This is a genomic window from Streptomyces sp. NPDC018263, from assembly GCF_055562575.1.
Genome location: NZ_JBVHFA010000005.1, coordinates 53,968 through 109,489, shown reverse-complemented (window position 1 = coordinate 109,489; position 55,522 = coordinate 53,968). Strand labels below are relative to the sequence as shown.

53 protein-coding genes, 1 tRNA gene and 2 pseudogenes (2 of these 56 running past the window's edge) are annotated in these 55,522 nt (G+C 68.3%); 22 read left to right on the top strand and 34 right to left on the bottom strand.

The features are described 5' to 3' along the window. The 3 genes from ACZ3HQ_RS16005 to ACZ3HQ_RS15995 form a co-directional block, all read right to left on the bottom strand. Positions 1 to 406, bottom strand: the 5' portion of a protein-coding gene (locus ACZ3HQ_RS16005; RefSeq protein ID WP_467511276.1) for an HAD-IA family hydrolase. Its footprint begins 221 nt before the window's first position; only the first 406 of its 627 coding nucleotides appear in the window; the start codon lies at positions 404 to 406; its stop codon lies off the left edge, out of view. Between the two features lie 286 nt (positions 407 to 692). Continuing rightward, entirely contained in the window at positions 693 to 1,925 is a 1,233-nt protein-coding gene (locus ACZ3HQ_RS16000) for an MAB_1171c family putative transporter (RefSeq protein WP_467511274.1), read from the bottom strand. A 1,224-nt stretch (positions 1,926 to 3,149) separates the two neighbouring features. Next, entirely contained in the window at positions 3,150 to 3,437 is a 288-nt protein-coding gene (locus ACZ3HQ_RS15995) for a hypothetical protein (RefSeq protein WP_467511272.1), read from the bottom strand. A gap of 91 nt (positions 3,438 to 3,528) precedes the next feature. On the opposite strand from ACZ3HQ_RS15995, the gene ACZ3HQ_RS15990 reads away from it, so the two are divergent. After that, the gene (locus tag ACZ3HQ_RS15990) at positions 3,529 to 4,188 is read left to right on the top strand and encodes a helix-turn-helix domain-containing protein (RefSeq protein WP_467511270.1); all 660 of its coding nucleotides are present in this window, start codon (positions 3,529 to 3,531) and stop codon (positions 4,186 to 4,188) included. Next, positions 4,185 to 5,801, top strand: coding sequence for a tyrosine-type recombinase/integrase (locus ACZ3HQ_RS15985; RefSeq protein WP_467511268.1), 1,617 nt, complete (start codon positions 4,185 to 4,187; stop codon positions 5,799 to 5,801). The genes ACZ3HQ_RS15990 and ACZ3HQ_RS15985 overlap by 4 nt, the downstream gene beginning before the upstream one ends. Before the next feature lie 87 nt (positions 5,802 to 5,888). Here the strand turns inward: ACZ3HQ_RS15985 and ACZ3HQ_RS15980 are convergent, their stop codons facing one another. After that, on the bottom strand, positions 5,889 to 6,710 hold the full coding sequence (locus tag ACZ3HQ_RS15980) for a hypothetical protein (protein WP_467511266.1): 822 nt from the start codon (positions 6,708 to 6,710) through the stop codon (positions 5,889 to 5,891). A gap of 321 nt (positions 6,711 to 7,031) precedes the next feature. Further along, a tRNA-Thr gene (locus ACZ3HQ_RS15975) sits at positions 7,032 to 7,105 on the bottom strand. Positions 7,106 to 7,306: 201 nt separating this feature from the next. On the opposite strand from ACZ3HQ_RS15975, the gene ACZ3HQ_RS15970 reads away from it, so the two are divergent. From ACZ3HQ_RS15970 to ACZ3HQ_RS15960, 3 genes are all read left to right on the top strand, one after another. Beyond that, positions 7,307 to 8,446, top strand: coding sequence for an ABC transporter ATP-binding protein (locus ACZ3HQ_RS15970; RefSeq protein WP_467511264.1), 1,140 nt, complete (start codon positions 7,307 to 7,309; stop codon positions 8,444 to 8,446). A 202-nt stretch (positions 8,447 to 8,648) separates the two neighbouring features. Next, a complete protein-coding gene (locus tag ACZ3HQ_RS15965; protein ID WP_031184007.1) occupies positions 8,649 to 9,128 on the top strand; it encodes a hypothetical protein in 480 nt (159 codons plus the stop codon). 202 nt (positions 9,129 to 9,330) lie between these two features. Then, the gene (locus ACZ3HQ_RS15960; protein WP_030804456.1) at positions 9,331 to 10,062 is read left to right on the top strand and encodes a nucleotidyltransferase family protein; all 732 of its coding nucleotides are present in this window, start codon (positions 9,331 to 9,333) and stop codon (positions 10,060 to 10,062) included. Between the two features lie 58 nt (positions 10,063 to 10,120). Here the strand turns inward: ACZ3HQ_RS15960 and ACZ3HQ_RS15955 are convergent, their stop codons facing one another. The 7 genes from ACZ3HQ_RS15955 to ACZ3HQ_RS15925 form a co-directional block, all read right to left on the bottom strand. Continuing rightward, a complete protein-coding gene (locus ACZ3HQ_RS15955) occupies positions 10,121 to 11,815 on the bottom strand; it encodes a DoxX family protein (RefSeq protein WP_467511261.1) in 1,695 nt (564 codons plus the stop codon). 128 nt (positions 11,816 to 11,943) lie between these two features. Continuing rightward, entirely contained in the window at positions 11,944 to 12,882 is a 939-nt protein-coding gene (gene rlmB / locus ACZ3HQ_RS15950) for a 23S rRNA (guanosine(2251)-2'-O)-methyltransferase RlmB (RefSeq protein ID WP_467511259.1), read from the bottom strand. 96 nt (positions 12,883 to 12,978) lie between these two features. After that, positions 12,979 to 14,382 carry a cysteine--tRNA ligase gene (gene cysS / locus ACZ3HQ_RS15945; RefSeq protein ID WP_135787864.1) on the bottom strand — a complete coding sequence of 468 codons (1,404 nt, stop codon included), beginning with the start codon at positions 14,380 to 14,382 and terminating at the stop codon, positions 12,979 to 12,981. Between the two features lie 90 nt (positions 14,383 to 14,472). Continuing rightward, the gene (locus tag ACZ3HQ_RS15940) at positions 14,473 to 14,877 is read right to left on the bottom strand and encodes a PPOX class F420-dependent oxidoreductase (protein WP_467511257.1); all 405 of its coding nucleotides are present in this window, start codon (positions 14,875 to 14,877) and stop codon (positions 14,473 to 14,475) included. 49 nt (positions 14,878 to 14,926) lie between these two features. Beyond that, the gene (ispF, locus tag ACZ3HQ_RS15935) at positions 14,927 to 15,421 is read right to left on the bottom strand and encodes a 2-C-methyl-D-erythritol 2,4-cyclodiphosphate synthase (protein WP_467511255.1); all 495 of its coding nucleotides are present in this window, start codon (positions 15,419 to 15,421) and stop codon (positions 14,927 to 14,929) included. Next, the gene (gene ispD / locus ACZ3HQ_RS15930) at positions 15,411 to 16,175 is read right to left on the bottom strand and encodes a 2-C-methyl-D-erythritol 4-phosphate cytidylyltransferase (protein WP_467511253.1); all 765 of its coding nucleotides are present in this window, start codon (positions 16,173 to 16,175) and stop codon (positions 15,411 to 15,413) included. Before ispD ends, ispF begins: the two co-directional genes overlap by 11 nt. A gap of 302 nt (positions 16,176 to 16,477) precedes the next feature. Then, entirely contained in the window at positions 16,478 to 16,960 is a 483-nt protein-coding gene (locus tag ACZ3HQ_RS15925) for a CarD family transcriptional regulator (protein ID WP_003953493.1), read from the bottom strand. A gap of 614 nt (positions 16,961 to 17,574) precedes the next feature. On the opposite strand from ACZ3HQ_RS15925, the gene ACZ3HQ_RS15920 reads away from it, so the two are divergent. Continuing rightward, complete coding sequence (locus ACZ3HQ_RS15920; RefSeq protein WP_467511251.1) at positions 17,575 to 18,231, top strand: copper chaperone PCu(A)C domain-containing protein; 657 nt, start codon at positions 17,575 to 17,577, stop codon at positions 18,229 to 18,231. Between the two features lie 82 nt (positions 18,232 to 18,313). Here the strand turns inward: ACZ3HQ_RS15920 and phoP are convergent, their stop codons facing one another. Both phoP and phoR read right to left on the bottom strand, forming a co-directional pair. Further along, positions 18,314 to 18,985 (bottom strand): two-component system response regulator PhoP, encoded by a 672-nt coding sequence (phoP, locus tag ACZ3HQ_RS15915; protein ID WP_466134857.1) that lies wholly within the window; start codon positions 18,983 to 18,985, stop codon positions 18,314 to 18,316. 5 nt (positions 18,986 to 18,990) lie between these two features. Next, on the bottom strand, positions 18,991 to 20,262 hold the full coding sequence (phoR, locus tag ACZ3HQ_RS15910; RefSeq protein WP_467511249.1) for a two-component system sensor histidine kinase PhoR: 1,272 nt from the start codon (positions 20,260 to 20,262) through the stop codon (positions 18,991 to 18,993). Positions 20,263 to 20,470: 208 nt separating this feature from the next. On the opposite strand from phoR, the gene phoU reads away from it, so the two are divergent. Then, on the top strand, positions 20,471 to 21,151 hold the full coding sequence (gene phoU / locus ACZ3HQ_RS15905) for a phosphate signaling complex protein PhoU (protein ID WP_467511247.1): 681 nt from the start codon (positions 20,471 to 20,473) through the stop codon (positions 21,149 to 21,151). A 249-nt stretch (positions 21,152 to 21,400) separates the two neighbouring features. Then, positions 21,401 to 22,576: a low temperature requirement protein A gene (locus ACZ3HQ_RS15900; RefSeq protein WP_467511245.1), complete on the top strand. Its 1,176-nt coding sequence runs from the start codon at positions 21,401 to 21,403 to the stop codon at positions 22,574 to 22,576. Positions 22,577 to 22,852: 276 nt separating this feature from the next. Here ACZ3HQ_RS15900 and ACZ3HQ_RS15895 read toward each other — a convergent pair whose 3' ends face one another. After that, positions 22,853 to 23,008, bottom strand: a complete 156-nt coding sequence (locus ACZ3HQ_RS15895) for a hypothetical protein (protein WP_467511243.1) — start codon at positions 23,006 to 23,008, stop codon at positions 22,853 to 22,855. A 299-nt stretch (positions 23,009 to 23,307) separates the two neighbouring features. Between ACZ3HQ_RS15895 and ACZ3HQ_RS15890 the strand changes: the two genes are divergently transcribed. Further along, positions 23,308 to 23,583, top strand: a complete 276-nt coding sequence (locus tag ACZ3HQ_RS15890) for a ribosomal protein L7/L12 (RefSeq protein WP_467512002.1) — start codon at positions 23,308 to 23,310, stop codon at positions 23,581 to 23,583. Positions 23,584 to 24,345: 762 nt separating this feature from the next. Here ACZ3HQ_RS15890 and ACZ3HQ_RS15885 read toward each other — a convergent pair. Continuing rightward, on the bottom strand, positions 24,346 to 26,715 hold the full coding sequence (locus ACZ3HQ_RS15885; RefSeq protein WP_467511241.1) for a hypothetical protein: 2,370 nt from the start codon (positions 26,713 to 26,715) through the stop codon (positions 24,346 to 24,348). A 468-nt stretch (positions 26,716 to 27,183) separates the two neighbouring features. Here ACZ3HQ_RS15885 and ACZ3HQ_RS15880 point away from each other — a divergent pair, with 468 nt between their 5' ends. Both ACZ3HQ_RS15880 and ACZ3HQ_RS15875 read left to right on the top strand, forming a co-directional pair. Next, positions 27,184 to 28,311 carry a hypothetical protein gene (locus ACZ3HQ_RS15880; RefSeq protein WP_467511239.1) on the top strand — a complete coding sequence of 376 codons (1,128 nt, stop codon included), beginning with the start codon at positions 27,184 to 27,186 and terminating at the stop codon, positions 28,309 to 28,311. 17 nt (positions 28,312 to 28,328) lie between these two features. Next, a complete protein-coding gene (locus ACZ3HQ_RS15875) occupies positions 28,329 to 29,969 on the top strand; it encodes an ATP-binding protein (protein ID WP_467511237.1) in 1,641 nt (546 codons plus the stop codon). Between the two features lie 350 nt (positions 29,970 to 30,319). Here the strand turns inward: ACZ3HQ_RS15875 and ACZ3HQ_RS15870 are convergent, their stop codons facing one another. Genes ACZ3HQ_RS15870 through ACZ3HQ_RS15860 form a run of 3 tightly spaced genes read right to left on the bottom strand, consistent with a single transcriptional unit; the run spans position 30,320 to position 31,579 of the window. After that, on the bottom strand, positions 30,320 to 30,697 hold the full coding sequence (locus tag ACZ3HQ_RS15870) for a hypothetical protein (RefSeq protein WP_467512000.1): 378 nt from the start codon (positions 30,695 to 30,697) through the stop codon (positions 30,320 to 30,322). Further along, on the bottom strand, positions 30,697 to 31,125 hold the full coding sequence (locus tag ACZ3HQ_RS15865) for an ATP-binding protein (RefSeq protein WP_467511235.1): 429 nt from the start codon (positions 31,123 to 31,125) through the stop codon (positions 30,697 to 30,699). The genes ACZ3HQ_RS15870 and ACZ3HQ_RS15865 overlap by 1 nt, the downstream gene beginning before the upstream one ends. A 46-nt stretch (positions 31,126 to 31,171) precedes the next feature. Next, positions 31,172 to 31,579 (bottom strand): NUDIX hydrolase, encoded by a 408-nt coding sequence (locus ACZ3HQ_RS15860; RefSeq protein WP_467511998.1) that lies wholly within the window; start codon positions 31,577 to 31,579, stop codon positions 31,172 to 31,174. A gap of 107 nt (positions 31,580 to 31,686) precedes the next feature. Between ACZ3HQ_RS15860 and ACZ3HQ_RS15855 the strand changes: the two genes are divergently transcribed. After that, positions 31,687 to 32,472, top strand: a complete 786-nt coding sequence (locus tag ACZ3HQ_RS15855) for a GntR family transcriptional regulator (RefSeq protein WP_400887731.1) — start codon at positions 31,687 to 31,689, stop codon at positions 32,470 to 32,472. 22 nt (positions 32,473 to 32,494) lie between these two features. Here the strand turns inward: ACZ3HQ_RS15855 and ACZ3HQ_RS15850 are convergent, their stop codons facing one another. Beyond that, positions 32,495 to 32,797: a hypothetical protein gene (locus ACZ3HQ_RS15850; RefSeq protein WP_467511233.1), complete on the bottom strand. Its 303-nt coding sequence runs from the start codon at positions 32,795 to 32,797 to the stop codon at positions 32,495 to 32,497. Between the two features lie 300 nt (positions 32,798 to 33,097). Here ACZ3HQ_RS15850 and ACZ3HQ_RS15845 point away from each other — a divergent pair. Beyond that, positions 33,098 to 33,638 (top strand): annotated as a pseudogene (locus ACZ3HQ_RS15845) (tyrosine-type recombinase/integrase); the annotation flags it as partial. Positions 33,639 to 33,718: 80 nt separating this feature from the next. Here the strand turns inward: ACZ3HQ_RS15845 and ACZ3HQ_RS15840 are convergent. Next, positions 33,719 to 34,480 (bottom strand): phosphoglyceromutase, encoded by a 762-nt coding sequence (locus tag ACZ3HQ_RS15840; RefSeq protein WP_467511231.1) that lies wholly within the window; start codon positions 34,478 to 34,480, stop codon positions 33,719 to 33,721. 139 nt (positions 34,481 to 34,619) lie between these two features. Between ACZ3HQ_RS15840 and ACZ3HQ_RS15835 the strand changes: the two genes are divergently transcribed. After that, positions 34,620 to 35,894 carry an MDR family MFS transporter gene (locus ACZ3HQ_RS15835; protein ID WP_467511229.1) on the top strand — a complete coding sequence of 425 codons (1,275 nt, stop codon included), beginning with the start codon at positions 34,620 to 34,622 and terminating at the stop codon, positions 35,892 to 35,894. A 157-nt stretch (positions 35,895 to 36,051) separates the two neighbouring features. Here the strand turns inward: ACZ3HQ_RS15835 and ACZ3HQ_RS15830 are convergent, their stop codons facing one another. Next, positions 36,052 to 36,477, bottom strand: coding sequence for a DUF2000 family protein (locus tag ACZ3HQ_RS15830; protein ID WP_467511227.1), 426 nt, complete (start codon positions 36,475 to 36,477; stop codon positions 36,052 to 36,054). Positions 36,478 to 36,526: 49 nt separating this feature from the next. Here ACZ3HQ_RS15830 and ACZ3HQ_RS15825 point away from each other — a divergent pair, with 49 nt between their 5' ends. Further along, positions 36,527 to 37,321 carry an AraC family transcriptional regulator gene (locus ACZ3HQ_RS15825; protein ID WP_467511225.1) on the top strand — a complete coding sequence of 265 codons (795 nt, stop codon included), beginning with the start codon at positions 36,527 to 36,529 and terminating at the stop codon, positions 37,319 to 37,321. Between the two features lie 7 nt (positions 37,322 to 37,328). On the opposite strand, the gene ACZ3HQ_RS15820 is transcribed toward ACZ3HQ_RS15825, so the two are convergent. Beyond that, the gene (locus tag ACZ3HQ_RS15820) at positions 37,329 to 37,832 is read right to left on the bottom strand and encodes a type III secretion system chaperone family protein (protein WP_467511223.1); all 504 of its coding nucleotides are present in this window, start codon (positions 37,830 to 37,832) and stop codon (positions 37,329 to 37,331) included. Continuing rightward, complete coding sequence (mshA, locus tag ACZ3HQ_RS15815; RefSeq protein WP_467511221.1) at positions 37,825 to 39,162, bottom strand: D-inositol-3-phosphate glycosyltransferase; 1,338 nt, start codon at positions 39,160 to 39,162, stop codon at positions 37,825 to 37,827. Before mshA ends, ACZ3HQ_RS15820 begins: the two co-directional genes overlap by 8 nt. 176 nt (positions 39,163 to 39,338) lie before the next feature. On the opposite strand from mshA, the gene ACZ3HQ_RS15810 reads away from it, so the two are divergent. From ACZ3HQ_RS15810 to ACZ3HQ_RS15800, 3 genes are all read left to right on the top strand, one after another. Further along, a complete protein-coding gene (locus ACZ3HQ_RS15810) occupies positions 39,339 to 40,145 on the top strand; it encodes a class I SAM-dependent methyltransferase (RefSeq protein WP_467511219.1) in 807 nt (268 codons plus the stop codon). Positions 40,146 to 40,393: 248 nt separating this feature from the next. Further along, positions 40,394 to 41,512, top strand: a complete 1,119-nt coding sequence (locus tag ACZ3HQ_RS15805) for a C40 family peptidase (protein WP_467511217.1) — start codon at positions 40,394 to 40,396, stop codon at positions 41,510 to 41,512. A gap of 253 nt (positions 41,513 to 41,765) precedes the next feature. Beyond that, complete coding sequence (locus ACZ3HQ_RS15800) at positions 41,766 to 43,058, top strand: PP2C family protein-serine/threonine phosphatase (protein WP_467511215.1); 1,293 nt, start codon at positions 41,766 to 41,768, stop codon at positions 43,056 to 43,058. Between the two features lie 232 nt (positions 43,059 to 43,290). On the opposite strand, the gene ACZ3HQ_RS15795 is transcribed toward ACZ3HQ_RS15800, so the two are convergent. From ACZ3HQ_RS15795 to ACZ3HQ_RS15770, 6 genes are all read right to left on the bottom strand, one after another. After that, the gene (locus ACZ3HQ_RS15795; protein WP_467511996.1) at positions 43,291 to 43,650 is read right to left on the bottom strand and encodes a DUF2516 family protein; all 360 of its coding nucleotides are present in this window, start codon (positions 43,648 to 43,650) and stop codon (positions 43,291 to 43,293) included. Positions 43,651 to 43,755: 105 nt separating this feature from the next. Further along, the gene (locus ACZ3HQ_RS15790; protein WP_467511214.1) at positions 43,756 to 44,385 is read right to left on the bottom strand and encodes a hypothetical protein; all 630 of its coding nucleotides are present in this window, start codon (positions 44,383 to 44,385) and stop codon (positions 43,756 to 43,758) included. A gap of 77 nt (positions 44,386 to 44,462) precedes the next feature. After that, a complete protein-coding gene (locus ACZ3HQ_RS15785) occupies positions 44,463 to 44,912 on the bottom strand; it encodes a helix-turn-helix domain-containing protein (RefSeq protein ID WP_467511212.1) in 450 nt (149 codons plus the stop codon). A 264-nt stretch (positions 44,913 to 45,176) separates the two neighbouring features. Continuing rightward, positions 45,177 to 45,317, bottom strand: coding sequence for a hypothetical protein (locus ACZ3HQ_RS15780; RefSeq protein ID WP_467511210.1), 141 nt, complete (start codon positions 45,315 to 45,317; stop codon positions 45,177 to 45,179). Positions 45,318 to 45,776: 459 nt separating this feature from the next. Beyond that, positions 45,777 to 46,310, bottom strand: a complete 534-nt coding sequence (locus ACZ3HQ_RS15775; protein ID WP_467511994.1) for a TniQ family protein — start codon at positions 46,308 to 46,310, stop codon at positions 45,777 to 45,779. Between the two features lie 149 nt (positions 46,311 to 46,459). Then, entirely contained in the window at positions 46,460 to 46,846 is a 387-nt protein-coding gene (locus tag ACZ3HQ_RS15770; protein WP_467511208.1) for a hypothetical protein, read from the bottom strand. 191 nt (positions 46,847 to 47,037) lie between these two features. Between ACZ3HQ_RS15770 and ACZ3HQ_RS15765 the strand changes: the two genes are divergently transcribed. Continuing rightward, positions 47,038 to 48,303: a DNA sulfur modification protein DndB gene (locus ACZ3HQ_RS15765; RefSeq protein WP_467511206.1), complete on the top strand. Its 1,266-nt coding sequence runs from the start codon at positions 47,038 to 47,040 to the stop codon at positions 48,301 to 48,303. 217 nt (positions 48,304 to 48,520) lie between these two features. Beyond that, on the top strand, positions 48,521 to 50,206 hold the full coding sequence (locus tag ACZ3HQ_RS15760) for a hypothetical protein (RefSeq protein ID WP_467511204.1): 1,686 nt from the start codon (positions 48,521 to 48,523) through the stop codon (positions 50,204 to 50,206). Positions 50,207 to 50,340: 134 nt separating this feature from the next. On the opposite strand, the pseudogene ACZ3HQ_RS15755 reads toward ACZ3HQ_RS15760, so the two are convergent. After that, a pseudogene (locus ACZ3HQ_RS15755) lies at positions 50,341 to 51,261 on the bottom strand (TniQ family protein); the annotation flags it as partial. Positions 51,262 to 51,325: 64 nt separating this feature from the next. Continuing rightward, the gene (locus ACZ3HQ_RS15750) at positions 51,326 to 51,664 is read right to left on the bottom strand and encodes a hypothetical protein (protein ID WP_467511202.1); all 339 of its coding nucleotides are present in this window, start codon (positions 51,662 to 51,664) and stop codon (positions 51,326 to 51,328) included. A 386-nt stretch (positions 51,665 to 52,050) separates the two neighbouring features. On the opposite strand from ACZ3HQ_RS15750, the gene ACZ3HQ_RS15745 reads away from it, so the two are divergent. Then, positions 52,051 to 52,917, top strand: a complete 867-nt coding sequence (locus tag ACZ3HQ_RS15745) for a GNAT family N-acetyltransferase (protein WP_467511200.1) — start codon at positions 52,051 to 52,053, stop codon at positions 52,915 to 52,917. 117 nt (positions 52,918 to 53,034) lie between these two features. Here the strand turns inward: ACZ3HQ_RS15745 and ACZ3HQ_RS15740 are convergent, their stop codons facing one another. Together ACZ3HQ_RS15740 and ACZ3HQ_RS15735 are read right to left on the bottom strand one after the other, a co-directional pair. Then, the gene (locus ACZ3HQ_RS15740) at positions 53,035 to 54,273 is read right to left on the bottom strand and encodes an MFS transporter (RefSeq protein WP_467511198.1); all 1,239 of its coding nucleotides are present in this window, start codon (positions 54,271 to 54,273) and stop codon (positions 53,035 to 53,037) included. Between the two features lie 84 nt (positions 54,274 to 54,357). Further along, entirely contained in the window at positions 54,358 to 54,936 is a 579-nt protein-coding gene (locus ACZ3HQ_RS15735; protein ID WP_467511196.1) for a TetR/AcrR family transcriptional regulator, read from the bottom strand. Positions 54,937 to 55,057: 121 nt separating this feature from the next. Here ACZ3HQ_RS15735 and ACZ3HQ_RS15730 point away from each other — a divergent pair, with 121 nt between their 5' ends. Further along, positions 55,058 to 55,522: the start of an aldo/keto reductase gene (locus tag ACZ3HQ_RS15730; RefSeq protein WP_467511194.1), read on the top strand. Its footprint extends 573 nt past the window's final position; only the first 465 of its 1,038 coding nucleotides appear in the window; its start codon is at positions 55,058 to 55,060; its stop codon lies off the right edge, out of view.

The window sequence follows — 55,522 nt, the reverse complement described above, 5'->3', positions numbered from 1 at the left end:
CCACAACGTCGTACAGCCGCTCAAGCTCGTAGCCGTCGTAGAGGTCCCACGGGGCGAGCCCCACCGAGTTGGACAGGATGCCCACCTTGATCCCGGCTCGCCTCGCTGCGGCAGCCGCGTCGATCATCAGCGGCTCCGGGCGAAGGTCACCGAAGATGCGGCCCATCAGGCCGTCGGCGGGCACACCCAGCATCTTGCCGGCGAACTCGTTCCACTCAGTCTGGGAGACCGTTCCACGCTCGAGGTCGCTCGTGATCCGAACACCTTCATCATCCTTGTACAGGGCCCTGAGGCAGGCTCCCTGCGGAAGTCCCTCGCGCTGCTCGAAGGCCAATACCGACGGCAGCAGCGGGGTGGTGAGCACGCCTCCGAAGTCGAGGATGAGCCCGGTGCGGCGGTTGGACATGGGGGAACTCCATTGCTGAGATTTTGGACGCCCATCCAGACCGGACAGCGTCTCGCCCCCGGCTAAGTGGCAACGAAATCTCTGTGCGTCGCAGGCCGGGGTGCACTTGCGGGGCGGAGCAGGATCTATTCAGTCCGCATGGGTCACGGTACCAGCCGATTTCGCGCGGCAGATGGTGCCGAATCTCACGTGCCACCCACAAGTCAAGATCGTCGGTTCGCTTGGTTCGACACGTCGCGCCAATGAGTACGAAACTGAAGAATCAGTCGATGAGCTCCCTAACCTGTTACTCCTGCTCGGATTCCATTCCTGCGGAGCACAGTAGAAGCTCCCGAGCTTGATCCAGTGCGATACATGAGTAAGCCGTACTGACTCGCGCGTGCCATGCCGCTTCACTATCGGTGTCAACGAACGGCTTCTCCCTCAGGAGAGCGGCGGCGAACGGGCTGGCTGGCGCGTTATCAGCAACCCTGAGTGCGGCCTTTATCCAGTACGCTTCGGCCGCCGCATCGGGATCCGAGTGCGAGGCGGTGAAATCCTCAGCAGCGAACATCAAGTCTCGCGGAGCGTAATACCGCAGCTTCTCGCACGCGTCAGCAATGTCCTGGGTCCACCGATCAAGCCGAACATCGATGGGGACGCGCGTAATTATTACCTCTGCGAGCCGGCCTTCGGGTGGATACAGGCTCGTTCCGGGAAAAGCCTCCACCAGGTCGAACCAGAGTGGGTAAGTCCTGTACAGGGTGCGCCACGTCTTCCACCGGGCCACGGCCGCGCGAGTCGTGGGAATGCTCGCGCCTACGGCAACGATCAAAAAAAGCAGGTCCATCCAAATCGCCGTGGCATCTACGAGAAGCTGGACCGTGGAGAGACTCAGAGGGAACGCGACCGCAATCCAAAGGATTGCGATGCGGGCCAACGTATGGACCAACCCCATCCACATTGAGATCGCCATCAAACCCAGCCCAACGCGCATGCTTGTACTCTCGGCCTGACGCGCCGCTCTCGTCCACTGATATCCGCAAACCGCGGTAGTGATGAGCGGGAAGAAATAGAAGACGGTCATGTAGACCGCCACTCCCCATTGCCCAGCATGATCAATGAGAAAATGCTGACTTGGCTTGTCGCGTTTCACCACGGTGAAAAACAGGATTGTGAGTAGGCCGACACCTATGGCCCCGGCCTTGTAGGAAGCACGAGCGATCCATCGAGAGACCGCGACGTGCCGGGGCACGATCGCCTCCGAGCTCTTCCCGTAACTGGTGGCGACGTAGGTGAGGGAGGCGATGATCGCTGCAGTACTGGCAAAATGCCTGAGCAGAGCACTCAGGTCTACTATGGGGATACGATCCAGCGCATCCATCACCACTGGCGTATAGAGCCATAGGGCTACGGCGAATCCCGCATAACCACCCCAGAGTGCCCGTCGGTGAGCGTCGGCGTATCGAACTGCGGGGAATCGCCATACAGCGATGGCGGTCATGACTACCGCAGTCAGGTAAGTAAAGTAGTCGAACACGTGACCAGTGTTATCTAAGCGGGCCGCAGGTTTATACCACCGGAAGTCCGATTGACTGCAGCTTCTATTGCCTGTTGATGGACTGCGCGAATCACGCCTAGAATCGACGCCGCGGTGGCGCAACAGGGTGGGCGAGTGAAGACTCCAGGAGGCTGACCATGTCATCTCCCGTGATCGACTGACGGCGCGCAAGCCGCTTTATCAAGGAGGCCGAGAGCTCGGCTTGCTTCTCCTCGGGACTATCAAAATCTACGCGCCCCTGGACAAGGGTCGACGGGAAACGTCGAAGGACTTCCTGACGAACGCGCACAGGTACATATCGCTCGATTTCGGCAGCCGTTAGGGTAGTTCCGTGGTCCAGCCATTCATGCGCGAGTTCATGAAGGATTATGTGCTCGGTTTGGTTGCGGCTCGAACGCCGGCGGTACAGAATTATCGTGAACTCTGGGGCTTTCACTCGAAGACCGCACGCCATACCCAGGCCCCCGTCGGGGTCTTCCAAAGGCACTAGCCGAATCTGGCGACCCGACGCGCCCTCCATGTTCCGCACCAACGCTTCGACGCTGAAAGGAGCGGGAATAGGGAGGTCGGCGAGCAACTTCTCGCATTCCTTCACAAGAACACGCCGTGAAGGGTCCCTACGCCAACGCAAAGCTGCTCCCTTGAAATGCTGCTGAGGTGCTCACTGCCAGCCTCTTCTCGAATCACGTGCGTGAGGTACTGGTAGCCAGGAGCTTGAGGCGCCCGGTGTTAGGCCGGAAGAGCCTGCCCGCTAAGCGTACAAGGGGGAAAAGGGTGATCCATACGAGCCCGGCTGTTGCGAACGTCACCCGAGCGCAGCATGCCGCTATGCGCGTTCCAAGATCGAGATGAAGCGGCAACACCGAAATTGATCTTTGATGCTTCCGGGGCACGGCTTCACTCTCGGCGAGGTGTGAAATCGGAGGATGCAACTAAGCGTCTTTATCGCGGTGTTGCTTTCCGAGCCCCGCCTCTGCTGTGGCGCTGCACGGCGCGAGCGCCGCCTGCTCTTCAGCGGGCGAGTTGGTCCAGGACGGCAACGGGAGCACCACCCAAACCGGCTGTCCGGTCAGGGAAGAACCGAACAGGTTGTCCCCTGGCCAGCCGTGCACCCTCGGAGCCAGCCCCTGCGGCGTCGCCCTGCCGCGTCAGCGCGCGAAACTCCCGGGCACCTCCAGGGTGGGCTGCGGGACGCCGGCACCCCTAAGCGGCGAGGCCGTGTCGGTCGCCTCCACCTTCCCCGTTGCTACCCCGGAGCTGCGGACGATCCAGGCACAGCAGCCTCAGCAGGTCGGCCGTCACCACCCTGTAGGCGTTACCGAGACGCAGCACCTTGACGGGGTACTCCCCTTGTTTGGCGAGTGTGTATCCCGTGGATCGCCCGATCATCAGCGCTCGATTCGAGGTGTCGAGATCGATCACGGCCGGAAGAGCGAGCAGTTCGTCGCTCGTCAGTCCTCGTGGCTCACGAGACGAGCCAGGTGTCATCATGACGCTCTCCTTGCGCTACTTCATGCCGTGGTGACGTGACAGGTGTATCACGGAGTTGCGGCAGCGCCCCTTTGCTTCTTAGGGTGTCACCATGACACTTGATCAATGGTCGGCAGCGTTCACCAATCGGATCGCCCAAGGTCTACGGAGCTCACGAAAGGCCGCCGGCCTCACCATGGCCGAAGTCGCACAGGGCTGCGCCGTCCGCGGCCTGTCGGAACTCACCGAGCACTCCATCAAGAACCTGGAGTCCGGTCGCAAGACGAGCATCAGCGTGGCGGACGTCGTCGTACTGGCTGACGTCCTGGGCGTCCCGCCTGTCGCTCTCCTCTTTCCACTCGGTGCCTCCGCGATGGTTGAGGTTCTGCCAGACCGCGAAGTGTCCACGTGGGACGCGGTCGCCTGGTTCACCGGCGAGTCGCTCCTGGCGGAGCCCGCTGCCGAGGGATCCCCACGGCAGGTCCTCGACGTCTTCCGCCAGCACGCCGACCTGGTGGCCGCCGCGACATCCTCTTACGACCTGGCCAAGGAGAGGCGACGGGTGGCCAGCACCACCCTGGACCGATCCCGCAGAACCACGCTCCTTCAGCGCGCCGAGGGCTACGAGGAGCACGCCTTCGAAGATGCCCAGGAGCTGGGCGCATATCGCGAGCGGATGCGCCAACGCGGCCTTGTCCCTCCATGCCTTCCCGACGAACTCGCCTTCGTCGACCAGCCAGACACGGACCCCGAGACAGAGGGTAGTGAGTGAAAAGCGGCACCATCACACGACGGTGCCGATGCACTGACTCCGAGACCGGCAAGGATCTCGGGGCGTCGTGCCCGAAGCTCCAGTCACGGCGGCATGGGACCTACGGCGTCTTCCAGGAGTTGGATCCCGCTCAGGACGGGCGTCGGCGTCGCTTCCGCCGTGGCGGTTTTGAGACCTCCACCAAAGCCCAGGAGGAGCTCAGCAAGGTCCGTGCCCTCATGGCCATTCCCGACGAGGACGATGCCTGGGGAAAGGCGCAGATCAGCGACCTGCTGGAGGGTTGCGTCAAGGAGAAGGCGCCACTGCCGGACTACGACGAGACCCGTCGCCGGTTCCAGACCGGGCAGGCACTGAACACGAAGACCACCGTGGGCGAGTGGCTGGATAGCTGGCTGGCCGGGCGCAAGCGTCTGCGCCGGGGCGGCGTGGCGCGATACGAGTGCGACATCCGCATCCACCTCAAGCCTCACCTCGGGCACCTCCGCCTCGACAAGCTCCGGGTCCACCACATCGCAAAGATGTTCGACGCCATAAACGAGGCGAACATCGAGATACAGGAGCAGAACGCCCAGCGACGGGCGGTTCAGGCTGAGCTGAAAGCGACCCCGAACAAGGGCGCCGAGCATCGAGCGCGACGGAAGTGGTTCCGCGCCCAGCTTGATGCGATGCCGCCGTTCCGACGGATCACTGGACTGAACACCCAGCCCCATATCCGGGACACGCTCAGGGCCGCGCTGAACGTCGCCATCGCTCAGCAGGTGATGGCGCCGTTCAACCCGGCCGCCCACATAGAACTGCTGCCGGGAACGAAGCCGAAGGCGCTGATCTGGACCGACGAGCGCATTGCTCGCTGGCGGGAGACTGGCGAGAAGCCATCGCCGGTCATGGTCTGGACCCCGGAACAGACCGCTGTCTTCCTTGACTTCGTCGCAGGGGATCGGCTGTACATGCTCTGGCGGCTCATCGCCTTCCGAGGCACCCGCCGAGGAGAAGCCTGCGGCGTCCGCTGGGAGGACCACTCCGCGAAGGGGCGCTCCCTGGCCATCGCCACCCAGCTCGTCCAAGACGGTTGGGAGGTGCACGAGGGTGCTCCCAAGACCGACAGCGGTCTCCGCCTGATCGCCCTGGACGACGACACCAATGAGGGCCTGCGTAGCCACAGGACCCACCAGCAGCGGGAGCGTGAGGCGTGGGGCGAGGGGTGGCAGGAAACTGGGCGCATCTTCACCCAGGAGGACGGCTCTCTTCTCCATCCGGGGAAGGTCAGTGACCTGTTCGAGCGTCTCGTGGAGGCGGCCGGCCTACCGCCCATCCGGCTTCACGACCTTCGCCACGTCGCCGCGACTCTGATGCTCTCGGCCGGGGTCGACATCAAGGTCGTCTCGGAAACCCTCGGCCACTCCGATACCCGGATCACGCGGGACATCTACCAATCCGTCCTCGACGACCTCGCCCGCGACGCCGCCGAGAAGGTCGTGCAGCTCGTGCCGCACGCCCGCAGGCCGCTGTCTGCTGTTCCCGATGCTGCGCCGAAGACCAACACGCCTTCTCGCCTGCCGAGGATGGCGCCGCCGCGCAAGGAGGGCGCCCAACAGCAGAATCGTTCAGCCTAACGGCGAACAAAAGGGAGCCCCGGTCAGAGGGAAGCTGACCGGGGCTCCGGCCTTTGTGCGGGATTGATCCGCGTACCCGTCGCGTGCTCAGACGGGTTTGTCCACGACCGTCAAGAGCGCCGCGGCGATGGCGAGCAGCGCTTTGGCTTCGTCCCGGCTGTACTTGAACGCCGACGTCACGTCGTCCTTGTGCATCGCTCCGCTCGCCTGGTCCTCAACGGCAAAGCGGATCCAGGCCCACCGTTCGTCCTGCAGGCGCTCCAACCTGGGCTTGTTGCCGGGCCAGTTCCAGCCGCTATGACCCTTGACCCATTCCAGGGCGCGGCGGGCTTCCAGAATCGCACCGTCGATGTCGTCGTCCAGGAGCCGACGCTGGGCGGCACGCAGGTACCGTGCCGGCTCGGCGCGGGGGTCGTCCTCCAAGGGGAACGGCACCTGCATCTCGAAGGCGACCGAGGGTCCGAGCGCGGTGATCTGATCGATCCAGCGGCTCTTGGCCACGCTGAAATGCAACACCTCCGTCGTGCTGCCGGGATAGCCAGGAGCCTGCGGGAGCGCGCCGGTAACCTCCAGCTCCATCCGCAGGTCCCCGTCGCGAGCCTCGTTGATGGCGTGGAGCTGGGCCGGGGTGATGAGGAACTTCAAGACCGGGCGGAGGACGCCGATCTCGGGGGTGAACGACAGCATCTCGGTCACGCGCCCGACAAGCATCCGTTCGTACGATCCCCGGACACCGTAGAGGTCAGCCTGCAAGGCCAGGAACCTGCCGGCCTTCGTGGCGACGGGTGCCTTCACGTCCAGCCCCAGTTGGAGGCAGATCGTCCCCATACCTCTGAGGAGCTGCACGCTCTCCTCCCGGACGACGAGGGCGAACTCCCCCGCCTCCGCATCGAAGCGCATCAGGTTCACGACTTGCTCCTCCGTAACGATCTCCCAGCGTGCCGATTCTCCATCACCCAGCGCCGCGGGATCGCACATTTATGGGAACCCGCCAAGAGCACGAGCGGTACGGCACCCCCGGCGAACAGCGGATACGCCCATGAGGCGCCCCCCTCATCGCCCTCCGGCGGCCACCCGCTTGTCCACCGGTTTGCACGCTCGCTGCACGCCTGTCCACCGGTTGTCCACCGGTGGCGATCATGGTGCCCGAGAGAGATGCCCGATCGCCACGGATTGATCTTGGAAAGCGTAAAGGCCCAGGTCAGAGGCTATCTGTCCTGGGCCTTACCGAGCCCCCTGTCGGATTCGAACCGACGACCTACGCATTACAAGTGCGTTGCTCTGGCCATCTGAGCTAAGGAGGCGGGGGCCGGTGGGCCCGTGTGTGTGCAGTGTACCCATGCGGGGGTGTGGGTCGGTGGGGGAAAGTCGAGGGCGTTCAGGTACTGACAGGGCAGGCCGGGGGCGGGTACGGTCCTGCCAGTTCACCTGGGTGAACGACCCGAACCACCTTCCTACAACGGATCGTCCGGCACGTTCCTGCCGGTAGAAGGGGGCCCCTCACCATGGCCACTGTCACATTCGACAAGGCGACCCGGATCTATCCCGGCTCGACCAAGCCCGCCGTCGACGCGCTGGAGATCGCGATCGAGGACGGCGAGTTCCTCGTCCTCGTCGGCCCGTCCGGCTGCGGCAAGTCCACCTCGCTCCGCATGCTCGCGGGGCTGGAGGACGTCAACGGCGGCGCCATCCGCATCGGTGACCGCGACGTCACCCACCTGCCGCCCAAGGACCGGGACATCGCCATGGTGTTCCAGAACTACGCCCTCTACCCGCACATGACGGTCGCCGACAACATGGGCTTCGCCCTGAAGATCGCGGGCGTCAACAAGGCGGAGATCCGGGCGAAGGTCGAGGAGGCCGCCAAGATCCTCGACCTCACCGAGTACCTGGACCGCAAGCCCAAGGCGCTCTCCGGCGGCCAGCGCCAGCGTGTCGCCATGGGCCGCGCCATCGTCCGCGAGCCGCAGGTCTTCCTCATGGACGAGCCGCTGTCCAACCTGGACGCCAAGCTCCGCGTCTCCACCCGTACCCAGATCGCCTCCCTCCAGCGGCGCCTGGGCATCACCACCGTCTACGTCACCCACGACCAGGTCGAGGCCATGACGATGGGCGACCGGGTGGCCGTGCTCAAGGACGGTCTGCTCCAGCAGGTCGACACCCCGCGCAACATGTACGACCGCCCCGCCAACCTCTTCGTGGCCGGCTTCATCGGCTCGCCCGCGATGAACCTGGTCGAGGTGCCGATCACCGACGGCGGTGTGAAGTTCGGCAACAGCGTGGTGCCGGTCGGCCGGGACGCGCTCTCGGCCGCCGCCGACCGGGGAGACACCACTGTGACGGTCGGTGTCCGCCCCGAGCACTTCGACGTGGTCGAGCTGGGCGGCGGCGCCGCGGCCACCACGCTGACCAAGGACAGCGCCGACGCCCCGGCCGGCCTCGGCGTCTCGGTGAACGTCGTCGAGGAGCTGGGCGCCGACGGGTACGTGTACGGCGCGGTCGAGGTCGACGGCGACGTGCGGGACCTCGTCGTCCGGGTGAACGGCCGTCAGGTGCCGGAGAAGGGCTCCACGCTGCACGTCGTGCCGCGGCCGGGCGAGATCCACGTGTTCTCGACCTCCACGGGCGAGCGCCTCTCCGACTGACCGGCGCACACAGGCAGTTCACAGGGAGGGGGTCCTGCGGGGCCCCCTCCTGCGTACCCCGGCACGGTTGGGCGGATATCCCGGCACAGGGATCAATTCGGGCGCCCGGCGTCAACCCCTTACCCAGAAAGCCGCACGACTTCATCCCCCGTAAGGGTGACTAAATGTCGCCAAATCAGCACCGAGCGCTACCCTCACTCGCGTGACGCACTCCACCACCCCTCAGACGCGACGCGGCCACCGGGGCGGCCCTGCCCGCCGGATCGGCCGCACTCTCGCCCTCGTCCTGCCCGTCGTCCTGGTGCTCTCCGGCACACTCGCGGTCACGCGGGTCAACTGGACCGGGGACTCCGAAGGCTCCGTGCTCACCGCCTCGGACGTCGCCCAGGCCCCCGCGAAGGCCGGCACCGCCCGTACGGTCACCGCCAAGAAGGCGGCGCCCCAGGACGTCCTGCGCGACCGGCTGCTGACCGAGCTTCAGGACAAGAACCCCGGCGTGGTCCTCACCCACCTCCAGCAGGCGGTCAACGGCCACCCCGCGCTCGCCGAGCACTGCACCTCCATCGCCCGCACCCTGGGCCGCGCCGCGGTCCGCCTCTACGGCGCCTCCCGCGCCCAGTCCTACGCCCGCCCGGTGTGCGACACGTCCTTCGCGACGGGTGTGCTGGCGGCACATAGCTGATCGGCATATAGCTGAGCACGACATAGCTGATCGGCACATGGCCGGTCGGCACATAGCTGAGCAGCACATGGCGGGCCGGCACATAGCTGATCGGCACATAGCGCGTCGACACATGGCCGGTCGGCACATGGCCGGTCGGCACATACAGGCGCCCCTGTCGTGCCCCCTGGACCCCGCCGGGGCGCCACGTACAGTTCGGGGCATGACCCATCCGAACGTCGCTGCGCGCCCCACCCAAGCCGTCGTCCTGGCCGGTGGCCAGGGCTCACGACTGCGCCCCTACACGGACGACCGGCCCAAGCCGATGGTCGAGATCCCCGGCACGGGCACCCCGATCATCGGCCACCAGCTCAACTGGCTGGCCGAAGAGGGCGTCACGGACGTGGTGGTCTCCTGCGGCCATCTCGCCGAGGTCCTCCAGAAGTGGCTGGCCACGGCCGAGCTGCCCCTGTCGGTGACCACCGTCGTGGAGACCGAGCCGCTCGGCCGCGGCGGCGGCCTGAAGTACGCCGCCGCGCACCTCCCCCGCCCCGACCGGCCCTGGTACGCCACCAACGGCGACATCTGGACCCGCTTCTCCCTGCGGGACATGGCCGACTTCCACACCGAGCGGGACGCGGTCGCCACCCTCGCGCTGGCCCGGCCGCGCATCCCCTGGGGCGCCGTGCGCACGGACGGCTTCGGACACATCACGGACTTCATCGAGGCCCCGCCGTCCACCGTCGAGATCAACGCCGGTGTGTATGTGTTCTCCCCCGAGTTCCGCGACCTGCTGCCCGACCGGGGCGACCACGAGCGCGCCACGTTCCCCCGCCTGGCCCGTGAGCGCAAGCTCGCCGGGTTCCCGCTGCCCCAGGGCTCCTACTGGCGGGCCATCGACACCGTCAAGGACCTCACCGAGGCCGCCAAGGAACTGGACGCCGACCGCGCGTGACAGCGGCACGCCAAGGGCCCCGCACCGCGAGGTACGGGGCCCTTGGCGTGTCCAGGGGTCAGTTGCCGAACAGACCGCCCACCAGGCCGGGCTGACCGGTGGAGGAGCCACCGGCGTCACTGCCGCCGCCCGACTCCGTGCCGCCGCCGCCCGAGGTGCCCGAGCCGGTGCCGCCGGTCGCGGTGCCACCCGCGCTGGTCGGGCCCGCCGTGGTGCTGGGAGCGCCGCCCCCGCCACCGGTGGTCGGGGTGGTCCGCTGGGGCGGGGCCTGGCCCGTGGTGCCCTGGGTCTGGCTGGGCGCGGCGGGAGCCGTACCGGCCGTGCGGCCCGCGCCCGGCGTGCCGGCCGCGCCGGAGGGGGCGGCCCCCGCCGAGGCACCGCCCGTGGGCGAGCTGGACGCCGACGGGCTGGCCTGCCTGCGCGGGGCCCCGGGCTCCGAGGGCAGCGGCGAACCGGGCTGGTTGTTGCGCGGCGCCTCACCCGGACCGGGCACGACCACCCGGCTGGAGTCGCGCACCGCACCGCCGAGCAGCGAGCCGACCAGCAGGGTCAGCCCGACGGTCACGGCCGTGATCAGCGCGCCCCGGCGCAGCACGTACCGGCGCAGGTCCCAGATGTCGGCGCGCGGGCCCAGCCTGCGCCAGGCGCTCCCCGCGAGCCTGCCGTCCACCGAGTACACCGGGGCACCCGCGATGACCAGCGGGGACCAGGCGGCCAGGTAGATGATGTCGGGCGCGTCGTACGCCGGGAGCGTCTTCCAGCTCACGGTGACGATGAGCGCGGCCGAGAGCAGCGCGCCCACCGCGGCGGCGACCCGCTGCCAGCAGCCCAGGATGGTCAGCACACCGACCACGACCTGGAGGAAGGCGATGACCAGCCCGGAGCCCACCGGGTGGTGCAGCGCGAACTGGCGCAGCGGCTCGGCCACGTCCCACGGGTGCAGGGTGTTGAGCCACTTGACCATGGAGCCGCGCTCGCCGCCGTCGAAGTAGACGGGGTCGCACAGCTTGCCCATGCCGGCGTAGGCGGAGATGAAGCCGAGGAAGACCCGCAGCGGGAGCAGGACCACGCCGAGGTTCATCCGGCGGCCGGGGTAGTACGCGTGCCGTGCCGGGTCGTCGCCGCGCCGGGCGGCCCGCGGGCCGGAGGGCCGGGCGGACGGCTCGTCGGGATCGAACTCGTCGCTCCCGTACGGCGATTCACCGTACGGCGGGGTGTCGTACGGCGGCTCGTCGTAGGCGCTGCCGACCGGGCGCATGTGGGGCAGCAGCCGGGTGCCGCCGTCGGGGCCGGTGCGCTGGTGGCCGAGGACGGGGGTCTCGACGGTCGCGTCGAGCCGGTCGTAGGCGTCCGCGTAACCGGTGTGGTCCGGGTCGAGGCGCGGGATGACCTGGGTGGCACCGGCCGGTTCGTCGGGGTGGCGCACGCTGCTGCCCCGGACGGCCTGGAGCAGGCGGTGGGTGCCGGTGTCGTCGGGCGCGGACCGGCCGCTCCAGACGACCGGGCGGCGCCGCCCCGCTGCCCCGCCCGCGTCGGACATGCGCGCGGGGTCCTCGGCGCTCAGATGCCGGGCGATTCTCGGGGACTGGGTGCGCCTGCCCGCCGTCCCCAACTGCACGCGGAAGCTGGCGTGATTGACGATGACCTGCGCCGGATCGCTCGGCACCTTCACCATGCTCAGCGCGGGAGCGTCGTCGAATCCAGACGAGCGGTCCCCCGTGGGAGTGCGGGGTGTTCTGGTGTCCACACTCATCTAACCGAGTGACGCCGAGTTAGGACACTGCTTTGACCGGCCCGATGTGTCCGGGCCGCGTCAAAGTCGTCGTGAACGCCGGTCATCCCCCGGAATTACCGCATCCGGGGGAATTGCCGAACGGTCGTTCAGGAGCGGCGGCGGGACGCCTCGTACAGCACGACACCGGCGGCGACACCGGCGTTGAGGGACTCCGCGCCACCCGGCATGGGGATGCGGACCAGGTGGTCGCAGGTCTCGCCGACCAGCCGGGACAGGCCCTTGCCCTCGCTGCCGATCACGATGACGACCGGCCCGGACAGCGCCGGCAGGTCGCCCGCCTCGGCCTCGCCGTCGGCGGCCAGGCCGACCACCGTGATGCCGGCCTTCTTGTACTGCTCCAGCGCCCGGGTGAGGTTGGTGGCGCGGGCGACCGGCGTACGGGCGGCCGTACCGGCCGAGCTCTTCCAGGCACCGGCGCTCATGCCGGCCGACCGGCGCTCGGGCACGACCACACCGTGCCCGCCGAAGGCGGCGACGGAACGGACGATGGCGCCGAGGTTGCGCGGGTCGGTGACGCCGTCGAGGGCGACGATCAGCGGGTCCTCGCCCTTGTCGTAGGCGGCCGCGGGGAGGTCCTCGGGGTGCGCGTACTCGTACGGCGGGACCTGGAGGACGAGGCCCTGGTGGTTCAGGCCGTTGGTCATCCGGTCCAGCTCGGGGCGCGGGGCCTCCATCAGGTTGATGTTGCCGCGCTCGGCGGCGAGCTGGAGGGCCTCGCGGACGCGCTCGTCGTTGTCGATGAACTGCTGGACATACAGCGTGCTGGCCGGTACGCCGTCGCGCAGCGCCTCGAACACCGGGTTGCGGCCGACGACCAGCTCGGAGGAGGAGCGGCCGCCGCCCTTGCGCTGCGGCGGGCGGCCCTGGGCGCGGCGGACCTTGGCGGCGGCGGCGCGCTGCTTGGCGTGGCCCTTGCGCATCTCGGCCGGGGGCGTGGGGCCCTTGCCCTCCAGGCCACGGCGCCGCTGGCCGCCGCTGCCGACCTGGGCACCCTTCTTGCCTGACATGCGGCGGTTGTTCGCCATGAGTTACCCGTCTCCGTGAGCGTTCGTACGTATGTATGCAGTGTGCCGCCCGGATGGCCGGGCGGCACATTCGATCAAGGCCGAGGCCGGCCGGGCCTAGCGCGGGCCGAGGCTCCAGCGCGGGCCCTGCGGGCTGTCCTCGACGACCAGGCCGGACTGGCCGAGCTGGTCGCGGATGGCATCGGCGGTGGCCCAGTCCTTGCGGCCGCGGGCGGACTCGCGCTGTTCGAGGACGAGGCGGACGAGGCTGTCGACCACGCCGTGGAGGTCTTCGCCGCGCTCGCCGCCCTCTCCGGCCCACTCGGGGTCGAGCGGGTCGAGGCCGAGGACGCCGAGCATGGCACGCACCTCGGCGAGGCGGGCGACGGCCGCCTCCTTGTCGTCGGCGGCCAGCGCGCTGTTGCCCTGGCGGACGGTGGTGTGCACGACGGCGAGGGCCTGCGGCACGCCCAGGTCGTCGTCCATCGCCTCGGCGAAGGCCGGCGGCACCTCGGTGGCCGGTTCGACCTCGCCCCCGGCCTTCTCCAGCGCGCGCTGCACGAAGCCCTCGATGCGCGCGAACGCCACCTCGGCCTCGCGCAGCGACTCCTCGCTGTACTCGATCATCGAGCGGTAGTGCGGGGTGCCGAGGTAGTAGCGCAGGACGATGGGACGCCACTGCTTGACCATCTCGGAGACCAGCACGCTGTTGCCGAGCGACTTGGACATCTTGTCGCCCGCCATGGTCACCCAGGCGTTGTGCACCCAGTACCGGGCGAAGTCGTCGCCGAACGCCTTGGCCTGGGCGATCTCGTTCTCGTGGTGCGGGAAGATCAGGTCCAGGCCGCCGCCGTGGATGTCGAAGGCGGTGCCCAGGTACTTGTGCGCCATGGCCGAGCACTCCAGGTGCCAGCCGGGGCGGCCCGGCCCCCAGGGCGTCGGCCAGCTCGGCTCGCCCGGCTTGACCGCCTTCCACATGGCGAAGTCGCGCGGGTCCCGCTTCCCGGTCTCGCCCTCGCCGGACGGCTGGAGCAGGTTGTCCAGCTCCTGGCGGGACAGCTCCAGGTAGCCGTCGAAGGAGCGCACGTCGAAGTAGACGTTGCCGTCGGCCTCGTAGGCGTGGCCGCGCTCGATGAGGCCCTGCATCATCTCGATCATCTCGGTGATGTGGCCGGTGGCGCGGGGCTCGTAAGTGGGCGGCAGGCAACCGAGGGCCGCGTAGGCGTCGTTGAACGCCCGCTCGTTCTCGTAGCCGATGGCCCACCAGGGGCGCTTCTGCTCGTGGGCCTTGTTGATGATCTTGTCGTCGATGTCCGTGACGTTGCGGATGAACGTCACGTCGTAGCCGCGGTACTCGAACCAGCGGCGCATGATGTCGAAGTTCAGGCCCGAGCGGATGTGCCCGATGTGCGGTGCCGCCTGCACGGTGGCGCCACAGAGGTAGATCGAGACACAGCCCGGCTGGACCGGGGTGAAGTCGCGGATCTGCCGGGCGCTGGTGTCGTACAGGCGAATGGTCACCACACCAGGGTAGTGGGAGCGGGGCCGTGCGATGCCACCGGACGGTGACATCGCCGCTCCGGGCCGCTCCGGGCTGCTCCGGGCTCTCCCCTAGAGGCTGCCGACCACCTTGCGCGGGGTGATGCGGACGACGACACGCTCGGCGTCGGCGGCGGAGGCCGGGTTGAACTCGGCGTACTTCTTGCCGGTGTACTTCAGGGACAGCTCGTCGATGAGCGCCTGGCCGCCCTCGGTGGTCATCTCGGCGGTGCCGCGGATCTCGGCGTACTCGTAGGGGTTCTCCGGGTCCATGACGACGACGGTGACCCTCGGGTCGCGCCTGAGGTTCTTCTCCTTGCGCCGGTCGACCGTGGTGGAGATGAGGACGTCGTCCCCGTCCCGCTTCACCCACACCGGGGACATCTGCGGGCTGCCGTCGGGCTGGACGGTGCCGACGACGATGAACACAGGCGTGTCCAGCAGGGACTTGAGCCGGTCGGACAACGCAGCGGACATGAAGATCCTCCTCGATCGACGGTGGCTGTGCGGGTACCCTCGCACGCCCCTACGACACGCGCACCACGAGGGCCGTGGCGATCGCCATCAGCCCCTCCCCCCGGCCGGGGAAGCCGAGCCCGTCGGTGGTCGCGCCGGACACCGAGACCGGGGCCCCGGCGGCGGCGCTGAGGACCTGCTGCGCCTCGTCCCGCCGCTTGCCGATCTTCGGGCGGGGCCCGACGACCTGCACGGCGACATTGCCGATGGCGAAGCCCGCGTCCCGCACGATCCGGGCCGCCTCCGTCAGCAGGGTGACCCCGGACGCGCCGGACCACTCGGGCCGGCCGGTGCCGAAGTGCTGCCCCAGGTCACCGAGCCCGGCGGCGGAGAACAGCGCGTTGCAGGCGGCGTGCGCGACCACGTCGGCGTCGGAGTGCCCGGCCAGGCCCGGCCCGGAGTCCTCCCACCTGAGCCCGCCGCACCACAGCTCGCGGCCGTCCTCGAAGGCGTGGATGTCGGTGCCGATGCCCACCTGGGGCAGGGCGGGGATCTCAGAAGCCATCGTTGAGCCTCCTGCGGGTGAGGACCGCCTCGGCGAGGACGAGGTCCAGCGGGCGGGTCACCTTGAACGCCTCCTCGTGGCCGGGCACGGTCACGACCCGCTCGCCCAGCCGCTCCACCATGCTCGCGTCGTCGGTGACGTCCTCGGTGACCGTCTCGTGGGCGCGGACCAGCGTGGCCCGGTCGAAGCCCTGCGGGGTCTGTACGGCGCGCAGCCGGGCCCGGACGGGCGTGCCGAGCACCGGCTCGGGCTCGCCGGGGGCGGTCGCGGGCTCGACCTCCTTGACCGTGTCGGCCAGCGGCAGCGCCGGGACCACGGCGGGGGCGCCGTCGCGGACCGCCTCGACGACCGTGTCGACGGTGTCGACGGGGACGAGGGGGCGGGCGGCGTCGTGGACGAGGACGACGTCGTAGGCGGGGGGCAGGGCATCCAGGCCCAGGCGGACCGACTCCTGGCGGCTCTCCCCGCCGGGCACGACCAGGAAGTCCGTGCGCTCGGGCAGGGCGTGCGCGTCCAGCAGCGACTTGACCTCGGCGGCGCCGTCCGGCGGGGCGACGACGACCACCAGGGAGACGTGCCGGGAGGCGGCCAGGGCGCGGACGGCGTGGATCAGCATGGGCGTGCCGTTCAGCGCGCGGAGCGCCTTGGGGGCGCCCGGACCGAGGCGTACGCCCCGGCCGGCGGCTGGGATCACGGCGGCGACACGGCTGTCCTGGCGCGGCTCGGCGGGCGCGGGACGCGATTCGTCAGACATCGGTTCCTGTCAGGTTTGTGTGCTCGGGGCCGGTGGGTATGGCCTGGAGGAGCGCCTGGGCGCGACGCCTTGACCGGGACCCTTTCCGTGAACCACGGTCGAGCCGTCCGCCCCCGGGAGTGGTACGACAGGGGTGGAGCACCGGAGCACGGTCACCAGAGCACAGGGGGCAGCGCACAGACGGAAGGCATACGGGGACGAATATGCCGCAGCGCCCGGCGACAGGGTGAGTGTCATCGGGCACCACGGCATTTTTGCTGCGCTGGACGTGAAGGCGGGCGGGGCACGCCGCCCGCTCCGTGTCAGGAGGCGAGTACCTCGTCGAGCAGCGCCTCGGCCTTGTCCTCGTTGGTGTTCTCCGCGAGGGCCAGCTCGCTCACCAGGATCTGGCGGGCCTTGGCGAGCATGCGCTTCTCACCGGCGGAGAGTCCGCGCTCGCGCTCGCGGCGCCACAGGTCACGCACGACTTCCGCGACCTTGATGACGTCGCCGGAAGCGAGCTTCTCCAGATTTGCCTTGTAGCGGCGCGACCAGTTCGTGGGCTCCTCGGCGTACGGCGCGCGCAGCACCTCGAAGACCCGGTCCAGCCCGTCCTGACCGACCACATCACGCACGCCGACGAACTCCGCATTGTCCGCTGGCACACGTACCGTCAGGTCGCCCTGGGCGACCTTCAGCACCAAGTAGGTCTTGTCCACGCCTTTGATCTGACGAGTTTCGATTGCCTCGATCAGCGCGGCCCCGTGATGGGGATAGACCACGGTGTCGCCAACCTTGAACGTCATGTGACAGGTACCCCTTCCGTGGCTATCCAGGGTAACACGGATACGGCGTCTTCTGAATGGCGTTTTCGCAGGTCAGGGCATATCTCGGGGCTTGACAACAGCAACAGGAACGTGCTGCGGACCGCCTGCGGAACCAGGAATTCGCAGGTCGGAGCCACTCTGCGTGCAGAGTGAAACATCTACGTCACAGGCCCCAGAGAGCCGCCCCGATTGGTTGAATGTCCCGGTTTGACCGCTTCCAAGCGTACGACTTCCGCTCCTTCGTTCGATGACCGGAGCCGGGTACGAGACGAATCCGGAATTGATCACGCCACCCGGCGGTGATCAATTCCGGACACGCGCGTATTCCTTCACGGAAATGCCGCCCGGAGTGTCGCGGAGTGTCACCGGGATGCCGTCAACGGCGTCGTACGGCGTTATCCGAATGACGGACGGGAAGCGCGAGGCGGGTGATCAGCGGCGCCCTCCGTACCCCCAGCGGGAGGGAAGCCCGGCAGATGGGGAGGGTCGGGTACGGCGGCGCGCGAACGGCTCGGTAGCCTGAGAGCGCTGACAGATCCTTAAGGTGGCCTTACAAGACAAGCCGCCCCTGCGTTCAAGGAGTTGCCGCCGCCGTGAGCAGCAGCCTTCGACGCGGCGCCCTCGCCGCATCCGCCCTCGCGTTCTCGATCGCCTCGCTCGCCGCCTGCGGCGCCGGCAACAACGCCCAGACCCTGGAGATCCGGCCGGACAACGCCGCGACCAGTGTCGGGGCCATCAAGGTGCAGAACGCCCTGGTCATCACCCAGCCCGACGCCAAGGCCAACGGCCCGGCCGCCGTCGCCGCCACGCTGTTCAACGACGGGGCGACCGACCAGACCCTCCAGTCGATCGCCGTCGAAGGCAGCGACGAGAAGGTCGAGCTGAAGCCCGCCAAGGGCGGAAAGCTCGTCGTCCCGGCCCACGGCCGGCTCGTCATCGGCGGCAAGGACAACGCCTCCGCCATGCTGGCCAGCGGCCGCGAGGCGGTCCAGAACGGCAACGCGCAGAAGGTCACCTTCACCTTCAGCAAGACCGGCACGGTCGGTCTGCGCGCCTTCGTCGTCCCGGCGACCAGCTACTTCAGCGGCTGGGGCCCGAGCGAGGTGCCCTCCGCGCCCGCCGCGGCGAGCTCCTCGCCGTCGGGCAGCCCGTCCGCGAGCGACGAGCCCGCGGGCGACAAGCCCAGCTCCCCCGCCTCCGCCCCGGCGTCCTCCCCGAGTGGCTCCGCGTCGGCGCCCGCGGGGCAGTGAGCACCTGCGCGTGACTGCGTGACTGACTGAGGGGGCTCCCGGCCGGGAGCCCCCTCAGTCACGTACGGACCGCTCTCGCGGCCTATGGCTCGAACTTGTAACCCAGCCCGCGCACCGTCACCAGGTAGCGCGGCGCGCCCGGGTCGGGCTCGATCTTGGCGCGCAGCCGCTTCACATGGACGTCGAGGGTCTTGGTGTCGCCCACGTAGTCGGCGCCCCACACCCGGTCGATGAGCTGCATCCGGGTCAGCACCCGGCCCGCGTTGCGCAGCAGCATCTCCAGCAGGTCGAACTCCTTCAGCGGCAGGTCGACCTTGGCCCCGGAAACCGTCACCACATGGCGGTCGACGTCCATCCGGACCGGCCCGGCCTCCAGCGCGGCCGGGGTGACCTCCTCCGGCTCGCCGCGCCGGCGCAGCACGGCCCGGATACGGGCGACCAGCTCGCGCGAGGAGAAGGGCTTGGTGACGTAGTCGTCGGCCCCTATCTCCAGGCCGACGACCTTGTCGATCTCGCTGTCCTTGGCGGTCACCATGATCACCGGGACGTTGGAGCGGCCGCGCAACTGGCGGCACACCTCGGTGCCGGGCAGCCCCGGCAGCATCAGGTCCAGCAGCACCAGGTCGGCGCCGTTGCGTTCGAACTCGTCCAGGCCGTCGGGGCCGGTCGCGGCGACGGCGACCTCGAAACCCTCCTTGCGCAGCATGTACGACAGGGCGTCGGAGAAGGACTCCTCGTCCTCGACGACGAGCACTCGGGTCACGGAAGGACCTCCGGGGAGGGAAGCGAAGCGTACGGGGACTGATCGGCCATGCCGGACGCGTCGTCGAGTCCGGGGTGCCTGGCGGCGCGGTCGCGGGCGACGCCCGACTCCGGCAGCCGCAGGGTGAAGGTGGAGCCCTGGCCCTCGGCGCTCCAGACCGAGACCTCGCCGCCGTGCGAGGCGACCACGTGCTTGACGATGGCGAGGCCGAGGCCGGTGCCGCCGGTGGCGCGCGAGCGGGCGGGGTCGACGCGGTAGAAGCGCTCGAAGATGCGCTCCTTGTCCTTGTCGGAGATGCCGATGCCCTGGTCGGTGACGGCGAGTTCGATCAGCTCGCCGCCGGGGGCGGATATCCGGCGGGCGGAGATGCCCACCCGGGTGTGGGCCGGGGAGTAGTTGACGGCGTTCTCGACCAGGTTGCCGAGGGCGGCGGCGAGCTGGCCGCGGTTGCCCCAGACGCGCAGCCCGGTCCGTACCGCGCCGGGCGGGTCCTGGATGGCGGTGGCCATGGTGATCTGCTTCGCACCGGCCTGGTGGCGGCAGCGGTCGACGGCCTCGGCGACCAGTTCGTCCACGCGGACCGGCTCGGCGTCCTCCAGAGGGTCGTCGTTCTGCACCCGCGAGAGGTCGATCAGCTCCTGGACCAGGTTGGTCAGCCGGGTGGCCTCGATCTGCATCCGCCCGGCGAAGCGCTGGACCGCCTCGGGCTCGTCGGAGGCGTCCATGACAGCCTCGGAGAGCAGCGAGAGCGCTCCTGTGGGGGTCTTCAGCTCGTGGCTCACATTGGCCACGAAGTCACGGCGTACCGCCTCGATGCGGCGGGCCTCGGTCAGGTCCTCGACCAGGAGCAGCACCAGCCGGGAGCCGAGCGGGGCCACGCGCGCGGACACGGCCAGGGCCTCGCCCCGTCCGGTGCCGCGCCGGGGCAGGTCCAGCTCGACCTGCCGTATCTCCCCGTCGCGCCGGGTGTCGCGCGCCATCTGGAGCATCGGCTCCACGGCGAGCTTGCCACCCCGGACGAGCCCGAGGGCGTACGCGGCGGAGCTGGCCTTGACCACGGCGTCGGCCTCGTCGAGGACGACCGCGGAGGAGCGGAGCACCGAGAGCACGGTGTCCACGCCGGGCGGGAGCACCGCGTCGGTGTGCAGGGAGGTACGGGTGGGGCGCTTCTGGTCGCGTTCGCTCCAGCGGAACGCCAGCATGGCGATGACGCCGGTGAGTACACCGGCGATCGCCGCCGCTGCGGCGACCGCCGCGTTCACGTCCATGTCACCAGGTTAGGCATGGCGTCCACCCCGGCCACAGCCGCCGTCGTGCGACCTCGGGCACTCGTCGCCCAGAGTTCACCTTGCATCCAGTGGTGGTTCATTCGGGAGGGCGGAAACGGACGCGTACGGGACGGAACGTGGGAGCGTGGGGGTTCGCACCGGTCGTGGGCCCGGGCCCCCGACGACACGTAGTAGGAGAGGGAACCTGATGCGGGACGCGTACCACGAGGAACTGGACTCGATCGGCGACGGTCTGGTGGAGATGGCCCGGCTGGTCGGCTCCGCCATCGGGCGCGCCACCACCGCCATCCTGGACGCCGATCTGAAGCTGGCCGAGAGCGTGATCGAGGGCGACCAGCGGGTCGACGAACTCCAGCACGACCTGGAGGCGCGGGCGATAGCCCTGCTGGCGCGGCAGCAGCCGGTGGCGACGGACCTGCGCATCGTCGTCACCTCGCTGCGGATGTCGGCCGACCTGGAGCGCTCGGGCGACCTCGCCCAGCACGTGGCCAAGCTGACCCGGCTGCGGTTCCCCGAGCGCGCGGTCCCCCAGGACCTGCACGCCACCATCCTGGAGATGGGCCAGCTCGCGCAGCGCCTCATGGCGAAGGCGGCGGAGGTCATCATCACCAAGGACGTCGACCTCGCGCTCCAACTGGAGCAGGACGACGACGACATGGACCTCCTCCACCGCACCCTCTTCCAGCACCTCATCGACGACCGCTGGAAGCACGGCATCGAGACGGCGGTGGACGTCACCCTGCTCGGCCGCTACTACGAGCGCTACGCGGACCACGCGGTGGCGGTCGCGAAGCGGGTCGTCTACCTGGTGACGGGCGAACACGCGGACGAGATCCAGCAGGAGGGGACGGGGAGCACGGGGGGCTGAGCGGCCCTCCGGGGGCCCGGCCGGGCTACGCGCCTACCCACCCCTGCGCACCCCGGTGCAGGCCGGCGGGGTGCGGGCGTCCGCTGAGAGAAACAGCAGGTAGACCCAGACGACCACGCCCGTGCCGCCGGTCAGAAGGGCGGCACGGGCTGGGGCGGCCCGTCTGGGCGGGGTTCATGTCGTGAAGCATGCGGCGACCCGTCACGCGCCCGCGCATCTCGTGGCGCCCGTACGGCACCATGGCCCGTTATGACCCACCCCACCCCCTGGCACCGCCCCATGCTCCCCCGCCCCAGTACCGAACGGCACCGCACCGCCACCGTCCTTGAGCTGTTCTTCGACCTCTGTTTCGTCACCGCGGTCGCCCAGACCGCCGCCGCCTTCGAGCACGAGCTGGCCGCGGGGAAGCTCGGGCACGGCGTGCTCGGGTACGTGCTCGTGTTCTTCGCCATCTGGTGGGCCTGGATGAACTTCACCTGGTTCGCCTCGGCGTACGACACGGACGACGTGCCGTACCGCCTGCTCACGCTGCTCCAGATCGCCGGCGCGCTGGTGCTGGCGGCGGGGGCGTCGAAGGCGCTGGAGGAGTACGACTTCAGGGTCATCACCTACGGGTACGTGGTGATGCGGCTGGCCATGGTGAGCCAGTGGCTGCGCGCCGCCCGCAGCGACCCGGAGCGGCGGCGGACGTGTCTGCGGTACGCGGCCGGCATCCTCGTCGTACAGATCGGCTGGGTCGCGCGGCTGTGGCTGCCGGACGACGCCGGGCTGCCGTCCTTCCTCGTGCTCGTCGTCGCCGAACTCGCCGTCCCCGCCTGGGCGGAGCGCGCCGGGCAGACCACCTGGCACCCGCACCACATCGCGGAGCGGTACGGCCTGTTCACCCTGATCGTCCTCGGCGAGTCCATCACCGCCGCGACCGGCACCGTGCGTGCCGCCCTCGACACCGAGGTCTCCCTCGGCGACATCGCCCCGCTCGTGGTCGGCGGCCTCCTCACCGTCTTCGCCATGTGGTGGCTGTACTTCACCCAGAGCGCGGCCGAGAAGCTCAACTCCCTGGGTACGGCGCTGCGCTGGGGCTACGGCCACTACTTCGTCTACGCCTCCGCAGCGGCCGTCGCCGCCGGGCTCGCCGTCGAGATCGCACACCTCACGGGGCACGCGCACCTCGAGCGGCCGGTGATCGCGGCGGCGTACACGGTGCCGGTCGCGCTGTACGTCGCGGTACTACGGCTGTTGCACCGGGGGGCGACCAAGTTCGGTGTGCTGGACGTCATTTGGACGGTGGGCGTCCTCGCCGTCCTCGCGGTCACCTTCACCCCGAGCCCGGTACTGGCCACCGGGTGCGTGATGTCGGCGCTCGTGGCGGCGGTGGTCGTGGTGTCGGGGCGGTCGGCCGCGCGAGGTGTTGAACGTACGGCCTGATCCGGGCGAACTCGGCCAACAGGCGCCGCAGGAAGGCGAGGTGGGCCAGATGGTCGCCGATGAACACCCTTCGCGGCGTGCCGACGGTCTGGGAGCAGGGTCGCTGGGTCGCGCTCTCCGCCGAGATGCGGTGCCGGGGCAACTGGACGCTGAGAGTGGTCGTAGAACCGGTGCGCGTGTCCTTCCCGGTGGAGTGTTCCGCCGGGAAGGACAGCCCACGGCACGGCGGCCCAGGCGGATTCACTGGACATCCGCTGACCTGCGAAGTCGTCTACCTCAGCCGCACTGGCAGGGCGCGCCCTGCTGGCAGCCGCAGCCGCATCCCGAGCCGCAGCCGCAGGCGGCCACCAACGGCAGGCTTCTGATCTGGGCGGGCTGTTCGCCGTCGCGGTCCTGGGTGGGGTCGTTCGTGGTGCTCGGGGATTCGGGCATGGGTCCTCCTCGACACGGGGGCCAGACGCCCCCACCCATTGCATGCCCGTTCCCCCGGGCGCATCAACGGCGCACGGATGCGCCCGCGCGCCGCGACTCACCACCACGAGCCCCCTCCGACCTCGCCACGGGACGACGCCTACCGACCCGACCAGTACTGAGCCGGCCTCTACTCATGCGGGGCCGTTTCAGTGTCCGCGGGCTATGGTCTCCAACGCGCGGTCGGTTTCCGGGGGTTCCAGCTCTGTAGGGGCATGGTTGACATCCCCGGCCTGTACGAAGAGGGGGCGGTGGTGGCGATGGCCGACGGGTACTTCTTACTGGTGTGCGACTACGTGCCCCACGACGTCGTGGTCACAGACCCCGGCGCCCGAATACTGGACGTCGTTCAGGTCGTACGCCGGCTGACCGGCCTGAGTCTCTGGCACAGCAAGGTGCTGGTGACCCGGGTCCCCGCCCTGATCCTCACCGGCGTGCCCGAGGAAGACGCCACGACAGCCGTCCTGGCACTACGCGAGGCGGGCGCCCGGGCAGAGGCGAGGGAGCAACCTCAGGCGGGCCCCCTGAAGCACTGAATAAGGCTCCCACCAGCAGAGGAATCGCCAGGGGGAGCCTTACTCAGAAACGGTGGGCCTACTTCTTCTTGCCCTGGGTCTTGTCGGGGATCCCGGTGACCTGCGTTTTCGCTGCTCAGGGGCGGTGGGCTCGTGTGCCTGGTGGTCGTCATTGGTCGTCATTGGCCACCGTCGAGCGACCTCGTACGGCCCGGAGACGGCCCAGCCGTCGAAGCTCCGACCCGGTCCCTAGCGTCGCCAGCGCCGACCGATAACGCTGCACAGCACTTCGAACCAACTCACGCAGAGATACCGCAGCCTCCACATCCAGCCTCTTCGCCGCCTCAGGCGCTGAGGCCCCAAACCGTGGGTCACGCCTGCGGGTGCTGGAGGCCGGCGGAGCCTGGGTGCCCGACTTCGTCCGCCACCACCGTGTAGATGGCAGTAGCCGTTCCAGCCCCCAGAGTTCCGGCATGCTCGCCCTTGCCGTGTCACACCAGCGCAACGCCTCATGAAACCGATTCTGACGTGCTCAGGGAGAGCAGGGGCGCCAGTTAGGACCTTAAGTTGGCTGTACCTCATCGAGTCAGGCAGGACCTTTGCTCGGCAGATCCGCAAAGAGGGTACGATCCGCCGCCGGCGGTGATGCGGTTGCCAAGCCTCCGTGGACCGGAGGCCCCCTCAGGCGCTGTCCGGGATACCGAGTGACACGCCACATACAACTCGCGGCTCCACGCTTCGACCCGTAGGGAACGCTTCGCGCTCCTACAGGTTGTCGGTGGATCAGGCATGGAGGCTCACGTTGATGCCGAGAAGCCTATCTACTGAGTCGTTCATTTCGGGCGCATGGTGAATGTCCACCTGGACGTTGTCCGTTCTCAGAGTGAGGACGAACGTAAGATGCGGGTTCTTCACCCGTTCCGCCACGGCGAGCTGCGAAATCCTGGGTGTCAGGCGGAGAGGGAAGAAAACTCGTGTGCCGTCCTTGATTCGGGTTGCTGTAGTGCCCTGGGTGAGGGAAGGCCATGCGCCGTTTCGATCGCTCCCGGTAACGGCTGGCTTCTTGTCCCGTTGATTCTGGAGACCGTCGCGAACGAGCAAAATCATCTCGTTTTCTGCGCAGGCATGTTCGGCCAAGGCACGACTGTCCGCCGACAGTGGGTGTACCGCTGCCATTAGGTGATACTTCGCGCCCAGTAGTGAGCTGACTCCCACATCATGGCTGATCTGTTCCGCAGTGAAGTCACCTGGGCTGGTCTTCACTTCCCCAGCAAGCAACTCACCCTGGAAGATGCCTAGCACATCGGCCTCTTGGCTCTTACTCATGCCCGGCAAATAGACGTCCACACCCGGCAAAAGACATGCCCTGCTGTCTTCCTCGTTCAGCACTGCCATAGCCATCAAGTGGGGGAAGATTCCTTGGTCAACTGCTTGATCAATGAAGGTGTCCAGCCGGTAATGCACGGTCGGCCCTTCATTGCCGCTCGTGTAGGCCGCAGGAGCATCGCAGCCAGGACAGACGGCTTTGGCGGACACCTGATCAAGTGGAACGAACGTGACCGAACCGCACCGCTTACATGAACATTCGAATCCTCGCTGTGCCCATTCATGCGAGACGAGACGCTCAGCAGCCGCGCGTGCGCGCTCCCGCGACCCCGGCAAGGCACTCACCGCACGGTAGCGCCTGCGTGTGCGACCGCCCCAACTCCAAGCCAAACGCTCCTGCTCCGATGGCTCAGCTCCACCAGCGGCCATTCGCTCAAGGGCCTTTAGTAGTTCCTTGGCGCGCGGGGTCGTCAGCTCCGTCAGCACTGCAAAGAGCCCCGGTTCAAGCATCAGCTCACCCGCTTCATCCGGTAGGGCATCAGCGGTGCGCCCTTTGGGCGACAGGGCCCATCGGTCCGCAACCGTGTCGAGTACCGCGCAAAGCGCTTCGTAGGGGGTAGGAAGGGTGATCGTTATGTTCACCTCCCCCGCGCTGACAATCGGGATCTGGATCTCCCGTCCGCGCCAGCGCCCCGCAGGGTGAATAAGCTTTGCGACTTCATCGACTTGAGGCAGTCCCTCAAAAGCACGGCTGCCTAGCTGAAGTAGCATCCTCGCCTGGCCATACAGAGATATAGGTGCCGCGAACCGCACACGGGTCTCGCGTGGCCCCTTAAACAGATGCGCATCAAAATCAGTGGATCGAGCCCAATTCCAAGCTGTCGTCAGACTGGGAGCGGGGCTCGCCACTGCATACGTTAGCTGTCGCTGATCATCTCCGACCTGTTCGTACAAGGGCGGAAGCCAACTGAACGCCGAGAAACCCGCGGGCCCCTCCACGAGACCCCACCCGCGTGCCAGCGCATGCAACCTTTCCGGGCTCACTTCGAGACTCCACAGCACCGCGTCTACGCTGCGCCATCCTTCGATGCCCAGCCGGGAAACAACCTGCCCTCCGAAGCCCGACCAGGCGTTTACCTCTGCGGCCGGCAGCAGCCAAGCGGATGTGCCCCCACCCGAACGATGCCGCAATGCACGGAAGTTCCAGAACGCAAGGCAATCGGGCAACGGGTTGGCATCGTCGGCGAACCACAGTACGAGGGGATCGTTGAAAGCGATCTCAGAAGCAGCGAGCTGACTTCCTGTGCGCGCGATGAGGGTGCCCGAGTGACCTTGTTCCGAACCGATGACGCCATCCATCGGGCGGATCAGGATCGGAAGCTCCGTGCTGCCCAACCACTGTTCTGCGACGTCACCAGCGGCAGCGACCTGCCACAACGGACCGTTCAGCTGAGCGATGAGAGCACTCTCGCGGCTAGTTATCGAGGAGAGGGGGTAACTGTGCCGCGACAACTGGTCTTGAGCCAGCCGCCCCGCGGCCACGGCGGCGAGCTCCAGTTCGCCACCGGCCAACATCTCCCGTTCGCTAGTAAGCCGGACTGGCACGTAAGCCTCGACCTGCGCCAGGGCGACCACGTCCTTGTCCGCCTGGCTGACACCAGAGGACATCAGCTGAACGATGGGCTCGCCCTCACCACCCCAACGCGCACTGGCCATCCGCACGGCCTGCCGGAAGCCCTCCTCGTCCCCATACTCAATGACGTAGGCGACTCGTGACGGAGCAAGTCCACCCAGCAATACGTCCTGTCCAAGGTAGTCATCTGCCACAGGCACAGCGTGTCACCTCTAGGACATAGCTGGGGTGGAAACCTGCTCATGGTGTCCGAGTTGTGCCCACCGTGCCCCTCGATGGCGTGCACTGAGACGGCCCTAACGGCTCTGCGGAATGAGGTTGAGGGCGTTGAACGCCTCGGTGGGCTGGGCCGGGGACCAGGCCATGCCGAGATCATTCAGTAGCTCAGTGGTGGACCGCCCGCCTGCCCCCGGAGGGCAGCTCTACTGCCCTGTGGCACTTGCCTTTGCTTGGTCGAGGCTGCATCAAGGAGTGCAGCCTCGGCTCTGACGGCACGGATCGCATGAGGAGGCCGGCGTCGGCCCAGCGGTACCAACTTTGTGCAACAGCCCGCCAACTGGCGTTCCATCACCTACTATCAGTTCACATCTGCCACTTGGGTACTTGCAACCCCAAAAGGTTACTGCCGCCGCATATGCCCTCGTCGTCTGTGGAGCCGATCTGTGACTGAACCCGCCGCAAAGAAGGAGCGCGATGGCGGGTATCACGCCATCAAAGGGTTCGCGTACCAATTCGACGCGTCTCTTCTGAGGATCTTCGATAACCCCTACGCCACAGCAGAGCTTGAAGGTAAGCAGGACCTCTCAGTAGAGAATTATCATATTCAAGTCAAGCATCGATCTGAGAAGTTCTCAGTATCGGCGATCACTTCAGCCGTGCAATTGATGTTCCGGCAATTTCAGCGCGACAGCGGTTCACAGTTCATCTTGCATTGTCACTTCTCCGACCAACCGCCTGGATTCGTGCGGGACCTGCAACCTGAAGAGCTCGAAAAAATCCTTGCAGAGTACCCTGAAGGTTACGAAAAATCAACGGTCAGCAAATTTGCCAGCGCATGCAGGATCAGCTTCCACGAAAACTACCATAATCAGTTCAAGGAGCTTCTGGGGCTCATCAAGGAGCGACTGAACGCCCGAGACGATGCGGAGGCGACTTACTACCATGCGATTCTCCATGGCTACCTAAAAGACGTCATCCTCACAAATCCCATCGGAGCTCGACGGGTTGCTTTTCGGTCGCTGCGTCAGGCGATCTCGTCCGCTAGAACGACGATTTTCGAGTCCGCCTACGTCGAGCAATGTGGATATGAAAAATACCTCAAGGCCGTAAGGAAGCGTTACACACTGCGAACCGTCAACGTCGCTGCGGAGCGAGTTTTCTCTTTCGAATGTAATGCTCTCACAGAGTTGGATGTACTGGCCGAGGTGGTCACCCTACTGCGGGACAAATACTGTCCCAGACCCGCATGCCCGCCGCCTTATATAACGTTCAGAGGAGATTTTGATTCGCTGGAAATCAAAAAAGCGCTATGGGATGCCGGGGCCCGCTTTAACGATGGCACTGGATATCATGGGGGCGTTTTCCGCATCGAAGAGTTGATTAAGCCACCGGTGAGCGACCTCAAGCTCAAAATTATCGATGCCGAACATCTCGCCTCTCTGATGGATAGCGTGCGAATCAAAGAGTTCCATGACTTTTATGTGACTGAGAGTGCAAGCACGCCATGCGGCGTTTCTGGCGCGTCACACGTATTCGTTCGGTCCTTTGAAGATCTACTCCAAGTTCTCTAAGAGAAGCAGGTGGCGACATGTCTAGCGCCGAGGTAGTAGCCGTATATCCGAATCGCGTTCGGATTGCCGTACATAACATTTCCGACCTAGCGGACGGCGGATCCGTCGAAGTGGGGTCGTATCTGAAGGTTTACGACAACACCGAGTGCGCGATCATCGCGATCATCGAGAACTACTCGATCGAGTTGCGTCCCTCAAAGCAGGGGGAGCTTGAGCGGGTTTACATGATCGAAGCCGTGCCTCTCGGGATCATCGATCGGGATGGTCACTTCGAACGCGGCGGTGGTGGCATCGCGATTCCACCTAAGACGGTTTCGGTGGCCTTCAAAGACGAAGTGCAAAGAATCTACGATACTGTGGACCACGAGAACAGGTTTCACTTTGCGCAGCTCGCTCAGGACGAAGAAGTCGATGTCCCTGTAGATGGGAATAAGTTTTTCAGCCGTCACATCGCGGTAGTCGGATCAACCGGTTCCGGAAAGTCGCATGCTATGGCTCGGATCATCCAAAAGGCGACGGAGTTTCGAAACGCTCGCGAAATAGGCGAGTACGCCCTGAATAACACACACGTCATCATTTTCGATCTTCACTCTGAGTATCGCACAGCTTTCCCAAAGGCCAATCATCTGGGCGTCGACTCTTTGATCCTTCCCTACTGGCTCCTCAACTCTGAAGAGCTCCAAGATCTATTCATTGAGAGCAACGAGGAGCAATCGCACAATCAGATCGCGATCTTGAAAAAGACGATCACCGACGGAAAGCGATCGCAGTTCAACGGACCCGACGAGCATCGTGAGCTGATCCACTATGACTCGCCTCTTTTCTTCAACATCGATGATGTTCTTGCCTCGATCAAAGCTAAGAATCAGGAGAGGATCGACACTTCCACCCCGAATAAGAAGTCGGACAAAGCGGGCCCTCTCTTCGGCAAGTTGGATAACTTCATTACTCGACTGGAAAATCGTCGTAACGATCGACGCCTAGACTTCCTCCTCGGCGAAAGGGTCAAGTCTGTGCAGTTGGAGCAAGTGCTCCGACAGTTCACGGGATACGTAGAGGGTGCTGAGTCAAACGTGACGGTTATTGATCTGAGTGGCGTTCCGTTTGAAGTATTGAGCCTGACTGTCTCGCTTGTCTCCCGACTGCTGTTCGACTATGCCTACTACTTCAAAAAGGGCAGTCCGGAAGGGCGTAGCGAAACACCACTTCTCGTTGTCTATGAAGAGGCGCACAAATACGTACCCAAGAGCGGTCTCGCCAAATATAGTTCCTCGCGTAATGCCATCGAAAGAATCGCGAAGGAGGGGCGGAAGTACGGGATTACTGCAGCCATCGTGAGTCAGAGGCCGGCGGAAATCTCGGAGACAATCTTCTCGCAGTGCAATAATTTCGTAGCGATGCGGCTAACTAACCCCGAGGATCAAAATTATGTGAAGCGGCTCATACCAGACTCTTTGGGGCCGCTCACGGAATCTTTGCCAATGTTGTCCGCTGGGGAGGCCCTACTCATCGGAGACGCTGCGGTTATGCCGTCACGGGTCAAATTGGAGGACGCATACCCCGCCCCCTCCTCAAGTGACGTCATGTATCTGCGGGAGTGGGCCCGCCCGTGGCACAATGTCCCCTTCGCTCCTATTGTGAAGGATTGGGAGCGCTAATAGTCATAGGTCGGCGTAGCGGCTTTGGGCTGGAGCTGCTTTGGCGCGAGTGATCATGGCCCCGTAAGCTTCCGGCGCGTCGGGCAGTCTGTGGACCTGCCCGTTAAAGCACGACGTTGGGGCCATGATCTTCGAGGCTCGCGCCAAAGTGGCTGCCTAAAGCCGTGGAGCCGGCCGCCCCAGCCACCAGATACCTCTTCTCTGGCATCAGGTGGCTGATTGCCATGAGCGCGGCACGGGCGCCGGCCGGGCTGGAGCGGGGCGGAGACAGGAGCGCATGCCCGGCCGGGGGCCGGGCCACGCGCGGGGAGCGGAGCGAGCCGCCTTGAACCAGTAGAGAAAGTTGTAACTCAGTCAGTCGCGTGGGCCTCGAATCGGTATGCGCACGCTGGTAGTTCGGTTTCCTGGCGGTGAGCCAGCGCAAGGAAAAGCACCGGTCGGATGGTCCACGTGATCCGGGTTCTGGCGTGGGTGACAGACACCGCGCACGGCTCCGCCCGCAGCAGGGCTCGCCTGGTCTCGATGCGCCCCTCGTACAGCCACTCCCACGCCGCGTCGGAGGCATCCGCGTCCAGCGCCGGTGAGATCGTGCGGAGCACGACTGCCACCCAACGGTCCGCCTGGGCTGAGGAGTAGGCGTCGAGCGATGCCAGCAATGCCGGCGGCCACTCCTCGGTCAGGTTCTCGGTCCAGCACTCGCACCAGTAGCCCCGCTGCAGTGGCTTCATCAGCACGGGTGGCCTCCCAGCCGGGTATCCGCGTACAACTCCGCGGTGACCGTGTGGCCCTGCCCGCTGTCGCGCACGACTACCCGGTGAGCGATGACGCTGACCATGCCCAGGCCCCGGCCGTGCTCGGCGTCCCGGTCCTGGTGCTCGACCTTCGGGGCCGTCCCCGTACCGCCGTCATCCGTGACCGAGACCGCCACCACCTGAGCGGAGACCGCGACGGCCAGGTGGAAGCCACCGTGCTCACGGCCGCTCGCCGTGTGGAGGATCGCGTTCGCGCTCAGCTCGCTCACGATCAGTTCGGCGTCCTCGGCTAAGGGGGAGCCTCGCAGGATGTCGCGGGTCCATCGGCGGGCCCGGCTCACCTCTTCCGGGAATCCTGGGCAACTCAGCCCCCAGACCCGAGCACTACTCGTATACTCGTGCATACAAGTTCCTTCATGCAGGTAGGCCGCCATGTGCAGCGGGTTCGGACTAGACGAGTTTCACGCCGTCGTGGGCGCGGATGGCCGGCGGGGTCGTTGCGTCGAGTGCGTCCAGGACGCGGATCGCGTACGCCTCGTCGGTGAGTTCGGTGACTTCATCACGGGTGGCCCAGCGAAGGGCCCGGGTCTCGTCCCCGGTGGTGGGGGTGCCGTCGAGCGCTTCGCAGCGGAAGACCAGCGAGACGATCAGGCCCGTCATGTTCTTGTAGACGCCGGTGAGAGTCGCCGGAAGGGCGATCTTGATGCCGGTCTCTTCGAGGACCTCACGCTGAAGGCCATCGGGGATGGTCTCCTCGGGTTCGAGGACTCCGCCCGGCGGTTCCCAATGGCCGTTGTCGCGGCGCTTGATCAAGAGGGCACGGCCGTTGTCGTCAACGATGACCCCGGCCACGCTCACGGAGTGCGGGCGTTCTGTGCTCACGTTCCTCGGCCCTCTCGGCTGGCTAGGCTCTCCACCGTAGCAACAACACTCGCCCACTCGTCTAGATATCTAAAGGAGTATCCGTGACCTCTCTCCCGAGCGTTCTCGGCGCCCTGGACCCCACGAGTGATCGTGCGGTCTTCCGGCAGATCGCCGACCAGCTGCGCGAGGCCATCGACCGTGGGCGCTTCAAGGAAGGGGAGAAGCTGCCTTCCGAGGCCGAACTGGTCGAGCACTACGGCGTTTCCCGGATGACGGTCCGGAACTCCTTCTCGATCCTCACGGGGGAGGGCCTGGTGCACGCCGAGCACGGCAAGGGCGTCTTCGTCAGGCCCCGTCCGCCCGTGCGTCGGCTCGCCTCCGACCGCTTCGCCCGCCGCCACCGCGAGCAGGGCAAGTCCGCGTTCATCGTGGAGGCCGATGCCGCCGGCAGTCATCCGCAGGTCGACAGCCTGGAGGTCAAGGAGGAGAAGGCGAGCCAGGACATCTCTACGCGGCTCGGCTCGGTACGCCGTGTACTCGCCCGGCGGCGCCGGTATCTGCTGGACGGACGCCCGGTGGAGTTCGCCACGTCCTACCTCCCGCTCGACATCGCCCGCGGCACCCAGATCGCCGAGCCCAACCCTGGCCCCGGCGGCATCTACGCCCGTCTCGAAGAGCTGGGCCACCACCTCGACCACTTCGAGGAAGAGATCCGTGCCCGGATGCCTTCGCCCGCCGAGGTCAAGACCCTGCGCCTGGCCGCTGGCGTGCCGGTGATCCACCTCGTCCGCACCGCCTTCGACACCGAAGGGCGGGCCGTGGAGGTCTGCGACACGGTGATGGCGGCCGACGCCTACGTCCTCTCCTACCAGCTCCCGGCGACCTGATCGGATGGGCTGCGGTACATCTCTAGGAGGTCGGCTTGCCCTCGTCCTCCGGGGCGGGAGACGCGAACATCTGGCCGATGTTGTTCCACATGAAGCCGGCCGACCAGTCGGACTTGTCTGCGACCCAGCCGAGGAGTGCTTGCAGAACCTTGTCCTGTGAGACCGTCTGCGTCTGGAAGTGCTCCGCGGGCACGCCGTCGCGGTACTCGAGTCGGTAGGTGTTGTTGTCGCAGAACCACACCTGGATGTACCAGTCGCCCTCGCGCCCCTCGTCCTGCCGCTCCAGGGTCAAGTACCGGTTGCTGCGTTGAAGGTTGGCGAGCATGGTTCCGATGGCTGGCTTCGAGGGTCGCTTCACCTGGTAGCCATGGCCAGTCGTCGCAATCAGCATGAGTGGATTCTGGTGGGTGGGTCCGACAAGAGGGCGATGCGCTCTTCTCAACTCGCCCACACCAACACGCATACTCGTATACACGAGCGGGCAACTTCCGCGGCAAGGGGATCCCGTTCCCGGCGATGACGGGTCCTCAGATCGCCTGTCGTATAGACGAGTAGCTGGCAAGAAGCCTTGCGCACCATCCGTGTGGAGACGTCGGCCGCGACGATCCTCTTGACCGAGGCACCCTCAGACACGCTCCATGTGGTCCAGCAGCTGAAGCTGAGCCGCAGGCCGTGTTCGCCCCGCCGAAGGGCGGCAAGCTTGGGGACGTCCCGCTGCCTGGCCCCGTGGCCGATGCACTTCGAGAGCACATGAAGCGGCACCGCCGGTCGAGGTCACCTTGCCGTGGAAGGCGGCGGACGGTCCACCAGTGACCAAGCGGCTGATCTTCACCGGCCCGCGCGGCGGGCACGTCTGGCGTACGTCGCTCAACGAAGAGGCGTGGAAGCGGGCTCTCGCCTCGGTCGGCGTGATTCCCAAGCGGAAGCCGGGTGGGTCGTACGTCGAGTCACGTGAGAACGGCATGCACGCGCTGCGCCACTTCTACGCTTCGGTGCTCCTGGACGCGGGCGAGAACATCAAGGCCCTCGCCGAGTACCTCGGCCACTCGGACCCCGGTCTGACGCTCCGGGTGTATGCGCACCTGATGCCGTCGAGCCAGGAACGGACCCGCAAGGCCGTGGCCGCCGTCTTCGACACTGCCCGACCGGGCTCGTCCGGCACCTGACGGCCCAGAGACGACCCAAAGGCAGCAACAAGCCCCCTACTCGCGGAGAAACCGCAGGCAGGGGGCCTGTTCGTGAGTGCCTACTTCTTCTTGCCCTGGTTCTTCACGGCCTCGATCGCCGCCTTCGCCGCGTCCGGGTCGAGGTACTTGCCGCCCGGGGTGACCGGCTTGAAGTCGGCGTCCAGCTCGTAGTACAGCGGGATGCCCGTCGGGATGTTCAGGCCCGCGATGTCCTCGTCCGAGATGCCGTCGAGGTGCTTGACGAGGGCGCGGAGGCTGTTGCCGTGGGCGGCTACGAGGACCGTCTTGCCGTCGATGAGGTCGGGGACGATGTCGTCGTACCAGTAGGGGAGCATGCGGACGACGACGTCCTTGAGGCACTCCGTCTGGGGGCGCAGCTCCGGGGGGAGGTCCGCGTAGCGGGCGTCGTCGAACTGGGAGTACTCCGCGTCGCGGGCCAGCGGCGGCGGCGGGGTGTCGTAGGAGCGGCGCCAGAGCATGAACTGCTCCTCGCCGAACTCGGCCAGCGTCTCCGCCTTGTTCTTGCCCTGGAGGGCGCCGTAGTGGCGCTCGTTCAGCCGCCAGCTCCGGTTGACCGGAATCCAGAGGCGGTCCGCGGCCTCCAGCGAGAGCTGGGCCGTGCGGATCGCGCGCTTCTGGAGCGACGTGTGGACCACGTCGGGCAGGAGACCGGCGTCCTTCAGCAGCTCGCCACCGCGTACCGCCTCCTTCTCGCCCTTCTCGTTGAGGTTGACGTCCACCCAGCCGGTGAACAGGTTCTTCGCGTTCCACTCGCTCTCGCCGTGGCGGAGGAGGATCAGCTTGTACGGTGCGTCGGCCATGCCTCAGAGCGTAATCCACCCCCATGACGGGTCACCGCGCCGCCGACGGTTGACGGCTTCTGTTAATCCAGTGGCCTCCGGCGACCCCGTCTGAGTAAGGTGCGCTTACCGCACGCGCCACTTACCGGGGGGTCCCATCATGTCCACCGCCGCACCGGGCCGGCTGATCGCCGCCGCCAGGTCCTCCGTCTCCGGGCTCCCCCGCGCCTTCTGGTGGCTGTGGGCCAGCACGCTGGTCAACCGGCTCGGCGCGTTCGTCGCCACCTTCATGGCGCTCTACCTCACCCTCGAACGCGGCTACTCCGCCTCCTTCGCGGGCCTCGTCGCGGCGCTGCACGGCCTCGGCGGGGTCGTCTCCTCGCTCGGCGCCGGGGTGATGGCGGACCGGCTCGGCCGACGGCCCACCCTGCTGATCGCACAGGTCGGCACCGCCTTCTCCGTCGCGCTGCTCGGCTTCATGCAGGACCCCGTCGCCATCGCGGCCGTCGCCTTCCTGGTCGGCTCCGCCAACAACGCCTCCCGGCCCGCCGTGCAGGCGATGATGGCGGACATCATGCGGCCCGAGGACCGCGTACGGGCGTTCTCGCTGAACTACTGGGCGCTCAACCTCGGCTTCGCCGTCTCCTCCGTCGCCGCCGGTTTCATCGCCGAGTTCAGCTATCTCGCCGGGTTCCTCATCGAGGCCGGGATGACGCTGGCCTGCGCGATCCTCGTCTTCCTCAAGCTCCCCGAGTCCCGGCCCGCGCCCGCCGCCAAGGAGGCCGGGGAGGCGAGGATCGGGCTCGGTACGGTGCTGCGCGACCGGCGCTACATGGCGGTCGTCGGCCTGTCCTTCCTCGTCGGCCTCCTCTTCATGCAGGGCTCGGTCGGTCTGCCGGTCGCCATGGGCCAGGCCGGGTTCTCCCCCGCCGACTACGGCACCGCCATCGCCGTCAACGGCGTCCTGATCGTCGCTCTCCAGATCCCGGTCACCCGCTTCATCGAGCACCGCGACCCGCGCCGCCTGCTGGTCATCTCCTCGCTGCTCGCGGGCTACGGCTTCGGGCTCACCGCCTTCGCCGGGTCGCTCGGCGTCTTCGCGCTCACCGTCTGCGTGTGGACCCTCGCCGAGATCGTCAACGCGCCGACCCAGACCGGCCTCGTCGTCCGCCTCTCCCCCGTCCACGGCCGCGGCCGCTACCAGGGCGTCTACAGCCTCTCCTGGTCCGTCGCCGCCCTGGTCGCCCCCCTGATGTCCGGCACGGTCATCGACCGCCTGGGCGCCGAGTGGCTGTGGGGCGCGTGCGCGGTCATCGGGACGGTGGCGGGGCTCGGGTACGCCCTGCTGATGCGGGGGCTGCCCGCGGAGGAGGCGGAGGTGGCGGGCGCGCCGGCTGCGGCAAAGACCCGGCCCGCCGTGGAGAAGGCGGCCTGACCCACGGGGGCTCGCGGATTGCGCGGCTCGCGGATGCGGGCTCTGGCCGCGGGGCCGCGACGGGCCGGGTGACTCCCGGCTCCCCGGTTGCCCGCCGTCGGTGGGCGGTCCCGCCCGCTCCGGAGCCCCGTGTCGCGGGCGCGCCGCCCCGCCCCGCCTACGGATGCATCCTCGCCCCCTTCACCACCTTGTCCACCCCGCCCTTGGGCCCGTACACCGCCAGCCCCACCAGATCCAGGTCGGCCGTGGGTACGGCCCGTACCGCCGCCCGGTTGGCCGTGTCGTTGCCGGTCGAGAAGAGGTCGGCCGTGAAGACGGCGCGGGGCAGGGCGCGACTCAGGGTGCGGGTGTGGGCCGCTCGGAGGACTTCCTTGGACGCCTCGAAGACCAGGACCGGCTGGCGGAACATCGGGAGGTAGGCGACGCCGTCGGCGTCCTCGTAGGGGGCGCCGATCACCTCGGGGAGCTGGGTGCCGAGGCCGCTGACCAGGAAGGATGTGACGTTGAGGCGCTGCCAGGGGGCGAGGTCGTCGCGGAGCAGTACGGCGATCTTGGTGTCGAAACGCAGGGGCTGTTCGTCCATGCCCCGAGCCTGCCGACCACACCCCGCCCCGGTCTTGTACGTTTCTTGCGTGGCCGCCGACCAGCCGGAAGTCTCCGCGTGGCGCCCCTCGGTACCGGGGGTCGTGGAGGTCTTCCACGCCCGGTTCACCGAGTACGCGTACCCGATGCACGTGCACGACGCCTGGACGCTGCTGATCGTGGACGACGGCGCCGTACGGTACGACCTCGACCGGCACGAGCACGGCACCCCGCGCGACACCGTCACCCTGCTGCCCCCGCACGTCCCGCACAACGGCTCCCCCGCCACCCCGCACGGCTTCCGCAAGCGCGTGCTCTACCTGGACGGCAGCCGGCTCAGCCATGACCTGATCGGTCCCGCCGTCGACCAGCCCGACCTGCGGGACCCTGAACTACGGAAGCGCGTCGGCCAGTTGCACCGCGCCCTCGCAAGCCCCGGTGACGAACTGGCCGCCGAGAGCGGGCTCGTACTCGTCGGTGAGCGCCTCAGGAACCACCTGCGTCATCGCGACCCCGAACCCCCGCGCCCCGACCCGCTGTTGGCCCGGCTCCTGCGCGAACTCCTCGACGAGCACCTCACCGATGGCCTCACCCTCACCGAAGCGGCCGCACTGCTGCACGCCCATCCCGCCCACCTGGTAAGGGCGTTCAGCACCGCCTACGGCATCTCCCCGCACCGCTACCTGACGTCGAGAAGAGTCGGCCGGGCCAGGCGGCTGCTGCTGGACGGGGTGGCGGCGAAAGAGGTGGCGGTGGCGGCCGGGTTCTACGACCAGGCCCATCTGACCCGGCACTTCAAGAAGTTGGTGGGGGTGACACCGGGCCGCTACCGCAACGGGCCCTGAAACGGGCTCAGTCGCGCTCGATCAGATGCGTGAAGGCGTCCAGGTTGCGCGTGGACTCCCCGCGTGAGACCCGCCAGGCGTGCTCACGGCGGATCGCGGAGGCGAAGCCCAGCTCCAGCAGGGTGTTGAAGGCGCCGTCCGCCGCTTCGAGGACCTGCCCGAGCAGCCGGTCCACCTCCTCGGGCGTGACGGCGGCGAGCGGGAGACGGGCGTTGACGTAGACGTCGCCGAGCCGGTCGACCGCGTAACTCACGCCGTACAGCTTGAGGTTGCGTTCCAGGAGCCAGCGGTGGACGCCGGCCTCGTTCTCGTCGGGGTGCCGGATGACGAAGGCGTTGACGGAGAGGGTGTGGCGGCCCACCAGCAGCGAGACGGTGGTGGAGAGCTTGGCCGTGCCGGGCAGTTTGACCACGTAGGAGCCCGGATCAGGGCTCTCCCACTCCAGCTCGGCGTCCTTCAGCGCGTCCTCGAGGGTGCGCGCGGCCCGTTCCGTCGCCTCGGTGTCAGCCATGCTGCGAGCGTACGCGACGGCGGTGGGACTGGGTCGCGGCCGCGTACACGTCGGCGGTGGCGGCGGCGGAGGCGTCCCAGCCGAAGCCGAGGGCGTGCCGGGCGGCGGCCGCGCCCATGCGGTCGGACAGGCCGGGGTCGTCGGCGAAGCGGCGCAGCACGCGCGCGTAGTCCGCGGGGTCGTGGCCCTGGACGAGGAAGCCGGTCTCACCGTCGCGCACGGCCACCGGCAGACCGCCGACGGAGGCGGCGATCACCGGCGTGCCCGCCGCCTGCGCCTCGATGGCGACCAGCCCGAAGGACTCGCTGTAGGACGGCATGACCAGCACGGACGCGGCCCGGAACCAGTCCGCGAGCTGCTCCTGCCCGACCGGCGGCCGGAACCGCACGACGTCCGCGATACCGAGCCGCGCGGCGAGCTTCTGGAGCCCCTCCGGCTTGGCGAGCCCGCTGCCACTGGGCCCGCCGACCACGGGGACGACGATGTTCCGGCGCAGCTCGGGACGCTCGTCCAGCAGGTGGGCGACGGCACGGAGCAGCACGTCGGGGGCCTTGAGGGGCTGTATGCGGCCCGCGAAGAGCGGTATCAGCGCGTCCCTCGGCAGGCCGAGGCGGGCGCGGGCGGCGGCGCGGCCGTCGAGGGGGCGGAAGCGGTCGAGGTTGACGCCGGGGTGCACGACGGCGACCTTCGCGGGGTCGGCCTCGTAGTGCCGGACCAGCTCGGCGGCCTCCTCGGCGGTGTTGGCGATGAGGCGGCGGGCGGCGGAGACGATCTGGGTCTCGCCGATGACGCGGGCGGCGGGCTCGGGGGTGTCGCCGGTGGCCAGGCTGGCGTTCTTGACCTTGGCCATGGTGTGCATGGCGTGCACCAGCGGTACGCCCCAGCGCTGGGCGGCGAGCCATCCGACGTGGCCGGAGAGCCAGTAGTGGGAGTGGACGAGGTCGTAGTAGCCGGGGCGGTGGCCGGCCCACGCCTGCATCACACCGTGGGTGAAGGCGCAGAGCTGGGCGGGCAGCTCCTCCTTGGCCAGCCCCTCGTAGGGGCCCGCGTCGACGTGCCGGACGAGCACGCCGGGGGCCAGTTCGACCTTGGGGGCGAGGTCGCCGGAGGTGGCCCGCGTGAAGATCTCGACCTCGATGTTGAGGGCGGCCAGCCGCTGGGCCAGCTCCACGATGTAGACGTTCATCCCGCCCGCGTCGCCGGTGCCGGGCTGGTGGAGGGGCGAGGTGTGCACGGAGAGCATGGCGACCCGGCGTGGCCTGCGGTGCAGTCGCAGCCGGGGGGCGGCTGCCGGGGAGCGCCGCCCGAGCCTGCTGACGTACTGGCTCACTGGGCTTCCTCCTCGCTCGGGCATGCCTGCCGGGGGACCGTCCGAGTCCTCCGAGGGGTGCAACAGCGGAGGGGGTTCTTCCCATTTCCCGATCAAGCGGTTTTACCCAATCATGACCGTGCTTCGCTCAACCGTTCGGTCCGAGGTCATCACCGGGCCCGCTTACCCTCGTAGACATGGCACCCCGCACGACCCGCCCCGTAGGCACGGTGACGCGCGGGACGACCAACCCCAACCGGCTGCGCCGCATGGACCGCTGGATCGCGGCCACGCACGGCGCCGAACTGCGGCGCGCGGCCGACCCGCTGGCCATCGACCTCGGCTACGGGGCAGCGCCCTGGACCGCCGTGGAGCTGCTCGGCAGGCTCCGTACCGTCGCCCCGCACGCGCGCGTGGTCGGCGTCGAGATCGAACCGGAGCGGGTCGCGGCCGCGAAGCCGTACGAGCGCGAGGGGCTCGCGTTCCGGCACGGCGGCTTCGAGATCCCCGTACCGGGCCGGCCGGTGCTGATCCGGGCCGCCAATGTGCTGCGGCAGTACGACGAGGAGCAGGTCGCGGCCGTGTGGCGGGGGCTGTGCGCGCGGCTGGCCCCGGCGGGCGACGGTTCGCGCGGCGGGCTGCTGGTGGAGGGCACCTGCGACGAGATCGGGCGGCGGCACGTCTGGGTCGCGCTCGGTCCGGAGGGGCCGCGCACGGTCACCTTCGCCACCCGGCTCGGCTCGCTGGAGCACCCCTCCGACCTGGCCGAACGGCTGCCGAAGGCGCTGATCCACCGCAATGTGCCGGGCGAGCCGGTGCATGCCTTCCTGCGCGACTTCGACCGCGCCTGGGCCGCCGCCGCGCCCTACGCCTCCTACGGCGCCCGCCAGCGCTGGCTGCGCACGGTCCGGGACCTCACGGCCGACTGGCCGGTGACGGACGGGCCCGCGCGCTGGCGGCAGGGCGAAGTGACGCTGGCGTGGGAGGCGCTGGCTCCCCGCTGACGCTGGTTCACCTGACGTCGGTTCACCTGACGCTGGTTCACCTGTTCGAGGGAATCGCACGGAATCCGGGATCTGAGGGGAACGATCTCCGGTCCCGGTACGTCAGACGGGCGGGAAGATCGCGGGGAGGCGCGGGGCGCCGGGGGATGTACGACTTCGTACGACCTCTGTCACTTCGCGCCGGATCGTGGCACGATCCTGCGGACGGATCGTAAGTTACTGACGGTAAATCAGCTTGGGGGGACGTTATGGGTAGGGGCAAGCGCGGGCTGCTCGCCGCCGCCGTGACCGTGGTCTGCGCGGTGACCGTACTGGCGCTGCCGGGTACGGCGTTCGCGTCGGTACCGGCCGGACCCGCCGACCCCTCCCCGGCACCCTCGGCGAGCGCGGCCCCCGCGTCGGCGCCCATTCCCGACGCCGAGCTGGAGAAGGTCCGCGCGCGGCTCGACGGGCTGTACCACGACGCGGCCGTCGCCACCGACGCCTACAACGCGGCCGAGGAGAAGACGCGCAAGCAGTCCGTCCAGCTCGCCCGGCTGGAGAAGCGGACCGACGCGGCCCGCGAGAAGCTGGCCGAGCTGAAGGACCAGGCGGGCGCCGCCGCGCGGGCCCAGTACCGGGACAGCGGCATGCCGCCGATGGCGGGGTTCCTGCTCAGCGACAACCCGGAGCACTTCGCGGACGGCGCCGGCACCCTGCTGAACGGCGCGCGGGCCACCAAGAAGCTGATCGCCGAGACCGACCGCGTCGAGCGGGAGCTGCAGCGGGACACCGACGACGCGGCCGCGCGCTGGAAGAAGCTGGAGCGGGACCGCAAGGACAAGGCCGACGCCCAGAAGACGATCAAGGCGCGGATCGAGGACGCCGAGAAGCTCGAGTCGCGGCTGGAGAAGAAGGAGAAGGAACGGCTGGCCGAGCTGGAGCGGCAGGCCGCCCGCAAGGCGCAGACCGCCTGGCTGGACACCGGCGTCCTGAAGAAGGAGGCCGACGCGGCGAAGGCCACCGGCACCGCCACCTCCGCCGGGGCCAAGGCGGTCGCCTTCGCCACCGCCCAGCTCGGCAAGCCGTACGTCTGGGGAGCCGAGGGCCCCGACTCCTTCGACTGCTCCGGCCTGACCTCCCAGGCGTGGGCCGACGCGGGCACCCCGATCCCGCGCACCTCGCAGGAGCAGTGGAAGCAGCTCCCGCACGTGGACGTGACGGAGATGCGCCCCGGTGACCTCGTCATCTACTTCGCCGACGCCACCCACGTCGGGATGTACGTGGGCGACGGCAAGATAATCCACGCCCCGCGACCCGGCCGTACGGTCACGGTCGCGGGCGCGGGCACCATGCCGATCCTGGGGGTCGTACGCCCGGACGCGTGACCGGCGCCACACCTCGCAACCCTGTGACCAACGGCACGCAGGCGGCCGGGAACCAAGTGAGCTTCGTCATCCCGCACCCCCTGCCGCCCCGCCCAACTGCCGTACGGGCCAGGGCATATGACACCGGACTGCGCGATACGGACGCCGCGCGCCCCATTCCGCCGGGGCGGCCGGTGCCGCTAGGGTCACCCGACGGCGCTACGAGGACCCTCGGCGCCGCCGTGCCCCCGGGGGGAGGGAAGGAAACCAGGACATGCCCGTACCCGTACCGCGGCAGAGAGCAGTCCCGGCCGCCGCGTGCGGTCCGGCGCAGGTCTCGGCCGTAGCCCTCACCGACGAGGCAGAGCGTGACACCGCCGCCCTCGGCGCGGCGCTCACCGTGCTGCTCGTCGAGGACGACCCGTCCGGCGCGCTCGTCCCCGAGCTGCGGGACTCGGCCGGCCGGCCGATCCGCGTGCGTACCGCCCGCAACCTCACCGAGGCGGGACGGCTGCTCACCCCCGACGTGCACTGCATCCTGCTCGACCTCGCCCTCCCGGCCGCCGGCTGTGCCGACACCGAGGACGGCGACGAGCTGGCCGTGCTCCGTCAGGTGCTGGAGCTGGCGCCGCGGCACGCCGTGATCGCGCTGACCGCCTCCGGCGACGCCGAGCGCGGCGCGGAGGCCGTGCGTGTGGGCGCCCAGGACTACCTCTTCCGCGACGAGCTGGACAGCCGGCTGCTCAGCCGCGCCATCCGGTACGCCGTGGAGCGCAAGCGTTCCGACACCGCCGAGCGGCGGCTTGCGGAGGGCAGGCTGCGCGCGCAGGAGAACCGGCGCCTGGAGCGCGGGCTACTGCCGACGCCGCTGCTGGAGGGCGCCGCGCTGCGGTTCGCCGCGCGCTACCGCCCCGGCCGCTCGCGCGCGCTGCTCGGCGGCGACTTCTACGACGCGGTCCGCACCCCGGACGGCACCGTGCACGCCATGATCGGCGACGTCTGCGGCCACGGCCCGGACGAGGCCGCGCTCGGCGTGGAGCTGCGGATCGCCTGGCGGGCGCTGACCCTGGCCGGGCTGTGCGGGGACGAGCTGCTGGGCACGCTCCAGCAGGTGCTGGAGCACGAGCGCTCGGACGAGGAGATCTTCGCGACCCTCTGCACGGTGGACATCGCGCCCGACGGCCGCCGCGCCGGCCTGTGCCTGGCCGGACACCCGGCCCCGCTGCTGATCCGCCCCGGCGCGACCCCGGTCCCCCGGCTGCTCCCCTTCGACAACAACGGTCCCGCCCTGGGCCTCCTGCCGGGCGCCCGCTGGCCCCGCACCCAGGTCGAGCTGGGCGCCGAGTGGAGCCTCATGCTCTACACCGACGGCCTCATAGAAGGCCGCACCTCCCCCGGCGGCCCCCGCCTCGGCCAGGACGGCATGCTCGACATGATCCACCGCCAGCTCTCCGAGGGCCTGCGCGGGGAAGAGCTGCTGCGAGCGGCGGTCAGCGAGGTCCGTCACCTGAACGGCGACGAGCTGACGGACGACGTCGCGGTGGTCCTGCTGGACCGGGTGGCGTAGCGGGCTGTACGGACAGGGGCGGCGCTCACCGCCCTCAGTCCACGCGGCCAAGCCCTGCTCGGCCGCTCAGCACCAACTCGGGCGGCCGGCTCGTGCACCCCGGCGCGAGCCGGAGCCAAGCCCCGGCAGGCCACTTCGGCGCTCGCCCCCGGCGGAGCCGTCGGCGCGGCCGGCCGGCCGCGGGCGGAAGCCCCGGGCCCGGCGGGCCGGCTCGGCTGAACCGGCGGAGCCCTCAGCGACCGCCGTTGTACGGGCCGTACGGGCCGTCGCTGCTGCTGCCGCCCCGGCCCTTGCCCCGGCCCCAGCCACCGCGGTTGCCGCCGGTGAGGGCCTTGACGGCGGGGCGGACGTCGACGAGGTAGACGATGCTGGCGACGGCGCCCGCGATCGGCAGGATGGACAGGATCGAGAACAGGTAGCTGACCGCGAGGGCGATGCCCAGGATGACCAGCCAGAAGACCTTGGTCTGCTTGCCCGCCGCGCGGAACGCGTCCTCACGCCGGAAGGCCGCGTCGAAGAGACCGAACGCGGCCAGTGCCATGAGGACGATCTTCAGGAGCCCCATGAACCCCTCGAAGCCCAGCATCAGCATGTTGCCCACCGCTCCTTGCCTTCTGGTTCGCTGCCGTCACGCTACCCGCAGAACGGGCCGGGCACCCCGATGGTGCCCGGCCCGTACGTCTCACACCGTCCGCCGTCACTTGGCCGGCGGGGTCGGCTTCTTCGGCTGAGGAGCCTTGCGGGCGGCGGCCGGGGCCGGAGCCGGCTTCTTCGCCACCGGCTTCTTGGCGGCGGCCGGGTCGGGCTCGGCGACGGCCGGACCGGCGGCACCGGCGGCCGGCTTCGGGGTCTCCTTGACGACGCCCGGCTCGGGCCGGCCCTCGACCGCGATGGCGAGGTCCTCGATCTCCTCGGCGGCGTCGCCGCGCCAGGTCCGCACGGCCTGCTCGCCGTGCTCGGCGACCTTCTCGTACGCCTCGCGGGCCTTGACGGCGTACTCGGCGGCCACGCCCACGCCGCGCAGGGCGAGGTCCTGGGCCTGCTCGCCGACCTTCTTCAGGTCGACGTCGAGGTTGCCGATGAGGCCGTTGACCTTGGTCTGGATGGTCTCCTGCGCCTCCTTGGCGCGGGCGGTGGCCCGCTCCTGGACGACCTTGGGGTCGGTGGCGCGCACCTGCTCGATCCGGGCCGGGGCCTGGGCGCGGAGCTGCTCGACCAGCGAGGGCACCTTGCGGACCTGCCGGATGGCGAGATCGGCGGTACCGGCGGCGAAGTAGAGCGGAGTCGGGTCGCTGAAGGTCTTGCGCAGGTCGTCGGTGATGGCCATGGTGAAGGTCCTCCCGGATTCGCGTTCGGCTGAGGTCGGTGTGGTCCGCGTGCGGTGGCCGGAACCCTGGTCCGGTTTCATCCGGCCGTCCGCCGCGGACCGGCATCACTGCCGGGGGTGTCGCTGGGCTGCGCTCCCGTACCGTCGGACTCCTCGGGTCGTACGGGGCCTTCGCCGCCGAGTCCGTTCTCCTTGCGGAAGGACTCGTAGATCTGGAGCAGGACCTGCTTCTGCCGTTCGTTGAGCGAGGGGTCGGCGAGGATGACGGCGCGCGTCTCGACCTCGTCCCGGTCCCGCTCGGCGTCGAGGATGCCCGCGCGGACGTACAGCGTCTCGGCGGAGATCCGCAGGGCCTTGGCGACCTGCTGCAACACCTCCGCGCTGGGCTTGCGCAGCCCGCGCTCGATCTGGCTCAGGTACGGGTTCGACACCCCGGCGGCATCGGCGAGCTGCCGCAGCGAGAGCTGGGCGTTGCGCCGCTGCTCGCGCAGATACTCACCGAGATTGCCGACGTTGAGCGATGCCATGCCTCCACCATGCCCACCCTCGCTAACTTTTGCAAGCACCCCGCTTGCAAAAGTGTTGTGACCGGGGTGTGACGGGAGGTGTGACTGAGCATGCTGGTTGTCACTTGAGCAGGACAACTGTCACTGAGGCTCGCGTCGGCGATACCCCTCAGGGCGCGCTCCGCTGCCACCACCCTTGGAGATCGGCCCGCGGGCGATGATGTCGCCCATAGCCATCATGCTCTTGGAGCGGTTCATGCTGACGATCCGCAGCGGGAACGAAACCTACGCCTCCCGCCGCTGATAGATCGACAGGGCTTGATCAACACGGCTGGCCTGGTGGATCAGCGGCAGCATGAGCTCCTGCGCCTGTTCCTCGTCCGGGGCGTCAAGCAGCCGCTCGACGATGCCGAGCACCGCGCCCATGAGAAACGGGTCCAGCGGTGGATCGGTGAAGGGACGCGAGCTGTGCTTCTTCCCGGGCCTGTCTCGGAGGGCGCTGCTCGGGCAAGGCGCCCCTCGGCTTCCCCATCTAGGGCCTCCACGAGCGCCGGGGTCGCGGCGAAGGAGCGAGCCGCAGGCCAGGACAGGAACACGAGGCCAAGCAAGGCTCTCAGGTCGGCGAAGTAGTCGGCGGCGGGGATTAGCCAGCCGACGCTCGGGGTCGCTTCCGGACCAGTGGGGTCGAAGATCTTCAGAAGCCGTTGCTGAAGGTCGAGAAGGTGCTCCATCGTCTGCCCATCGAGAACGATATCGGGTACTACCCCCGCGGGCTCCGCAAGCTGGGCGCCACAGGCAGGCTGGAGGCGCCCGACGGCGCGAGGGGCGATCGTCGTCCGGCATTGCGTGGGATGCAGGTCCCCGTCCCAGGGCCGAGCGATGATGCTATTCGTCTCGACCGCGTGGACGGGCCGACGGCAGGCGGGGCACGCGGTACGCAGCAGGCAGTGGTGCCGCGGGCAGGCAAAGACTGGTGGGAGGCGCCAGCAACGCCGCCAGGCCCCGCCGTAAAGCTGCTGGATCTCGCTTCCGTTCCCCGGTTAGACATTGCGGACAGTACCGAGGCGTATGAGTCAGCAGCCACGTGTTCTCGTTGACCACCCTCGCGGCGCTACTCCGAGGGGTGGACTTCCCGTTCAGCGGCCCATATCGCTCCGCGAGCGAGGAGGTCAGCAGACAGCTGACCTCACCTGGGGTGAGTCGGGTGACTCGCGCGAAGGTCTGTAGCTGGTCTGGTTCCAGGTCGTGCACGAGCCGGATGGGGATCCGGAAGAGTGCATTCTCCTTGCGATGACCGGTCAGGCCGGTACGGCTTGCGACCATTCCGGGGGATGTCCCGAGCCGGTGCGCGAGGCGAAGTATGAAACCGGTCAGCGTCTCGTCGGGCAGCGGGTCGAGGCTGCGAGGCAGCGGGCGCACACCTCGTGATGTTCCGCTGGCGGACCGGCCGCGGCAGATCGGATGGGCGTCCACGTCGCGGCCATCACCAACCCCCGCCCGTAATGCGTCGCACGCGCCGCGATCTGCAGCCACCCTCACACGCCAGGTGACCACAGGCTACGGGATGGCTAGCGGCGGGTACGCCGGAAGCAGGCGGCGCCCAGCTCGCCCACCGAGTGTAGGGCGATCTCCGCCCCCGCTGCGACCGTGGCCGGACCGTCCGGCACGACGCCACTCACCGTGGCAGCGAGGACGAGCCCTGTGATGCAGCGAGACACCTGCAGGGCCGAGGGCCAGCGCCACGCATACCCAGGGCGCTTCCAGGGGTCCGATCCCGCCTCGTTCACGGACGCCTCCGACGGAGCCAACGCTTCGGCGTCCGCATGCGCCGGCACCCTCACCGCGTTCTCGGCGTCCGGGTCATCGCCGACCGCCGCGAGTGCCTGGTTCGTCATGGAGAAGTCCTCTTTCGTTGCGATCTGCTTGATCGGCGAGGTAGCGGGCCGCTGCACCACGGCGTCTGTGCGTAGATGCGCACTACTGGAGCGGAGTGGGCAACACGCTATGGGGAGGGCTAGACCTAAGAAAGGCTGATCTCCAACTTGCCGCAGAAATTAAGAACTTATCCAGCGCAGTAGTTAACTGCGTGCTAGCTTCTACGGGTTGAGTGACGCCATGAAGCGTAGCCGACTCGATTGGGGTTGTAGTGAGCATCAACGTTGACCCACTGCGTCTGTCCAAGCCGCAGGACTCCAGCACGTACCTGGCGATCAAAACGCCCCAGGGGGGCCGCGTCGTCTACAGCACGCGCGTTCCACTCCTCGACCTCCCCACCATCCTTCCCGTCCCTGACCCGAACAACGTCGACAAGGACAACCGCAAGGTCGATCGCCTCCACGCCAAGCACTTCGGTGAGTACCTGGACGCCAAGAAGGACTGGGTTGCCCCTGCCCTCTTGGCCCGCGACGGCGGTGGCTGCACCTTCGAGAAGGTGGACGATCACGGCGCTGTCGGTTACCTCACGGTCCCGTGGGCTATCGGCGGCATCTCCTCTCTGCGCACCATCGACGGCCAGCACCGCGTGCTCGGTGTCTCCATCGAGAAGCAGCGCATCACCGACGCCATCTCCGCCATCGACCGTGAGATGGCGCGCAAGCTCAGCCCGGAGAAGTCCGCAAAGCTCGAGGCGGAACGTGAGCGGCTCATCGGCCAGATGAACCGGCTGAAGGCCGAGTACGTCGGCCTAGACATCTACGTCGAGCCGGACCCGATCAAGGCCCAGCAAATGTTCGTTGACGTGGCCGACAACGCCAAGGGCATCAGCAGCGCCGTCCGTGCCCGGTTCGACAGCTACAAGGTCGCCAACCGCACACTGTCCGACGTCATCGACCACCCGCTACTCAAGGGACGAGTCGACGCCGAGCAGGACCGCATGACCCTGAAGAACCCCAACCTGATGGGCGCCAAACACGTTGCCGACATCACCCGCGCCGTCATCGCCGGTGCTGGCGGCCGGATCAGCAAGAAGGCCGAGCAGACTCTGACCGACGGCGAGGTCATCGAACAGGTCAAGGACTTCCTCGATGTCATCTCCAACGCCTTCACCGACCTCGCCGCCATCACCGAGGACGACCCCGAGGCGGATCGCCCGGCCGACGAGCTGACCATGTCGCAGAAGCTTCGCAGAAACTCGCTGCTCGGCTCGGTAGGCATGCTGCGCGTCCTGGGCGGGGTGTTCCGCGAACTGCGCGCGGGCGAAAACCCGGTGGAGCTCGACGACATCACCGAGTTCTTCAAGCGCCTCAACCCGCACATGGCCGCGCCAGTCGCCGAGAACAGCATCTGGCGCACCACTGAGGCGAACGTGGACTTCGAGCCGAACGCTGCCGCACCGATCATGCGGACCCAGAACATCGTCCACCTGGTGGGCGTGATCACCGGCTGGTACAAAAAGGCTCCTGCCGCTCTGTAGCCGATCACACGACCACGAGTGGCGCCTTCCTACCCTGGGAAACGGCGCCCCTCGTGATATGCGGTCACCACCCTTTCGACAACGACGATTTGGAGCGTCAGGGCGCTGCCGTACGCGGGGGTCTGTGCCTCGCCGGACCACCGAACGAGAAGACCGCCACCCACGCACATAGACCATCCCAGCGCTCCCTTGTCGAGCACTCACGTGAAGAGCCGTCATGGACCTGAACAGCAATCCGCTCGCGCACAGAGCGATCCTCACCGTTCCGACCGCGGAGAACCCCTTCCAAGTAGTTCGCCGCATCAGTGCTCAATGGCTCACTGGAAAGTTCGGCAGCGCCCCGCTCACCTCCGGGCATCACCACCTCGATGACGTCTCAGTGTTGACCAACCATGCGGCTTACCTGGCCGACGGCGCCGAACACGCGATACGCCTCCAGTTGCGCGAGGACAGGATCGAGGCCACGTGGCGGACCACCATCACGGCTGTCGCGTTCGAGGACCTTTCTGCATTGCTCACGGTCGGCCTGGAGGTGTTCCCCAACGGGGACAAGTCGCTGACCCCCGCCAGACCGCGCCTGGTTCGCGATCTCGTCCAGGAACTGGGGCCCACGGATGGTCCGGCGAGGTTGACACTAGAGCCCCAGAGCGTGGACGCGGAAGGCATCAATGCCCTGATCGACGTGCTCTGTGACCCCGCACGGCGCATGCCGGTGATTGTGGCAGCCCAACCTCTCCGTCCCAACGCGCTGTGGTCGAATCGGCTGGGGCAGGCGATGCGGCAATGTGCCGGTGCAGCCTCGCTGTATGTGCTTACGGACACCGAAGCCGTCGATGCGTTCCGCGCGGCGATCGGGGAGTACCACCGCGTCGCCCCGGGAGCCGTCCGCACGTTTCTGAGCGAGGTGGATCCGGCGTGGCCGAAAGATGCCTCGCGTCACCGGTTCCTGACCGTGGCTCGGATGAGCGATCCCCAGGATGGGGCGTGGTTCGGTCTCGCGCGTACTGTCCAGCGGCTTTCTACCGAGGCCCCATTGCCCGAGGCTCTGCGCACGATTGCCTTCCCGGATGACGCGGGCCGGCGTCATCGCGCGGAGCGGCAGGCCGCTCTGACATCCGTACGACCCTCCGAAGAGCTGGCGGGGATGCGCAAGGACGTCGAGGAGCTCAGGGCGCTACTAGCCCAGGCTGATGAGGAGTTGAAGGAAGCGGCACGCAGCACCGACCTTTCGGCACGGACCTTGACCTCCCTGGAGGAGCAGCTGCACGCGGCCGTGGATCGGGCGGACGGGGATATGGAGGAGGCGCTGCGGGCGCTGGACGACGTCGAGCGGGCGCGGGCGGAGGCAGACATCCTGCGGCGTCGACTGCGTGAGGAAGGCCGTTACGACGACACCGTCGTCGTGGAGCAGCCGCCCGGTGTTCCGGACTCATTCGAGGAGCTGTGGGAGCGGCTGGACGCCTTCGAAGGCGTTCGGGTCACGGCCGATAAGAGGAGGGCCCTCGAACTGGACGAGGCGGAGCGGGCTCGCGTGTGGGCGGCGAAGGCATGGAATGCCCTGAGGGCGCTGGACTCCTACACGCATGCAGCAAGGGACGGGTTCAATGGCGGTTTCTACCAGCACTGCACATCGGACCGCCCAGGGGCGGTTAACTGGCCGCTCAAGCAGCTGGCCACCGTCGAGTCCGCCACAACGATGAACAGGTGGGGCGAGGAGAGGATCTTCGCCGTCCCCTTGGAGGTGGACCCCTCCGGACGCACGGAAATGCAGGCCCACCTGAAACTCGACTCAAAGGGAAGCACCTCACCGAGGATCTACTTCCTGGACGACACGAAGGGCGTCACCGGACAGGTGATCATTGGATATGTCGGAGCCCATCTGACCAATACGAAGACCAACTGACACGAGGCATAAGCTTGTCGACCAATGACCGAGTGCCGTGCCGGTCACCGGCGGAAGCCATGCCCCCCGTGTGCACCACGAAGGCTGCCGTTTTTCCGTCGCGCTCGCGCCCAGCGGCAGGCGTGAGCGCCGGTTCAGCATATAAACCGGTCGGCTCGGGTGAGACGACTGAAGCCCTTGTTCTCGATCCGCTGACCCATCCGCTGGAACGCGCCACGGTCCCGGCGCGAGGTCAGGAGGATGGCCTGAAGCGGGTAGGAGGTCCCGCCGAGGCGGCGGAACTGGTAACTCATCGAGAAATGTCGCTCCTTGGCTCCATCGAGGATGGGCGCCATCACCTCGTGGGTCTCGTTCTCATCAGGGGCCGACAGCAGACGTACTGCGATGCCCAGCACCGCGCCCGCGACGGCGGGATCCGCTGCCGGGTCGCTGTAGTGGTGCGAGGCTTGGCGCCGTCGGCCTGCCTCGGCCTCGGCCCGGGAATTGGCGAACTCGGCGTGTCGCTTCTCCGCCTCCCGGTCGACCAGCACGGCCAGGGCCTCCGTGTCGGTGAGTTGCCTGGCATGGGGCCAAGTCATGAAGATCAACGCACTCAGAGCACGTAGATCAATGAAGTACTGGGCCGCAGGAATCAGCCACCCGAAGCTTCCCACTTCCTTTGGCCCATCGGGGTCCAAAAGCCTGTCGAAGTGGTGCTGAAGCCTCAGCAATGCGCCGACCGCGGAGGGAGCGTAGGGAAGTCCATCCGCTTCACCGCCGGCCAGGCCCGCTCCGCAGATCGCCCGTGTGCCAGGAATGGTGGCTCTGCACTGAGCGGGGTGGAGGCCCGCCTCGGAGACTCGGGCGATCAGGCTGCCGGCGCGGGCTGCGTTGATGTCCTGCCCGCAGCGAGGGCAGCCGTACAGCAGCGGACGCTGATGACGTAGACAGGCGAAGACGGGAGGCAATCTCCAAGGCCGGCGCCAACGCCCGCCATGACGCTCTTCGATCTCAGTTCCGTCACCGGAGAGGCATCGTGGGCAGTACCGGGTCGCCCTTACCCAACGGGGACGAGAACGACGAGGGTGAGCCGGGCGGCAGTTCGCTCCCGGCTAGAAAGTCGGGGGTATGCCTGCGCCATCAGCCGGCTGTACGGAACTTCAGCCGAAGCGGCTGCGAGAGGACCTCGACCACGTCACCGGCGAAATCCAGGACCAGCAGCAGCCCGGCTTCCTCCAAGCTCTCGAAGCCGTGCAGGCGGCCGGTACTGACCATGTATGCAAGCCCGGGACGATGGCGCTGATCACGCCGCCAGGTGAAGCCCCGCATCGGCACCAGCCCAGTGACCGGAACGGCCGCCAGGTTAGCCACCGCGCTTGTGACCTCACCTCCGGCGTACCGCCAGGTAGCCGTCCACCGTCGCGTCCAGCCCTCGTCCAGGCCGAGCGCCTGACGCCCCGCGCCGAGGGAGACCGGCACGAGCAGGTCGTCCCACCTGCACGCATGCGACCACAGGGGCTCGTACGCCGCACCGTCAGCCGTCCGGACGTGTACCCCGCCAGATCCTTGAACCTCCGCCACGTCTCCAGGGAAGCGAAGCCCAGCGCACGCTGTAGGCGATCTTCGGTACTGGTGACAACGAGACCGCAAACGATCTCAATGTGACAAGAGTCCCGCACTTCCAGTGACAACAATCCCGCTCACGCCATCACTGCGGTCGAGGTCGGGACGATTCCCAGGTGACAACCACCTTGCTCAGTCACAGGGGGGAGGGTTTCGGCCGATATGACGGGGCACGTGCGGTCCCGGCCGTCGCTCTGGTGCGAAACCGCCCGCCGCCTCCCCCGGGTGCGGAAGCATGAAGCATGCGGTCAAGTGGATGGTGTCTCACTGAAGATGTCGAAGAGTTTCTCGCCCGTGCCGGAGGGTTCCTCCGAGGGCGGCCCGCTGAGCACGTCATGCAGCTCACGTGGGCCGAGAGGGTGCGGGTGCGCGGGGCGGGGGCGTTCGGGCCGGCGCCTGTTTTCGGGGTGCTGGAGGAGGAGGGCCTGGTCAGCGGCACCTTCTATCATCTGCCGCCCCGCGCGATGGGCCTCTCCCCGCTCACGCCCGAGCAGGCCGAGAGCCTCGCCGTCCGCCTCGCCGACGCCGGTCTCTCCCCGACTGCCGTCGGTGCGGACCACGACACCGCCACCGCCTTCGCCGAGGCGTGGCAGCGGCACGCCGGGGTGACGCCGAAGCTCCGTGACGTGGGCGTCCGGCTGTACCGGCTCGGCACCCTCACCCCGCCCGACCCCCATCCGGAGGGCCGGCCCCGTGTCCTCGGCGAGGGAGATCTCGACCAAGCCGCCCACTGGTGCGGGGAGTTCGCCAGGGCCGTCGGGGAGGACGTCACCGTCGACGCCGGGACCTGGGCGAACACGCGCTACGCCGACAAGCGGTACACCCTCTGGGAGACCCCGGACGGCACGCCCGTCTCCATCGCGGGCATGAACCCGCTCATCGGCGGCCAGATCCAGGTGGACATCGTCTACACCCCGGCCCACCTGCGCGGCCACGGCTACGCCGCCGCCGTCTCCGCCGAGGTCAGCCGCGCCGCGCTGGCCGCCGGAGCCCAGGAGGTCGTCCTCTTCGCCGACCGGTCCAACCCCACGAGCAACGCCCTCTACCGACGCCTCGGCTACCGCCCGTTGAGCGACTGGTCGGGGTACGACTTCGTCCCCGCCGATTGAGGAAACGCCCGTGCGGGGGGCACGCCTGGGTCAACCGGGGCGAGGTGACGCATGGTTACGGCTCTGCCGCCGCGCGGGACCGGATGCGCAGACGCGCCCTCCGGGCTGCCGGACTCCTCAGCGTGTCCCGCTGGCCTCCGGTTCCGCCACGCGTACCCCGGCGGGTGTCCGCAGATCGCGCACCTGCGGAGCGAGCAGCGCCGCACCCGTCGCCAGCACGACCAGGGTGGCGCAGCCCGTCAGCGCCCAGCTCGTGCCCGCCGCCGAGGCGACCGGCCCGGCGACGAGCATGCCGAGCGGGGCGAGGGCGAGGGAGCCGAACCAGTCGTAGGAGGTGACGCGGGAGAGGACGTGTTCGGGGATCTCGCGTTGGAGGGTGGTGGACCACAGGACGCCGAAGACGTCGTTCGCCACGCCCGCGCCGAACATGGCGGCGGCCGTGAGCCAGAGGGGGGCGCCGAGGCTGAGCAGGAGCATCGGCAGGGCGGCCGGGAAGGTGCTCAGTACGGCGACGAGGATGGGGCGCCCGACCCGTACCCGCGCCGCGAGGCCCGCGCCCGCGATGGTGCCGAGGGCCTGGGCGGCGACGATGACCGACCAGCTCCGGGCGCCGCCGTGGTGTTCGAGCGTGAGGGGACCCAGGACGCCCACCTCGGCGTTCAGCGCGGCGATCACGACCGCGTACTGGGCGACCACGACCCACAGCCACTGCCGGGAGGCGAACTCCCGCCAGCCTTCCCGCAGTTCCGTCCAGCCCGAGGCCCGTACGCGGGGCCGGCCGGCCACCTTCAGCCGGGCGGTGAGGGCCGCGCTGACGACGAAGGATGCGGCGTTGAGGGCGAGTGCCCAGCCCGCGCCGACCAGGGCGACGGTCACGCCGGACAGGGCGAGGCCGAGGAGGAGGGAGGTGTTGGTGCCGACGCGGAGGAGGCCGTTGGCCCGCTGGAGCCGGTCGGCGGGCACGAGAAGGGGGACAAGACCTTCCATGGCGGGGGCGAACATCGAGGTCGCCGCACCGGCCGCCACGGCGAGCAGGCACATCGCGGTCAGCGGGGCGTGTCCGGTCAGCACGAGGGCGGCGAGTCCGGCGTACGCCCCGGCACCCAGTACGTCGGCCAGCATCATCAGCCGTGACCGCGACATACGGTCCGCGATCACGCCTCCCACCAGGACGAACACCAACTGCGGCAACGCCTGGCAGGCCAGCACCAGCGACAGCCGCCCCGCGCTCGCCCCCGGCAGCGCGAGCACCGCGAACCCAAGCGCGACCCGCGCGAAGCCGTTGCCCAGCACAGAGACGACCCGTGCGCCGAGAAGCAGAACGAAGCGCCGGTCGCGCCACAGGGGGATATCCACGGCCCCGCACCCTACGCCCGCCCGATCAACTCCAGCGCGCCTGAGCGCAGTTCGAGCCAGGTGTCGTGCCGGGAAACGCTCTGATCACTTTCCGGTCCCGTACCGCAGCCCGTCCAGCAGCAACCCCACCATCCGCCCCGTGTGCCCGTCGTCGTCCTGGGCCGGGAGGGTCAGGTTGGCGACGGCTCGGAGGAGGTCGTCGGGGGCGGTGTCGGTGCGGATCTCGCCGGACTTGGCCGCGGCGCCGAGCAGGTCCTCCAGGGCCGGTACCAGGCGGAGCTGGAAGTACGACGGGAGGCTGTCGTAGGCCGGGTCGCCGGAGTGGAGGGCGGCGCTGAGGCCGCGTTTGGTGGCGATGAAGTGGGTGAAGCGGAGGAGCCACAGGCGCAGGGCCTCGACGGGGGGATGGTCGGCGGCGAGCGCGGGCGCGGTGTCGGCGCAGGCGTCGACCTCGTGGCGGAAGACGGCCGCGATGAGGTCGGAGCGCTGCGGGAAGTGCCGGTAGAGGGTGCCCGCGCCGACGCCCGCCCGGGCGGTGATCTGCCGTACGGGTGCGTCCACGCCGGACTCGGCGAACACCTCGGCGGCGGCCGTGAGCAGCGTGTCGATGCTGCGCCGCGCGTCGGCCCGAAGGCGTGGGCGGGACGGCTCGGCGTCGGTCATGCCAGACCTCCACTTGCTAACCGGAACAGCGTTCCGTATCGTTCTTCCCGGAACACCGTTCCGTTTTCGTGAGCGTAACGCGCCGCGGCGGGCCCTGGCCACCGCGGATTGGAGGAGACTCATGAAGTACCGCACGCTGGGCCGGACCGGCATGAAGGTCAGCCCGTACTGCCTGGGCGCGATGATGTTCGGCGCCATCGGCAACCCCGACCACGACGACTCCGTACGCATGATCCACAAGGCGCTGGACGCCGGGATCAACTTCATCGACACCGCCGACATCTACTCCTACGGGGAGTCGGAGGAGATCGTCGGCAAGGCGCTGAAGGGGCGGCGGGACTCCGTCGTGCTCGCCACCAAGGCGCGGCTGCCGATGAACTCCGACGGCGCCGACCCCAACATGCAGGGCGCGTCCCGGCGTTGGCTGACCCGGGCGCTGGACGACTCGCTGCGCCGGCTCGGCACGGACCATGTGGACCTCTTCCAGATCCACCGGCCCGACCCGGACACCGACGTCGAGGAGACCCTCTCCGCCCTCACCGACCTGGTGCGCGCGGGCAAGGTCCGCGCGATCGGCACCTCGGGC

Coding starts and splice junctions, on each gene's coding strand:
- ispF (WP_467511255.1), bottom strand. CDS start 15,421: ATGGCTTCTGAGATCCCCGCCCTGCCCCAGGTGGGCATCGGCACCGAC.
- ACZ3HQ_RS15925 (WP_003953493.1), bottom strand. CDS start 16,960: ATGACGTTCAAGGTTGGCGACACCGTGGTCTATCCCCATCACGGGGCC.
- ACZ3HQ_RS15830 (WP_467511227.1), bottom strand. CDS start 36,477: ATGGACGAACAGCCCCTGCGTTTCGACACCAAGATCGCCGTACTGCTC.
- rlmB (WP_467511259.1), bottom strand. CDS start 12,882: ATGGCGAACAACCGCCGCATGTCAGGCAAGAAGGGTGCCCAGGTCGGC.
- ACZ3HQ_RS15870 (WP_467512000.1), bottom strand. CDS start 30,697: ATGAAGCCACTGCAGCGGGGCTACTGGTGCGAGTGCTGGACCGAGAAC.
- ACZ3HQ_RS15795 (WP_467511996.1), bottom strand. CDS start 43,650: ATGCTGATGCTGGGCTTCGAGGGGTTCATGGGGCTCCTGAAGATCGTC.
- ACZ3HQ_RS15745 (WP_467511200.1), top strand. CDS start 52,051: ATGCGGTCAAGTGGATGGTGTCTCACTGAAGATGTCGAAGAGTTTCTC.
- ACZ3HQ_RS15840 (WP_467511231.1), bottom strand. CDS start 34,480: ATGGCCGACGCACCGTACAAGCTGATCCTCCTCCGCCACGGCGAGAGC.
- ACZ3HQ_RS15785 (WP_467511212.1), bottom strand. CDS start 44,912: ATGGCATCGCTCAACGTCGGCAATCTCGGTGAGTATCTGCGCGAGCAG.
- ACZ3HQ_RS15780 (WP_467511210.1), bottom strand. CDS start 45,317: ATGGGCGCGGTGCTCGGCATCGTCGAGCGGCTGCTTGACGCCCCGGAC.
- ispD (WP_467511253.1), bottom strand. CDS start 16,175: ATGTCTGACGAATCGCGTCCCGCGCCCGCCGAGCCGCGCCAGGACAGC.
- phoU (WP_467511247.1), top strand. CDS start 20,471: ATGCGGGACGCGTACCACGAGGAACTGGACTCGATCGGCGACGGTCTG.
- ACZ3HQ_RS15995 (WP_467511272.1), bottom strand. CDS start 3,437: ATGATGACACCTGGCTCGTCTCGTGAGCCACGAGGACTGACGAGCGAC.
- ACZ3HQ_RS15895 (WP_467511243.1), bottom strand. CDS start 23,008: ATGCCCGAATCCCCGAGCACCACGAACGACCCCACCCAGGACCGCGAC.
- ACZ3HQ_RS15890 (WP_467512002.1), top strand. CDS start 23,308: ATGGCCGACGGGTACTTCTTACTGGTGTGCGACTACGTGCCCCACGAC.
- ACZ3HQ_RS15955 (WP_467511261.1), bottom strand. CDS start 11,815: ATGAGTGTGGACACCAGAACACCCCGCACTCCCACGGGGGACCGCTCG.
- ACZ3HQ_RS15805 (WP_467511217.1), top strand. CDS start 40,394: ATGGGTAGGGGCAAGCGCGGGCTGCTCGCCGCCGCCGTGACCGTGGTC.
- ACZ3HQ_RS15790 (WP_467511214.1), bottom strand. CDS start 44,385: ATGGCCATCACCGACGACCTGCGCAAGACCTTCAGCGACCCGACTCCG.
- ACZ3HQ_RS15810 (WP_467511219.1), top strand. CDS start 39,339: ATGGCACCCCGCACGACCCGCCCCGTAGGCACGGTGACGCGCGGGACG.
- ACZ3HQ_RS15970 (WP_467511264.1), top strand. CDS start 7,307: ATGGCCACTGTCACATTCGACAAGGCGACCCGGATCTATCCCGGCTCG.
- ACZ3HQ_RS15875 (WP_467511237.1), top strand. CDS start 28,329: ATGTCTAGCGCCGAGGTAGTAGCCGTATATCCGAATCGCGTTCGGATT.
- ACZ3HQ_RS15900 (WP_467511245.1), top strand. CDS start 21,401: ATGACCCACCCCACCCCCTGGCACCGCCCCATGCTCCCCCGCCCCAGT.
- ACZ3HQ_RS15820 (WP_467511223.1), bottom strand. CDS start 37,832: ATGGCTGACACCGAGGCGACGGAACGGGCCGCGCGCACCCTCGAGGAC.
- ACZ3HQ_RS15800 (WP_467511215.1), top strand. CDS start 41,766: ATGCCCGTACCCGTACCGCGGCAGAGAGCAGTCCCGGCCGCCGCGTGC.
- ACZ3HQ_RS15865 (WP_467511235.1), bottom strand. CDS start 31,125: ATGCACGAGTATACGAGTAGTGCTCGGGTCTGGGGGCTGAGTTGCCCA.
- ACZ3HQ_RS15960 (WP_030804456.1), top strand. CDS start 9,331: ATGACCCATCCGAACGTCGCTGCGCGCCCCACCCAAGCCGTCGTCCTG.
- ACZ3HQ_RS15940 (WP_467511257.1), bottom strand. CDS start 14,877: ATGTCCGCTGCGTTGTCCGACCGGCTCAAGTCCCTGCTGGACACGCCT.
- ACZ3HQ_RS15850 (WP_467511233.1), bottom strand. CDS start 32,797: ATGCTCGCCAACCTTCAACGCAGCAACCGGTACTTGACCCTGGAGCGG.
- ACZ3HQ_RS15760 (WP_467511204.1), top strand. CDS start 48,521: ATGGACCTGAACAGCAATCCGCTCGCGCACAGAGCGATCCTCACCGTT.
- ACZ3HQ_RS15735 (WP_467511196.1), bottom strand. CDS start 54,936: ATGACCGACGCCGAGCCGTCCCGCCCACGCCTTCGGGCCGACGCGCGG.
- ACZ3HQ_RS15990 (WP_467511270.1), top strand. CDS start 3,529: ATGACACTTGATCAATGGTCGGCAGCGTTCACCAATCGGATCGCCCAA.
- ACZ3HQ_RS15835 (WP_467511229.1), top strand. CDS start 34,620: ATGTCCACCGCCGCACCGGGCCGGCTGATCGCCGCCGCCAGGTCCTCC.
- phoR (WP_467511249.1), bottom strand. CDS start 20,262: ATGGACGTGAACGCGGCGGTCGCCGCAGCGGCGGCGATCGCCGGTGTA.